The 57,671-nt window shown below is 37.7% G+C and carries 42 protein-coding genes and 2 pseudogenes (2 of these 44 only partly in view); 10 read left to right on the forward strand and 34 right to left on the reverse strand.

Going from position 1 to position 57,671, the window contains the following annotated elements:
- Positions 1–157, reverse strand: the 5' end (the start) of a protein-coding gene (locus tag J7Q84_RS02460; protein ID WP_209092799.1) for an AAA domain-containing protein. 2,099 nt of this gene lie to the left of the window's left edge; only the first 157 of its 2,256 coding nucleotides appear in the window; its start codon is at positions 155–157; its stop codon lies off the left edge, out of view.
- A 226-nt stretch (positions 158–383) separates the two neighbouring features.
- On the opposite strand from J7Q84_RS02460, the gene J7Q84_RS02465 reads away from it, so the two are divergent.
- Both J7Q84_RS02465 and J7Q84_RS02470 read left to right on the forward strand, forming a co-directional pair.
- Positions 384–779, forward strand: a complete 396-nt coding sequence (locus J7Q84_RS02465) for a ribosomal maturation YjgA family protein (RefSeq protein ID WP_209092800.1) — start codon at positions 384–386, stop codon at positions 777–779.
- 47 nt (positions 780–826) lie between these two features.
- Positions 827–1,264: an SRPBCC domain-containing protein gene (locus J7Q84_RS02470; protein ID WP_209092801.1), complete on the forward strand. Its 438-nt coding sequence runs from the start codon at positions 827–829 to the stop codon at positions 1,262–1,264.
- Positions 1,265–1,478: 214 nt separating this feature from the next.
- Here J7Q84_RS02470 and sstT read toward each other — a convergent pair whose 3' ends face one another.
- From sstT to J7Q84_RS02485, 3 genes are all read right to left on the reverse strand, one after another.
- Complete coding sequence (gene sstT / locus J7Q84_RS02475) at positions 1,479–2,717, reverse strand: serine/threonine transporter SstT (RefSeq protein WP_209092802.1); 1,239 nt, start codon at positions 2,715–2,717, stop codon at positions 1,479–1,481.
- An 857-nt stretch (positions 2,718–3,574) separates the two neighbouring features.
- Entirely contained in the window at positions 3,575–4,366 is a 792-nt protein-coding gene (gene fdhD / locus J7Q84_RS02480) for a formate dehydrogenase accessory sulfurtransferase FdhD (protein ID WP_209092803.1), read from the reverse strand.
- A gap of 35 nt (positions 4,367–4,401) precedes the next feature.
- Positions 4,402–6,759, reverse strand: a complete 2,358-nt coding sequence (locus J7Q84_RS02485; RefSeq protein ID WP_209092804.1) for an FdhF/YdeP family oxidoreductase — start codon at positions 6,757–6,759, stop codon at positions 4,402–4,404.
- A gap of 402 nt (positions 6,760–7,161) precedes the next feature.
- Here J7Q84_RS02485 and J7Q84_RS02490 point away from each other — a divergent pair, with 402 nt between their 5' ends.
- On the forward strand, positions 7,162–7,416 hold the full coding sequence (locus J7Q84_RS02490; protein WP_247739030.1) for a hypothetical protein: 255 nt from the start codon (positions 7,162–7,164) through the stop codon (positions 7,414–7,416).
- A gap of 185 nt (positions 7,417–7,601) precedes the next feature.
- Here the strand turns inward: J7Q84_RS02490 and J7Q84_RS02495 are convergent, their stop codons facing one another.
- From J7Q84_RS02495 to dpdA, 23 genes and pseudogenes are all read right to left on the reverse strand, one after another.
- The gene (locus J7Q84_RS02495; RefSeq protein WP_209092805.1) at positions 7,602–7,808 is read right to left on the reverse strand and encodes a zinc ribbon domain-containing protein; all 207 of its coding nucleotides are present in this window, start codon (positions 7,806–7,808) and stop codon (positions 7,602–7,604) included.
- A 288-nt stretch (positions 7,809–8,096) separates the two neighbouring features.
- On the reverse strand, positions 8,097–8,552 hold the full coding sequence (locus tag J7Q84_RS02500) for a hypothetical protein (RefSeq protein WP_209092806.1): 456 nt from the start codon (positions 8,550–8,552) through the stop codon (positions 8,097–8,099).
- Positions 8,553–8,626: 74 nt separating this feature from the next.
- Entirely contained in the window at positions 8,627–9,100 is a 474-nt protein-coding gene (locus J7Q84_RS02505) for a DinB family protein (RefSeq protein ID WP_209092807.1), read from the reverse strand.
- A gap of 209 nt (positions 9,101–9,309) precedes the next feature.
- Entirely contained in the window at positions 9,310–11,790 is a 2,481-nt protein-coding gene (locus J7Q84_RS02510; protein WP_209093100.1) for a restriction endonuclease-like protein, read from the reverse strand.
- Positions 11,765–13,831, reverse strand: coding sequence for an McrB family protein (locus tag J7Q84_RS02515; RefSeq protein ID WP_209092808.1), 2,067 nt, complete (start codon positions 13,829–13,831; stop codon positions 11,765–11,767). Before J7Q84_RS02515 ends, J7Q84_RS02510 begins: the two co-directional genes overlap by 26 nt.
- 198 nt (positions 13,832–14,029) lie before the next feature.
- On the reverse strand, positions 14,030–14,566 hold the full coding sequence (locus tag J7Q84_RS02520) for a VUT family protein (protein ID WP_209092809.1): 537 nt from the start codon (positions 14,564–14,566) through the stop codon (positions 14,030–14,032).
- A 480-nt stretch (positions 14,567–15,046) separates the two neighbouring features.
- A pseudogene (gene queE, locus J7Q84_RS02525) lies at positions 15,047–15,753 on the reverse strand (7-carboxy-7-deazaguanine synthase QueE).
- Positions 15,746–16,240 (reverse strand): 6-carboxytetrahydropterin synthase QueD, encoded by a 495-nt coding sequence (gene queD / locus J7Q84_RS02530; protein WP_209092810.1) that lies wholly within the window; start codon positions 16,238–16,240, stop codon positions 15,746–15,748. The pseudogene queE and the gene queD overlap by 8 nt, the downstream one beginning before the upstream one ends.
- Positions 16,240–16,902: a 7-cyano-7-deazaguanine synthase QueC gene (queC, locus tag J7Q84_RS02535; RefSeq protein WP_209092811.1), complete on the reverse strand. Its 663-nt coding sequence runs from the start codon at positions 16,900–16,902 to the stop codon at positions 16,240–16,242. Before queC ends, queD begins: the two co-directional genes overlap by 1 nt.
- 355 nt (positions 16,903–17,257) lie before the next feature.
- On the reverse strand, positions 17,258–19,555 hold the full coding sequence (gene dpdD / locus J7Q84_RS02540; RefSeq protein WP_209092812.1) for a protein DpdD: 2,298 nt from the start codon (positions 19,553–19,555) through the stop codon (positions 17,258–17,260).
- Positions 19,552–20,058, reverse strand: coding sequence for a phospholipase D-like domain-containing protein DpdK (gene dpdK / locus J7Q84_RS02545; RefSeq protein ID WP_209092813.1), 507 nt, complete (start codon positions 20,056–20,058; stop codon positions 19,552–19,554). The genes dpdD and dpdK overlap by 4 nt, the downstream gene beginning before the upstream one ends.
- Positions 20,051–23,782, reverse strand: a complete 3,732-nt coding sequence (gene dpdJ / locus J7Q84_RS02550) for a protein DpdJ (protein WP_348519820.1) — start codon at positions 23,780–23,782, stop codon at positions 20,051–20,053. Before dpdJ ends, dpdK begins: the two co-directional genes overlap by 8 nt.
- Complete coding sequence (locus J7Q84_RS02555) at positions 23,745–24,569, reverse strand: DEAD/DEAH box helicase (protein ID WP_209092815.1); 825 nt, start codon at positions 24,567–24,569, stop codon at positions 23,745–23,747. The genes dpdJ and J7Q84_RS02555 overlap by 38 nt, the downstream gene beginning before the upstream one ends.
- 7 nt (positions 24,570–24,576) lie before the next feature.
- A complete protein-coding gene (locus J7Q84_RS02560) occupies positions 24,577–25,233 on the reverse strand; it encodes a hypothetical protein (RefSeq protein WP_209092816.1) in 657 nt (218 codons plus the stop codon).
- The gene (locus tag J7Q84_RS02565) at positions 25,220–28,363 is read right to left on the reverse strand and encodes a hypothetical protein (protein ID WP_209092817.1); all 3,144 of its coding nucleotides are present in this window, start codon (positions 28,361–28,363) and stop codon (positions 25,220–25,222) included. Before J7Q84_RS02565 ends, J7Q84_RS02560 begins: the two co-directional genes overlap by 14 nt.
- Positions 28,364–28,370: 7 nt before the next feature.
- A complete protein-coding gene (locus J7Q84_RS02570; RefSeq protein WP_209092818.1) occupies positions 28,371–29,096 on the reverse strand; it encodes a hypothetical protein in 726 nt (241 codons plus the stop codon).
- Between the two features lie 133 nt (positions 29,097–29,229).
- On the reverse strand, positions 29,230–31,794 hold the full coding sequence (dpdF, locus tag J7Q84_RS02575) for a protein DpdF (RefSeq protein ID WP_209092819.1): 2,565 nt from the start codon (positions 31,792–31,794) through the stop codon (positions 29,230–29,232).
- Positions 31,795–35,106 (reverse strand): SNF2-related protein, encoded by a 3,312-nt coding sequence (locus J7Q84_RS02580; protein ID WP_209092820.1) that lies wholly within the window; start codon positions 35,104–35,106, stop codon positions 31,795–31,797. It lies immediately after the preceding gene.
- 191 nt (positions 35,107–35,297) lie between these two features.
- Positions 35,298–36,110 (reverse strand): annotated as a pseudogene (locus J7Q84_RS02585) (transposase).
- A gap of 392 nt (positions 36,111–36,502) precedes the next feature.
- The gene (locus J7Q84_RS02590) at positions 36,503–39,250 is read right to left on the reverse strand and encodes a hypothetical protein (RefSeq protein WP_209092821.1); all 2,748 of its coding nucleotides are present in this window, start codon (positions 39,248–39,250) and stop codon (positions 36,503–36,505) included.
- A complete protein-coding gene (locus J7Q84_RS02595) occupies positions 39,235–39,981 on the reverse strand; it encodes a hypothetical protein (RefSeq protein WP_209092822.1) in 747 nt (248 codons plus the stop codon). The genes J7Q84_RS02590 and J7Q84_RS02595 overlap by 16 nt, the downstream gene beginning before the upstream one ends.
- Positions 39,953–40,879, reverse strand: a complete 927-nt coding sequence (locus J7Q84_RS02600) for a tRNA guanosine transglycosylase family protein (protein ID WP_209092823.1) — start codon at positions 40,877–40,879, stop codon at positions 39,953–39,955. Before J7Q84_RS02600 ends, J7Q84_RS02595 begins: the two co-directional genes overlap by 29 nt.
- 173 nt (positions 40,880–41,052) lie before the next feature.
- Entirely contained in the window at positions 41,053–43,572 is a 2,520-nt protein-coding gene (dpdA, locus tag J7Q84_RS02605; RefSeq protein WP_209092824.1) for a tRNA-guanine transglycosylase DpdA, read from the reverse strand.
- A gap of 191 nt (positions 43,573–43,763) precedes the next feature.
- Between dpdA and J7Q84_RS02610 the strand changes: the two genes are divergently transcribed.
- The 4 genes from J7Q84_RS02610 (at position 43,764) to J7Q84_RS02625 (ending at position 47,868) form a co-directional block, all read left to right on the forward strand.
- Positions 43,764–44,366: a helix-turn-helix domain-containing protein gene (locus J7Q84_RS02610; RefSeq protein WP_247739031.1), complete on the forward strand. Its 603-nt coding sequence runs from the start codon at positions 43,764–43,766 to the stop codon at positions 44,364–44,366.
- Entirely contained in the window at positions 44,366–44,890 is a 525-nt protein-coding gene (locus tag J7Q84_RS02615; protein ID WP_209092825.1) for an IS630 family transposase, read from the forward strand. Before J7Q84_RS02610 ends, J7Q84_RS02615 begins: the two co-directional genes overlap by 1 nt.
- 232 nt (positions 44,891–45,122) lie before the next feature.
- Positions 45,123–45,446, forward strand: coding sequence for a nucleoside triphosphate pyrophosphohydrolase (locus J7Q84_RS02620; RefSeq protein ID WP_209092826.1), 324 nt, complete (start codon positions 45,123–45,125; stop codon positions 45,444–45,446).
- A 1-nt stretch (position 45,447) separates the two neighbouring features.
- Positions 45,448–47,868, forward strand: coding sequence for a DEAD/DEAH box helicase family protein (locus J7Q84_RS02625; RefSeq protein WP_209093102.1), 2,421 nt, complete (start codon positions 45,448–45,450; stop codon positions 47,866–47,868).
- A gap of 267 nt (positions 47,869–48,135) precedes the next feature.
- Here J7Q84_RS02625 and J7Q84_RS02630 read toward each other — a convergent pair whose 3' ends face one another.
- A complete protein-coding gene (locus J7Q84_RS02630) occupies positions 48,136–48,798 on the reverse strand; it encodes a class I SAM-dependent methyltransferase (protein ID WP_209092827.1) in 663 nt (220 codons plus the stop codon).
- A gap of 331 nt (positions 48,799–49,129) precedes the next feature.
- On the opposite strand from J7Q84_RS02630, the gene J7Q84_RS02635 reads away from it, so the two are divergent.
- Positions 49,130–49,705 (forward strand): TetR/AcrR family transcriptional regulator C-terminal domain-containing protein, encoded by a 576-nt coding sequence (locus J7Q84_RS02635; RefSeq protein WP_209092828.1) that lies wholly within the window; start codon positions 49,130–49,132, stop codon positions 49,703–49,705.
- A gap of 154 nt (positions 49,706–49,859) precedes the next feature.
- Here the strand turns inward: J7Q84_RS02635 and J7Q84_RS02640 are convergent, their stop codons facing one another.
- From J7Q84_RS02640 to J7Q84_RS02650, 3 genes are all read right to left on the reverse strand, one after another.
- Positions 49,860–50,825, reverse strand: a complete 966-nt coding sequence (locus J7Q84_RS02640; protein WP_209092829.1) for a DUF4145 domain-containing protein — start codon at positions 50,823–50,825, stop codon at positions 49,860–49,862.
- A 179-nt stretch (positions 50,826–51,004) separates the two neighbouring features.
- Complete coding sequence (locus J7Q84_RS02645) at positions 51,005–51,505, reverse strand: GNAT family N-acetyltransferase (RefSeq protein WP_209092830.1); 501 nt, start codon at positions 51,503–51,505, stop codon at positions 51,005–51,007.
- 23 nt (positions 51,506–51,528) lie between these two features.
- Positions 51,529–52,536 carry a glutathione S-transferase family protein gene (locus J7Q84_RS02650; RefSeq protein WP_209092831.1) on the reverse strand — a complete coding sequence of 336 codons (1,008 nt, stop codon included), beginning with the start codon at positions 52,534–52,536 and terminating at the stop codon, positions 51,529–51,531.
- Between the two features lie 431 nt (positions 52,537–52,967).
- Here J7Q84_RS02650 and J7Q84_RS02655 point away from each other — a divergent pair, with 431 nt between their 5' ends.
- Complete coding sequence (locus tag J7Q84_RS02655; protein ID WP_209092832.1) at positions 52,968–54,155, forward strand: MFS transporter; 1,188 nt, start codon at positions 52,968–52,970, stop codon at positions 54,153–54,155.
- 146 nt (positions 54,156–54,301) lie between these two features.
- Entirely contained in the window at positions 54,302–54,553 is a 252-nt protein-coding gene (locus tag J7Q84_RS02660; protein ID WP_209092833.1) for a DUF1292 domain-containing protein, read from the forward strand.
- Positions 54,554–54,806: 253 nt separating this feature from the next.
- On the opposite strand, the gene J7Q84_RS02665 is transcribed toward J7Q84_RS02660, so the two are convergent.
- The 3 genes from J7Q84_RS02665 to cysK all read right to left on the reverse strand — a co-directional run.
- Positions 54,807–56,162, reverse strand: coding sequence for an aspartate kinase (locus J7Q84_RS02665; RefSeq protein WP_209092834.1), 1,356 nt, complete (start codon positions 56,160–56,162; stop codon positions 54,807–54,809).
- Between the two features lie 205 nt (positions 56,163–56,367).
- Positions 56,368–57,141, reverse strand: coding sequence for an NRDE family protein (locus J7Q84_RS02670; RefSeq protein WP_209092835.1), 774 nt, complete (start codon positions 57,139–57,141; stop codon positions 56,368–56,370).
- Positions 57,142–57,164: 23 nt separating this feature from the next.
- A protein-coding gene (gene cysK, locus J7Q84_RS02675; RefSeq protein WP_209092836.1) for a cysteine synthase A crosses the window boundary here: on the reverse strand, positions 57,165–57,671 show its 3' portion. It continues 411 nt past the right edge of the window; the window shows 507 of its 918 coding nt (coding positions 412–918); its start codon lies off the right edge, out of view; it ends in the stop codon at positions 57,165–57,167.

Consider the following 57,671-nt stretch of genomic DNA (forward strand, 5'->3'; position numbering starts at 1 on the left):
CCGTTACAAGCTGAAAAACATAAACTGATGCATTGATATCTCTATATAAAAACTTACCATTTGTAATCGTATATCCAGCCCCGCCCCTGTTTTTTAAATGTTTTACCTCTTCTTTTAGAGCGATTTGCCATTCTTTTACCGTTGATAATAAGCTCATAATGTATATAAAATAACTCCTTTATTAATAGATGCAAAGTTCTATTGTACAAAAGGTACGAAGGATGTTCTAGTTTTATGAAAAGGGAATTTTTTACTGTTATCAATATGTTTTGAAATAACATGTTAAAATTTCATCGTTCCTGAAAGACCTGCACCTTTACAATAATTTATAAAAAGCTGTAACATTAACATAGGTACCACTATAATTCGCGAGGTTTCTATATATGTATAATCGTAATAGAGTATGGTATGCAGTGATGCTGATCATTGTCGTTGTTCTTGGATTAGGCTCAAGAAAGATGGCTGATGTAATACATGATGTATTGGATACATACTTGGGTGACGCCTTATGGGGATTAATGATTTTCATAGGCGTTGGGTTTCTTTTTAAAGAAACCCAAACGAAATTCGTTGCATTGATAGGACTTGTTTTTTGCTATAGCATTGAATCCACCCAGTTGTATCATGCTGCTTGGTTAGATGCTATTAGACAAACAACGTTAGGCGGCTTAGTATTAGGCTATGGATTTTTATGGAGTGATTTAGTTGCCTATACGCTTGGGATTGGAACGGGTGTCGTGATAGAGCTGTTATATACAAGAGGAAAACGAGCAGCATAATCAAAAAATCCAAAAGAGTAAACCGTAAAGGTAAGAAGGTGAAAATAATGAAAGAGCTTATAACTGAAATCATAATTCCAGCAAAGGTTGAGGACGTGTGGGCTGTGCTAATCGATGCTGCAAACGTTCCAGAATGGAATCCACAAATATTCAAGATTACAGGTCGATTCGGACTAAACGAAAAGATTACAGGTCATGTCTATGCCCCAAACGGTTCTGGAAAACGATTTGCTTTCAAAGGCAAAGTGACAGATTTTGAAAAAGGAAAGAAATTAGCCTGGAAAGGCGGGGTTCCGGGAGTTTTATACGGGTATCATTATTGGGAATTAATTGATTTAGGAACTGAAACAAAAGTGATTCATGGTGAGCAATTTTATGGGGTATTTACATTTTTGATATCTGAAGCCAGGTTGAATATGATGAAACCCTTTTATGAGGATGCAAACACAGCACTCAGAGAGTACTTGTTGAAAGGCAAATTGTAAAACTTGCTTCTTGAGTTTTTTGCAATAACAATTGCCCTGTTATTATACTCTATTGCTAGATGACTACACTCTCGATTCTCTCTTATTCTGTTTCTGTATCTTCAAACCAAATGGACCGAACGCAAAGGATTAAACGAATCAAGAGTTCAAAGTAAGAAAAAGCTGACCTGTTCTTCTCAAAAATATGGAATGAAGGTCAGCTTTTTTACTTTTATTATGCAACTTTTTTGATATCTATCTTTTTCCCTTCCTTAAGCCTCTTCTTAAATTCAGCTGTTGCAGTGAACAGGACGTCTGTTGATGAGTTAAGTGCAGTTTCAAAAGAGTCTTGTAAAACACCAATGATAAACCCTACTCCAACTACCTGCATTGCAACATCATTAGGGATTCCAAATAAGCTGCATGCTAGAGGAATCAATAATAGCGAGCCACCCGCAACCCCTGAAGCACCGCAAGCACATACAGCTGACAACACGCTGAGAATGATAGCGGTAGGAATGTCCACTTGAATGCCTAGTGTATGCACCGCTGCAAGTGTTAAAACAGAAATCGTTACCGCTGCACCAGCCATATTAATAGTAGCACCTAGCGGAATCGATACTGAATAGCTATCTTTATCTAAATCTAGCTTTTCGCATAATTTCATATTTACAGGGATGTTTGCAGCTGAGCTGCGTGTAAAGAATGCTGTAATGCCACTTTCCTTAATACACTTGAATACAAGTGGGTACGGGTTTTGGCGTAAATTTGCAAACACAATGATTGGGTTGACGACAAGAGCCATAAAGAACATACATCCAATCAACACAGCAAGTAATTTTCCATAACTTAGTAAAGATTCGATTCCATTTGTTGTAATAGACTCGATCACTAGACCCATAATACCAAATGGAGCGAACTTTATTACCCATGTAACCATTGTTGATACTGCATCGGACACATTAGAAATTAACGTTTTTGTCGTATCAGTAGCATTTCTTAAAGCCAAACCAAGAAGTACCGCCCAAGTTAAAATACCAACATAGTTTGCATTATAAATGGCTTTAACAGGATTATCCACTACGTTCAATACCAAGGTTTTGAGAACCTCTCCAACACCACCGGGAGCCGCCAAATCATCAGCACCCTTCGCAAGTGACATACTTACAGGAAAAATGAAGCTTACAATAACAGCGGTTAATCCAGCTAAAAAGGTTCCTAAAAGGTATAGAAAGATAATGGATTTCATATTCGTTTGCTGACCTCTTTTATGTTGAGCGATCGCCGACATAACCAAGAAGAGTACCAACACAGGTGCAATTGCTTTTAACGCACCTACAAATAAAGAACCTAAAATAACAAGAGGTTTTGCTGCTGCTGGAATCGTTACAGACAAGATAATGCCTATAATCAAACCAACAGATATCTGTTTTACGAGACTAATTTGATTCCACTTTTTCAATAGATTTTTCATAGAAATTCCCCCCGCTTGTATAATATAAAATTGCATATCTCCATGGGTCTATTAAGGTATACTAATATCGGTCTATAGATTTCTTATTATGTTTAAGCAATCTATATCCCTAGCTTAACTATAAATTCTAACAAATTTTATTATAGTGAATATTAATATATATTATATCGTTATTTTTAATTAGCTAGAGTAAACCGAACAAAAACCTACTAAACCTAGTAATTCTAAAATCCCAAAACGTGCTACGTATTAACCCCTCGATTAAATTACACTAATTAAATAATACTAAAAAATCAAAAAATTAGATAGCTTTATTTTCTCAATATAAAAAAATTACTATCAAATAAAAATATAATCGAACAAAAGAATGAGGGATACCACGATAACTCTTTTCTTATTTCTGTTCATAAGTAGTTCGTCGAAGCAAGAGTATATCTCTTTTCGGAATACCATAAATACATAAAATAACTTTCAACCCTCTCTCACCTTAGTGGTTCACAAAACCGTAAGTGTGGGAGGCTTTGATAGATTAGATTAAAATATTTAGGAGATAAAAATGCGCTATAAAGGTTTTGTTGCAGTATAGCAAACTTCTCATCGAAGATAAGTACCATGGATTAACTAGACTAATTAAGGAATATTCGACACATGTTTTACCACTTCTTGATGAAAAAATTGATATGCGGCTAATCCATGCATTGAATATAGTGAAAAAATGAAAAATGGATAATACGCCAACATGTGATACCATGAAAGCTTCACTAGGAGCAGCGTTATATGTTTTGAAGGCCCCAAAATATGTAAATCCCATTACAAACAGGAGCAAGGACATTAACTCCTCGCTCCTGTTCCATATCTTATATTCCTGCTATACGCTGTGGATGAGTATAGACATTAAATCCATTTCCCCTGATAAAACCGACAGCCGTGATACCAAGTTCGTCGGCCATATCCAAGGCAAGATTCGTAGGCGCCGATTTGGACAGAATGATTCCTGTTCCAATTTTGGCTGCCTTGAGTAACACCTCAGAAGAAATCCTGCCGCTAAAGACAATGATTTTGTCCTTTAGTGATATACGGTTTATGATGCAATAGCCAAATATTTTATCTAAGGCATTATGCCGACCGATATCGGTTCTCGCTATAACAATTCCTTCTGTCGTACATAAAGCGGCATTGTGAACACCGCCGGTTTGCTGGAAATGGGAGGAGCTTTCCTGCATCTGTTTCATTAACTCCTGGCACTCTTTTGGTGTAATAGTCAATTTCGTCATGATTGTTTTCGCTGTCTTCACATCATTGTAAAAATAAAACTGCCGTCCTTTTCCGCAACATGAACCGATAAATCGCTTAGAGTGGAAATCCTTTTGCATGGAATGCTTGTTGACAAGATCTACATAAGCAAATCCTTTTTGTTCATCAATGTGCATGGACTGGATATCTTCATACACGCGGATAATGCCTTCGGAAGCTAGAAATCCAACTACCAATTCTTCTAATTCAGAAGGGGTACATACCATGGTGGCAAACTCAGTTCCATCCAACATGATTGTCAATGGATACTCGATTGCCATTTCATCCTCTTGCTTTATAAAGTTTTGTCCGTCATATCTTACAATATTCCGAGACGTAGTCACTTGCCCTATCACATGTGTTCCCCCTTCTGTTGTCCCTTTCTTGCATATTAACTTACTTCTGTTTCCATATCTGGAACCGGTTTTTCCAAGTATTGCGTATCCTTGCGGGCGTTATAACGCTCCGCCTTTTCCACCGTTACCGCAATATTATAATCCGGAATACCTGCAAATTTTTCATAACGTCCTCTCGGCAGTAAGAAGTTTCCTTCCGGGAAGTGGACTTCCAGGTTGCCAGGCGCAATATCAACAAACTTAGCACGGCCTTGGAAGACACCGAAACCGTTATAAACAACAATTCCTTCACCTTCCACAATGCTTAGTCTCCTCGCATCTTCAGCGTTCATTAAAACATCATAACGATCAGCACCGTTCAATGGGTCTACTTCCTTATACACCATGGAGTTGAACTGCTTTCCGCGGCGGGACGTTACAATAAATTGATCTGGTTTTTTGTTTAAATCCGGAATCTCTACTGGAATCAAGCTTCCTTTTCCATCCGGTGTCGGACAAATCCCATCTTCACACAGCCACGCTCCGCCCCACTGGAATACATCCCCTTTTTTCTTTAAGTGCTGAATTCCATCATAGTTCGGATTTGCTATCGCGATTTCATCACGAATGTCTTGCGCATCTTTAAATTCAACTAAATGAGCTGTCTCAGGCTTTACACGCTTCGCCAAATCAATATAAATTTTCCATTCTGCACGCGCTTCTTCAATTCTATTTTGATTTCCTTCGATTTCAGGGGAAAAGTATACCATCCGTTCTGTTGAAGTAGATGTTCCGCCGCCTTCTTGCTCATATCTTGTTTTGGCAGGGAGAACAATGACTGCTTCTTTCGCATCAACAAGTGTGGACGTATTTAAAATAATGTCTTGATGAATACGAATTTCAAGCTGGGATAACGCTTCTCTCACAAAATCCGGATCCGGCATCGTTTCAAGGAAATTCCCGCCGCTTAAATAATACAGCTTAATTTTCCGTTCATGATCTTCTGGCAACAGGATATTTTCAAGAGTAACCCCAAGAATGTCTCCTTGCCAACGCGGCAGTTCAAAGTCCCAAATGCTTTCAATTCGTTCAATATTTTCTCCATAAAAATCCCCACCAGGAAGAACAAATGGATCTGCACCCATTTCTCCTGCCCCTTGTACAGAAGAATGTCCGCGGAACGGCATAAGTCCAGAATACTTACGTCCAAGGAAGCCACGCAGTAGAGCAAGATTCGCAACTTGGGAGATATTATCCGTCGCAAATGAATGCATCGTCAAACCAAGCGCCCAAGCAAATACGGCATTCTTCGCTTTCGCCAGCATTTCCGCCAATTCAATAATACGTTCCTTTGAAATACCAGAAGATTCAATAATATGATCCCACGTTTGTTCCTGCACGTTTGCTTTTAATTCTTCGTAATCTTTTACATGCTTCTTAACGAATTCATGATTGATTGCAGACCCATGCTCTTTTTCTTCCATCTCAAACCAATGCTTCATAATTCCGTGCATAAAGGCAATATCCCCGCCGATATTCACTTGGTAGAAGTCATCCGCGATTTTCGTCCCAAACAGTGCAGACTCAGGGTTAGATGGAATCCAATACTCATCCATCGACGGTTCACGGTATGGATTCACAACAATGATCTTTGTCCCTTTTTTCTTAGCTTCCAACATATATTTAGTCGAAACAGGAGAACTGTTTGATGCAACGCTGCCCCAGAATAAAAGAACATCCGTACCGATCCAATCTAAATAATTCGCTGTAGATGCACCAACTCCAATTGAGCGTTTTAATGCCGTTTTACTTGGAGAGTGACAGATGCGGGATGCATTATCAATGTTGTTTGTCCCTAAGAAGCGAGCCACTTTTCCTGCTACATAATAGCTTTCATTTGTAATTCCTCTGGACGTCAAATAAAAAGCATATTGCTTAGGGTCTAGCTTTTTCATTTTTTCAGCGATCATATCCATCGCTTCATCCCATGTGATACGAGAGAATTTGCGTTCTCCTTTTCGGCGAATCATAGGATATGGAATGCGCCCTAACTTGCGAAGTTCCGTGCTGTCATATTTCCTTAATTCATCAATATCTGCATGAAGTATTTCAGACTTCACAGCAGGCATTGTATTCAGGCGAAGAACATTCAAACGTGTTGTACAAATATGCGGACCGTCCAATGTCTGGTCATATAAACCGGATACCCCAAGCGCGCAGCCATCACAAACTCCATCTGTAATAATACGCGCCGCATAACCGAAGTTATCTTTATTTTCCCAAGCTACCTTCATCGTATCGCGAATGTGCTTCGGCTTAATCTTTCCTAGTCCAAAAGGAATTGGGCTTACCCAAAATTTCGGTGCTGGCAGCCACTCCTTTTTTTGTGGTCCTGGATGCTTTGTTTTCCCCATCTTCATTTCCTCCTCTATTTCTCTCTTAGAGTACTGTATCTAATAAAAAAACCGCCAAGGAGAACATTCATCGTATAAAATTCGGACGAATATCTCTAGGCGGTTAGCTTTCACAGGTATACTGCCAAGTGCCAACAGTTAAAATGGCGATCCTATGTCTCCTCTTAACCGATAAACAGAAACGCTGTTTGGTCTTAAAAGCAGATCGTCCTTTATGTTCCCAAAATGTTCTAATATGCTATGGTTATACTAACATGGAAGCGCATTCATATCAATGAAATTATTTTACAATCTTATTATTTTTGTATATACGATAAACATTTTCCTCATAATGAAAATACGTACGAGCGAAAATAACTATAAACTACGTCTATCTAAAAAACGACGAGGAGGATATACATATTGGAGAAGCATGAAAACGATTATGACCGCATCCATGAAACAAACGGAGAAGCATATCACGATATAGATGCTGCTTCATTGAAGGATGTTCTTCAACTTTCTTTGGAAAGGGAGGAAGAAATGATGAGAACATACCTCATCACAGCTGAACGGATTCATGAACAGCCAGAATTAAAGGAACGCCTGCAAAACTTTGCCGAGGGAAACGCCAAACGTTCCCGGCAGCTGATTGATGAACTGAAGAATTTGACATGAGGTGGAATCGACAGCAATCATGAATTGTAGATTTCTGTTTGACACGCTTAGCTATTCATGAGACAAGGAAACTCCTTTCGAGAATGATTGGTGATATATCTATGCTACCGAACGAACACTTCCTTGTCTCTTTTTCTATATGTGAGTTTTTCTAAGTGATTTGCTCAAGTACAGCTTTTTACTTATTAACCGCCAAAGAATAAGTCGATAATATTGGAACCCGTGGAAGATTGTTTATTATAAAACTCTGAATATCCGCAGCTTTTGCAATACACTACAACAAATTGATTATTTTGGACATCAAACAACTTCGACAGACCTGTTCCCGTCATGGCTACTTCTTTCTTTCCGGCATTCGTACTTCCGCACTTAACACAGCCCTTTTGATTCATAGCTCCTCAGTTCCTTTCTGATTAAAAGAATGTAATGAAAAAATTCACTTCTTCAAAATCAGTACGAGTAATTCTGCAGTTATTTCTTTGAGCTACATGTTTCATCCCTTATTTCTTTACTTGTTTGTATTATAATACAGATTATTGCTACAACCTCTTTATACTCCAAAATATGTAAAAATAGAGATAGAACGCTAACTTCATTATCATTATTTAGCATTCTATCTCTAAATTATTTCATGTTATTCGCGTTTTAATCTTTGAACCGATGCAACCTTTATATCCTAGTTACTTGATTCTCGTCATGGTTGAGTCGTATCCGCCTCCAGGATATACCCAAGCGCCGCAGTTACTATTTCCATCTTCGCTCCACTTACCCTTGTAATAAGCTGGAGATCCCTTTTCTCCACCCCAAATCGTAAGAAACTCGTCATCAACTTCATATATATAGTCGAAGGTATTGCCCGTGTTGTCATAGGCTCGAGATTTTAGGTTCTCACTCGGAGATTCAGCACCGAATCCTCGCTCGTAACCAATGATCTCTATCCCCTTGATGTTGTGTCCACGATGCTTCAGGTTATAATGTTGCATAAGGAAAAAGCCGCCTTCCAACCATTCGAAGGTAACCTGTCCCTCTATCTCAGAGCCAAACACTTTCCAGTTTCCCACCAATTTATTCAAACTTTTAAGACCTGGATACTGGTTAGATGCCTCCCTCTGATCGTTATTGTTTTCGACTGTCATAGCTTTTCCTCCTTATCATTTGTATGAAAATCTTCATAAAATTCACAGCCTGCACCAAAATTAACCTGACAGAGTTATTTAGTGGACATCGATCGATACAACCGCTTAATCGTTTCTATATGTAATGCCTCATGATAAAAGCTGAACAAAAATGCTTCGCCTGCTGTGTAAAACGTAATGCCTGCCTTGTTTGTAAACGGATTTTGCAGTGTTTCATGCAAACGACTTGACAGAAAATCTTTGATTCTCGTTTTTTGTTCCATCAAAACCATCCCAATCTCCGCAAATGAAGGTGGTGTTCCTATCCATTCTACCGGTTTTGTTCCGGCAGCAAAAAACGGCTCGTAATCTTTCAGGACAGTGGTCTCTTCACCTAAAAGTCCAAAAACAATCTTTTCCTGTACGAATGCAATGTGGCCGAAGTTCCAGCGGATATTGTTGTTGAATCCTTTCGGAATGATGTCCGCAATTTCTTCTGGAATTTTATTGATTGTTTGCTCAGTGATGGCACGTACGGTTTCCATGTGCCCCATAATTAGTTGTTCCAAGAGAAAACTCACTCCTTTTTAGGAATCTCGGTATAAGAATTTCTTTCTCTTTCCTTTCTATACCTTCTGATAGGAATATTTTTGAGTTCGGTAAAGAAAGAAAATCTATAATATATTCATACACAAGATATTAGAAAAATAAAGACATAAAAAATAAGCACCCAACAATTCCTCCTCTAGAAAAATTTGGGCTCTTTCAATATATCTCACTATCCATTCAATTGCTCAAAAACTTCCTTAAAAAACACCGATGTATTCCTTACTACCAAGTCCAATGATAACTCTTTAAATACTCCCTCTTTTCCAATCAGCGCATTCCCACGTTCATAGTCAATTTTAATTTGCACATCTTGAATGTAATAACTGCTAATTGTGGAAGCCTGATCCAAATACGAATTATCTAACTCGATTCTAACCTTCTTCGTAAACCTGCGAAGTGTTTGCCAAAGAACCCGCTCCTCCTTTGACTTCATAAACAATTCCGGAAGCTCTTGAACCTCTTTTAATAACGACATGCTTGTCATCGTATATACTTGAAGCCCGTATCCTACTGGGCGAATGAGATGATCAAGCTTTTTCCATGGTGCTAGCTCAAAATAAATGTAATCATCTATTTCGTTGCTGGGTAGTTCATAAATTTGGTTTCGTTTTTTCACTTGAATATTTTTAATTCTGGCTACATACTGAATGCCACCGTTTTCTCCATACCACTTCTTCGGTACATACAAAGCCACATATTTGGCCTCTTGCCAGCCCAACTTTAATTGTGAAACTGGAATATGGTAGAAACCTTCTTTCATATGTACGTTATAATGGTCTTCATTTTTCACAACTCCGACTAATACTTTTTCATCTAAAGAAGATTTCCATTCCTCCATTGTTCCCCTTGGAAGAATCCCTTCTCTTATAATCTCTTCCCGATTTTTTTCAATAAGATGACCAAGGAATTGCTCTACTAGTCTCGTTGCATTCGGTAAAAATGGAAAACCGCCAATGTTCACTTTTTCAATGCTTTTATAAAAAGGATGATGCTCATACTCTTCCTCTTGGTTCCATGGGAATAATACATAAGCACCGTAAGCCGTTCGCTCAAAAGGTCCTCCCTGATTGGCTACTAATGCATCTCGATAGCGGTGCATCGTATTAATATCTTCTTCCATCGGACCAGGAGTACCGTATTGTTTTTTATAATACGAACCAGATCTCGCAAAATCGATTCGATATTTCGCATCAAAAATATACTGATATTGATAATCCTTTCCTTTCTTCTCAATCGCAAGCATCGTATCAGGTTTTTGGGACACCGTTGGTAACGCCTTACTCCTCTTTTGGAAATAGAGCTCGATGACTTCCTCTGTTTGCGAATGAATAAACGTTCGTTTTGCAGTCGAGCTTTCATCAAGCGTCACATACAGCCCATCTTGCCGAACCTTAATAATATCTTGAGAGGTGGTTTCATACTTTTCAGATAAAATTTGACCAAGCTTTAAATATGTCCAGTATTCATATAACCTAGCAACATCCTTTACAGACATTTTAAAAACCTGCCCCCGTAATGTCAGCCCTCTCGACAACATTAAAAAAATTTGATATGCATCTCGATAGCCCGCTGCCATTTGAATGACAAGAGAGAAGACAGAACGGTCCAATTCCCCAACCTCACTCCAAAATGGATCGTTCAACTCATTTTTCATTCGGGATTTCATTCTTCTTACTTGTTGAATAAAATCTTCATCAATAGCCAGTCGATTGAATTCTGAACCTGATTCTAACGCCTTTTCCAAATCATCGATTTTATGTACCACTCTCTTAATCATCCACTTAACAAAACGATTCTCTAACGTATCGTAGGACACTTCCTTACGAGCCGTAATCCCTTTAGCTGGAACCATATTTGTTTCTGCTTCTTGAAACAAATGAGGGCGTTTTCGCAAGTAATTTTTTCCTACAGAATCAAGACGGCGAATCTTTTCCCCCCGTACAAGTTGATGCTGGGTCACAAGGACATGGTGTGGCTGTCGTTTAATGTGAAAAATAGCCTTCATAAATCGATCAAATGAGTCATTTAAAATACGATAAAATTCACTTCTAGAAGGATTGGACGCATGGAGCGTTGACGCCCCTAAATACGTTCGTTTCAATAAATGAAAGGCTAGATTATAAATTTCATCATTCACTTCGTCCAAAAGAGCTCGATAGTCGTCTTTATAGTCAAGCTTAGATGGAAAAATCTCTAATGTAACTGTTAGTAAAGAGAGTTTCTCATCCCGAATTTCAAATGTTGTATATCCTACCTCATTTGGAAAGGAGAGGCTGCCCATTAAAATCTTCAATGACCCCATTTGAGTGGAACTGACCGCTTTTCGAAGAATCGGATGCTCATGGTAAAAGGACAGCTCCCGATCATCCTTAGGAACAATGACAAGCTGATAGCTTCTATTCTCGAAAAAGATAGGGGGATGCTCAGCACAACTGACAAGCTCTTTTGCTCGAACATCGTACACCAAAACAGACTCTGCCGCTCCCGCCACATGAAAATGCATCTTTTCATCAGAACTGATCGTCTGATACTCTTTTAAACTCTCGTATTTGTCATGATAAGGCTTCCCTTTAATCGTTAAAGAAAAATCAGCTGTCTCAATCTTCACGAGTTCTACTTCATCATTAGAGCCAGAAGGAAGTGAAGCCATCATACTCAAACCTCCTTAACATGCGAGACAGCTTCTTCGCAGATCGAGCATACTTGGCATAAGAAATATCTTCATCATGTAAATCCCCGCTGTTAAACTCCTGATTCACGCATAGCTGATATAACTTCTTTAATACTTCTTCTGTTCGTCCATCACTTCCGGCAATACGAGGTAAAATCTTTTGGTAAATCTGATAGTTTAAAGCCTCATCAAACGATAATAGCTCACCTGACTTATTGTACGCCAAGTAAAAACATATCTCATCACGTACACGATACCCAACTTGTGCTCCGATCGGCTCGAGAATTTCGTTGATTTCAACTAAAACATGGGTTACTTGCTTTACAAGATCTTCATGTTCCCTAAAACAATCCTTCAAATGAAGAAACTTAGCTGTCAAAGAATCATTTGAAACGCGCTTTGCCCCTACTTCTTCTAACTCCATCAGAAATTCAAAAGAGTTCAGCTTCACCTGATTAAATTCAATGGTATTTGCGCGATCCAATACTTTTTTACTTAAAGGATGCGTTGTTTCATCCATATTAACAGTTCCAATCATATATACGTTTGCTGGGATGGTAATTCGTTTTCCTGCAACAGACTCTGGAAGAACAGCAGATGTTACAATCTCTCCATTTTCCCACCTAGGACTTTCAATTACACTTAAGAAATCACTAAAGTAATACTCCACACGAGCCAAATTCATCTCATCAAGCACTACAAAATAAGGCTTGTCCGGATGATTTGCTGCTTCTTCCAAAACCTTGATTAACGGTCGTTCTTGGAACTTCCCTTGAATATCAACATAGCCTAGTAAATCGGAACTGTCACTCCAGTCAGGACGAACAGGAAGAAGTACGAACTGCCCATTTTGTTCGGTTGCTCCTAAACTTTCGGCAAACCATTGAACAATTTTTGTTTTTCCTGTACCTGAAATACCGGATAAGACAACAAAAGGCTTTGTTTTTAGAGAAAGGAAGAGATTGATGATGTCTTGCTTGTCGTAGTAGAAGCCTTTGCTCTGAATGTATGAAGAGATATAGTCTACGATCTCCTTCTGAGTTAAATAGGGTTCTTTTCTCTCGTAAATCATCTCAGCACCAACCTTGTCCTCTTTTATCCATTCCTTAACTTCTAAAGGGAACCTCTCTTCGAAACGACTATATAAATTCTTCACAAATTTTTCTGATACATTGAAAAAGTAACCTTGCTTTACATTTCCATTCCGATCAAAAGGTCCTGTCTCTTCTAATCGCCACTGTTCTGGAATTTCGCCTTTACGAATCCTTGATAGAAAATCAAAATAGTCAAGCTCTAATAAGTATCCTTCCTCCTGCCAGCCGTGTGAAGCAATCTCTGCTGGCTTTGGAGCTTCTACCGCTTGCTTTTTTACAATCCCTATACACTTAAGCTCTCCACCTGAGTAACAAAAGACAATATCATTCACTTTCGCTTTTGTTAGGTTAACATGATGAGGCAAGGGAATTCCCTGCTTAGACTGTTGAGGAGCCCACAGATACTCTCCCTCTTTTTCCTGAAAATGTGTTTGGCCCTGATTCACCCACCAGAAAGAAACTTGTGAATGAGCACTAACCGGAACTAACTTTACTTTATAAATAAACGCTTGATCTGTTTGGTAGAATTCTATGTATTCAGTTAAACGATCTGGTACGATGATATTTTTTTTCGAGCCTTCCTCTTTATGCTCTGTAATATATTGATAAGATGTTTGAAATACGTCTCTCATTAGTTGCTTTAACTCTTGATTTTGGTCATAGCGCAACTGAAAAGCACCTATTTTGCTATCCTTACGGGGTACATTGGTTAAGGTAGTAGTATAGTTTTTATCATTAATAATTAATTGTACAGAGTGCTTTTCTCCCACTTTTAGATGCCTATTTGAATTAGCAAGAACGAAATCTTCATGAAACTCAACAGGAATATGACTCCCATATTCAAAAATTGACCAATCTACTTTTTTCCTGCCTATAAGATCTGGTAAGCCACTTGGTTTTGACCAACTTCTTATTGATTTAATCATTGTTTGCACCAACTTTTTTATAAATTCTTCTTTGTACAAGAGTATATAATAAATTGAATGTAATTTAATAATCCTACCTACATTATTTTTCTACTTTCTCTTTTATCCACTCAATAAGGTCTTCAAACCAATCTCTTCCATGTATACAAAATAAAAAAAGGAGGTGGCCCTCCTTCCTGATCATAATAATATAATAGCTTAATTTAACGCATTTTCGTTAGAAAATTTCGATATATAATTTAGTACTAACGCCCCTATGCCTTGAATAAGAGTTTTCATTAAAACTTGTCCAATAATTGCTGCTGGCACTGCCTCCCACGACAAAAAGTTTGCTCCTAGAGGACTTAAGCCAATAATTACAAAAATTGTCGAGTCTAACAAACCACCAACTAAACCACTATAAAAGATACGCCAACTCATTGGTAATTTTAATCGAGAATATATCTCGGTATCCGTTGTTTCTGAAATTGCAAAAGAAATTGCCGAGGCCAACACAATTAATAATGTGTCACCATGTAAATAAGGAGATACTGCAGATAACATTAATGCTGTACCAATAACAATATACGTTTTAGTCCTTCCATATTTATTCTGGACTAGGTCCCTCAAAATAAAAGTGGCCCCAATCAACAATGTACCCATTGGAACTATAAAAACACCTAAATGCAAAGGTGCAAATGCTGCTGTTACAAAGTTAGCCAATACAATTGAAATAAAATATAGAATAATTCTCATTTTATACCTCCTAATCATTCATTTTCTTAACTCTTTATAATAACCTAGCATCTCTAGTTAATAGTTTCTAATAAGAGGGCTATCATAATTGCCTTCTCCCTAAAAGTATTCAAGTACAAATATACCTACTCCTTTATAACCACCATAAAACAAACACTTGTTCTATTCAAGGGCGAAACCGTATGCTCTACTGATTTTCTTTCGACAATTAGGGAGACTTTATGGGGAGTTATAAACAAAAAGCTTTTAGGATTCAGCCTTACAGACTATATTAAAATTACTTATCCAATTAATTGATATGTATACTATTAAATTTTACATTCACAAAAAAACAATTAAACTAGATTCTTTCTTCTATAAATACTCGCTTAATAATTTTAACTAAAAAGGAGATGATTAAACAAACCCATCTCCTTTTTATATCTATTAAACAATTTTACTTGTATATCTTTATAAAGTTTAAAACTCTAGTTTTATATTTTAAACCTCTCTTTTATTTCCCCACACCAGTGCATGCAGTTGAGGAAGCACCTTTGCATCATTCATTTCCTTAGCAGCGACTGCCTGTTCAATTAACCATTCATAACGCTTTAACAGATCGGAAACTAAATATTTATCGTTTGTTGTATGCACATCCTCATTTCCGACCTGCAAGAAAAAAGGTACGTGTGGATAGCGTACATGAACTTGTGTTGCATACGCAAAATCTGTTTCATTAAAAACAACTATTTTTAAACTCACATATCTTCCTGTAAGACGTTCGACAACATTGTCCAGAATATCAAAATTTGTTGTCATTCCTGAACTCGGTGGCTTTGGGGAAATAGTAATCTCATCAATGTCAAGAAGCCAATCCTGCCACTTGCTTCCCTGTGTTTCAACTGCAGTACGGATACCTTTTTTCTTTAATAAATCAATTAAGTCACTAAGAGACTTTAACAAAGCCGGATTCCCCCCTGAAATCGTAACGTGGGAAAAACGCTCATGGCCAAGTCGCTTTAGTTCGTTCCAGATTTCTTCAGTACTCATTTGCTTGATTCGATCCTTCCCCATGTAAAAGCTGAATCACACCATACACAGCGGTAATCGCAGCCAGCTGTACGGACAAACATTGTTTTTTGCCCTACAACCATTCCTTCTCCTTGAATAGTCGGACCAAAAATCTCCAAAACAGGAATGCTATTCAATTTCCATCCACTCCCGTCTCATCTCTGCATAGCTCGTAGGCGTTTCATATAATCTTACGAACTCTGTGCGTGCTCCCTTATATTGATTAGGACGCTCACCTTTTTGTAATGACTCTTCCATTTTCTCAAAAATCCATACGACCATGTTTTCAGCTGTCGTATTCATAGGAGGAAGGGTTTCATTTAAATAACGATGGTCTAAATAAATTTCAATTTCATTTTTCCATATTTCCTTTATATCGCCAAAGTCAATAGCAAGTCCTACTTCATCTACATAACCACTGATGCCAAATACAACCTTGTACGTGTGGCCATGCAGATTCTTGCATTTTTCTTCATAACAATGCAAGTGGTGTGCTGCATCAAACGTAAACTCCTTACTTACCATGACACGCTTGTTATGATATTTTAATTGCTTGCGGTCAATATCCTGACCAATTTCTTGCAGATTCTCTACAATACGAAATCCAAAGAAGTTTTGTTCCACTATTCCTTCTCTCCTTCCCGTTCTGCCAGATACGTATCTAATCCTGCTTTACGGAGTTTGCACGCCGGACATTCACCGCAGCCGTCACCGATGATTCCGTTATAACATGTTAATGTTTTTTCGCGTACAAACTCAAAGGCACCCAGTTCATCCGCAAGCTTCCACGTTTCTACTTTGTCAATCCACATAAGTGGTGTATGAATAACAAATTGATAGTCCATTGCCAAGTTCAAAGTAACATTTAATGACTTTACAAATACATCACGGCAATCCGGATAGCCGCTAAAATCTGTTTCACATACCCCTGTTATAATGTGCCTTGCACCGACTTGCTTGGCTAATACAGCTGCAAATGATAAGAAAAGTAAATTGCGTCCATCTACAAAAGTAGACGGCAACTCTCCTTCTTCTTGTGTAATCGCAATACCGCTGCGCGTTAATGCATTCGGGGCAAGCTGATTCAATAAGCTCATATCTAGAACTGTGTGTTTAACACCTAATTCCGTTGCTATGCTGACAGCACATTCAATTTCCAAGCTATGTCGCTGATTATAATTAAATGTGACAGTCTCTACTTCCTTAAAATTTTCTAGTGCCCAAAACAAACATGTCGTACTGTCTTGCCCGCCACTGAATACAACGACTGCTTTTTCACTTTTCACATTATTGCCCCCCTAATAAAATGAGAAAACCATATCTAGCTTCGATATGGTTTGTTGTTAAAATAACATCCTATAAATTTATATACACATCATTAAAATCGGCTTTAAAATAATATCACACTATCTTTAAGATATATTATATCAAAATTTCAACATTGTCACGCAAGAAATTAATAAAAGGTGTTTGCATAGAAACTTACCAACATACAACTTCACAAAGTGAGCAAAGCCGATTCGGATACTCTAAGCTTATTTAAATTGCGTTGTTTCCTCATTACTAAGACAATTGCAACAAAAGGAAATATTAAAGTCATAACATATAAAATCCCATTCCAGAAATAGGCAGGATCTTATTCTATGATACTTCTTGGTTTTCTGCTATTTGATGAACATATTGTTCTAGAGCCTCAATAATTCCAGTTTCTCCCGAACTTCGGGCATACACAAGGTTTTCTTCCACAAAAGGTGAAATTCCATATGTTAGGGCATGAGACATACAGGTTGTAACAAGTATAATTAAATCAGAATTACGCGCATATGATTTTGCTTCAGGAGTTAACTTACTGTCAGTGCAAATCCTTACTTTAAGATTCGGATTTCGTGACATGATTCGGTTTGCAGCCCGCTGTGCTGGTTTTTCACGTAATGAATAAATTGTTATCAGCATAGACGGGAGTATAACCAGTGGATCGTTCTCGGTTTTAGCACTGATTTTCTCTACTAATGCAGCAAGTATTGTGGGATCTGCAGAAATACTTTTCCCTACATTAAACCATGAATGAATAACAGTCGGGGCAGATATTCTATCAAGTAACGTCCCACACCAGTTTGTCCAGACTGACTGTAACCTATCGTCTGAATGACCATATTCTTTAAACAATTCTAACGCTTCTAACACATATGAAGATATACGATCTGTAGGTGGTAGGTGGAACCATGATTCAACTTGATTCCAGTATACATTAGCCTTTGTCATATCTAATAGCAATAATCCTTCAGTTAATCGAAGTAGAAACCCTGCATTATTCTCGTTGCGTTTGCCATGAATATATAGAGTTTCTCTTGTATATTCATATAAATCTGTAGCTTTTTCATTAGGAAAGCGTTCATCTTGCAACAGTTCCGTAATAAACATCGGTAATGCTGTTTGTAACAACCTCTTTTGTGGCGAGGATAGCGATTCAACTCCAACCATAGCTATCATATCTGATAACTTGCTAAGGGAAGAAATAGACCATACTATATTCCCATGTTGGGTATCCATCACTGTTAGCTCCTCCTCTAAGCGATCAAAATCAGTTCCCTCAAGAAAAGCATTAAACCAATAGTTCCAGTTTAACTTTTTCAACTTCTCATCAGGTTCCTCTTTTATCAACAGAGTAGGATTACCATTTTGTCGATTAAGCAAATAGACAATCCAACCTTTAGATTGTGGCTCTTGCATTAATAATCGCTGTTCATATTCGGATAAATTTTTATAGTGTTCAAACGCAACGGAGCATGTTTCTTCTGTCTCTTGCATCATAGCAATTCCAGTAAGCAGTCGAACTTTCTCAACTGAAAGCTCGCAATCGTCTAGAAAAATGAATGCATCTTCATATTCTTGGTTAGCAAAACTCTGTTGCGCTAGCTCAAGATTTGATAATATCGGCAAAATACTAGGTTCTTTATTGTCTTTATTCGTTTCAACACAAATCAAAAGAAACTCAATAATATCTTTTGTAAGATCATCTTCTGTTTTTTCAAGATAACGTTTAAGTTTTTCTGCTTGTCCCTTATATGCTGACTCATATGCAAACACACGAATTGCCGAATCCTCATCCAACCCTAACTGAGAATACAATAAAGTCCCTAGTTTACTCCGGTTTTCCTTAAAGATTTCCATCGTTTTATTATAATGCCCAAGAATATCTGTTTTGGAAAGGATTCTTTGATAAAATGCTCGCAACAGAGCTATATGAACTTGGTTTGGCAACTTTCCTACCCCTGCTAAGAGCTCGAAATCATTCGATTCCCAAATACGCTCCCACTTACCTTGAGCGCTTAACCATTGAATAGTCAAGAATTTATAGTTTTCATCAGTTAAATATCGCCCTTGTTGAAGTTCTGTCAGGGTTTCTTTTGCTTGTTCCCATTTTTTCAAAGCAATGGCCTGGTGAAACCTACTACGTAATGTAAACACATTGATTTCTAACTCGTCGTAGGAAATGCTTGGGCGGCGCTCAGTTAAAAGTCGCCACAATCCAAGCATATTCCAAATTGCCTGTTCGTTCTGAATATTGGATACATAACCAAAATAGCCTTCCGGAAACAATTCATACCCTAATTTAGCCATTCTCTTCTGGGGATTAAAATATTGTTTCTTCCCGTTTTCCAATGGAGTAACGTAATATGGAAGTAAGAATTTATCTAACTCTCTGGCATGTCTTACTAATAAGGTATCTTGATCGGTAAACAAAAACCAAAATATACCATTATTGCCGTTTCTGAAAGGTAACACGGCAGATTTATTATTATAGAATCGCTCAATCATCGCCAAGAGTTCAAAATTTGGCCCCGACCACTCATTTTCAATAATGGTTAATTGATAGGGATTATGGCCATCTACTTGCAAGAGAATACGAAGAAATTTAGATTTTGCCGATTCTGTCATGGTCGTTCCGCCTCCTCCCACCTTGCCCGAGCAGACATGAAGGCTTGATTTACTTCTACTCCATTACTAGTTATCCTAACATTCTCGCCGTTGATATTAATACCTCGATACGTAAAATTCATTGAACCATGCAAATAGATACGACTTGTAACAAGGCCTTTTTCATGATTATTATTTAATTTTTTAATTTCAGCACTGTCACCAAGTTGGCTAATAAATCTTCTAGTTTCAATTCGTTCCGGATCGCATATAATTCGAATGCTTGATCCTCTCCACGCTAACGTCTTCAGAATGTCTGAAAGATAAATCAATTTCCCCTCAACTAAAGGAAACAAATCCGTGTACTCATCTAACGCGTTCTGAATAATCGGCGAATTGCTTAAGAATGGCGATATTAAGTAGATTTCTTTACTTGGTAAAGCCGCCTCTAGTGAAAAAATTGAAGTTAAGCAGTCTTTCAAAGTTACCGTACCGTTATGAGATCGAATTATTCGGTTAAGCATGGGTAACCTCCCTTACACGAACATCAAACAACCAATTTGTCCCGCTGCTTCGAACACCAGCAATATACGGATAATAGAACTCATATTCAAAATCGATTGGTGTTTGGATGATATTCATTAACATCCGTTGGCACTCTTCCATATTCTCAAATAAAGTAATAACGCGAGCCTGTTTGCCCTTCTTTAAGCAATCTATTAGTAACTCACCCCATTTCGGTTCATGTGAATCAATAATAATCGTTGTCGGAACTAATAGTGATTTAAGCAATAGACGAGACGGCTTCGCAAACGATTGGTAAGGACTATACAAATTTAAGCATTCTGGACATGAATCGTTGCAGTCACTCCATAGAAGGGTTTCAATTAATATGAAACGCTGCTTTTCATCAAAGTTTCCACCCGGATATAAATCTGATATTATTGTATCAATGCGGTCCTTATAATCATCTAACCGTAAACAAGCGACAATAAATACTCGAACATCAATTTTACAGCCTAACCGTTTTTCTTCTTGTCTCCAAAGTTCCTGTAAATCGCGCATTAAGTCATCAGTCATCTCGTTGCTGTTTCGATTTAGCAGTTTTGTTGTAAGGCTAACAATTAATTCTCGTTTTGGTGTAATTCCACGGTCACTCAATTGCTTTTGAAGCAATTCTAATTGTTCTTTTTGTTCATCAAGGTTTGTAGATCTACGGATTGTTGTAAATGTATCATACAACTCATCATTATCAAACTCTTTAATTATAGCGGATAGTGACTTAGCAATTTCACTGCGTGGGCACTCATCAACAGCTTTACTAAACAACTCCTCGAACAGTCTTGGCTCGTTCCGAATTGCAGAAGCAATACCTGAGATGACACCCATACCGCCAGAATCGGTTTCAGATAACCAAACTTGGTTATCATTAATGTCAATAATGAGATCCTGAGTATCTACGTCAGGAAGCAACTGTTCAATAGCACGCTGAATGCACGCTGCGATCGTTGCATGTGTCCGCTCTTCAATCCAAGAGTAAAATATTCCGTAATTAGTGATGTCTTTGTACAACACATCGAGATAAAAAATGAAATGTTTCATAATGCTATCTGTCTCTAAATAAGAAAGCAGCCTCTCATAGAGCTTAGCCTCATCGGTTTGTTCCTGTTCACCATCTTCTTCAGCTTTAACTACAGTTGCTTGAAAAATCACATCAAGAGCCCGGACCGAAATAGATTTAATATGTTTTCGGTAATAATCAACGGCTTCTTCCAAACTGAACTGCTTACTGACCGCAGTGGCAATTGTAGAAGAAAGACAAATTTGCCACAGCCACTCTATCTCAAATACAGATAGTTGTCCGCTTAATACCGGGTCCTTTTGCAATATATCTAAGTAAAATCGAGGGCGTAACTCAGCTAGTAACCGCTTCCAATTTTGGCTAGTTGATATTTGTTCTAAGGGAAGACGACGCATAGTAAATGCCAAAGCATCTACTTCTACTTGAAATCCGATGGCAGACTTCCTTTGTCCCTCCCTGAATAAGTACGTTTTCCGCTCAGAAGTACCGTCCTTATACTTAATTTCACTCTTTACTTCAGAAGCAAATCGTGTAAAAGTAACAGTTTGATGTTCATTGGAAGTAAATAGATCAATACGATCCAAAAATGATGCTAATGCGGAATTGGATAATAATTTAATTTTTGATCCTATCTCTTCATCCGCTTCGTTTCTTGGTACAATTTCAACATCCCAGTCTAAAAAACCAGTAGTTCTATCGCTCAATTCCTTAGGTATTTGCGATAACTTATACTGTTGTGGGAGATAAACAGGAATACTCTCCTCTTCACGCATAATGTGCTTTAGTAATATTCCAGTAATTTCTTCACCATTGACAGAAATCGTATCGTCAGTTAGAGGTACCGGCAACCAGTGTGCCTCTGTTGTTCGATGTGCTTTTGCATAACGTTTCGAAACATTTCCAGGAGAAAATTCCATGATTCCCTGTTGCAAGGCCTGATAATGCTCATTCTTTGGATCATTATTAACTATAAGGAGCAATTCATTCACTTCCAAGGAAGAAAATAAGTTTCTTGGTACATATCCTTGAAGCGGCGAATGAGGTAATGTGTCTTCTCTGCCTAAAGTTCTTCCCCAATCCATTTTTAAATGGTTTAACAAATTTGGAAGCAAATCAAACATAATTGAACGCGGTGGTGTCCATAATATTCTATCAAGGGCTACTCCATCTAATTGTAAAGCTGATTGGACATAGATAATAAAGTCCTTATCTGTTCCATCTAAAATTCTGATAGTACAATCGGCAAGAATCTTCCGCTCAGCCTTATACTGGCTATACTTAGGGGAAAGTATATTCCAGATTGGGGATTCTAATCCACGTTGTTTAAGTTTACTAGCGAAATAATCCATCACAGTAAAACCTGCTTGAATTCGCTGAATATAAACATTTCGAATCGGCAGCGACAAGTCAGGCAAAATCGGGCTAAATAGCTGTTCTGGATAATCATAAACATAGCGATCTCTTCCGTAAGCCGAGGTAACGACAACTGTCCAAGGGCGCATTCCGCGGCGGCGTCCGGCTCGCCCTTTCCTTTGCAGAAATGAAGCTAAGTTTCTCGGAGCCTTATGCTGAATGACAGCACCGACATCGGGGTCATTATAACCGACTTCCAATGTGCTTGTAGCAACTACAAATTTTGCTCTCGTATCAACGCCTTTATACTGGGATGACGTAATGTCAATTTTCATAGGATTTTGAAGTCCAAAACGATCAATTTTCTTAGCGAGTCCCCAGATTTGACCAGAGTTGGACTGTTGTTCTCTCGTTCTTACTAAGGCAGGGGCTTTTTCCTTTAGAACGTCCCAATCGCGGTATTGACTGAGCGTCTTAACTTCTTCAGCATCTTTCTCAATATGGAACCAACGATTAATAACATCAAGTTTATCGGTAAACCCAAAAATTTTTGAGCCATATGCCCCCTTAGAAACAGACTGGTTAAGAGGATCTAACATCCTTCCCAATAGCATAGCTGTTTGGACTGATGTTGATAGTAATGCAGTACTCGAAAACGGATCTCCTCGTAAGACAAGATTATATTCAATTCCCTCGTCGGTCATATCATCACGGTTTGGAGTAATATACTTACAACTGTTCTCTGGAACCCCAACTAACTGTGAGAAGAAATGCTGTGGATTAGGTAACGTTGCCGATAACCCGACAAATTGGATGCCGACATGAGAGTGATTATATTTCTTTACGAGACTTCGCCACCTTCGCAATACATAGGCAACATGAGCGCCATTAATACCATTGTAAATATGAACCTCATCTAACAAGACAAATAATGGTGGTTTATGATCCTCACGAATACCAAATATGTGTTGGTCAAACCCGCTTGATAGTTTCCGGTTTAACATCTCAGTTGTTGTAAACAAAATATCTGGCTGGTTCTTTAACATTCGGTGTCTTGTTAATATGATGTTCCTAGAATCTATACATACTTCACAAGAATCACTTGAACAATAAAGTCTTTCATATTTATCATCTTTAGTAGAAATAGCTTGGAGAAGATCTTCTTCTTTCCAGACTAATTCAGAACCACATTTCGGATCTGGACAAGCTATAGATGGACAAATGTACCCTTCTGCTCTTTTCTTCCATTTTCGATTCTCGTGTGAACGTACCTCTTCAGCATTGTTTGGAGTGTCGCCATAATAACAACCAATTGTTTATTGGACGAATCGAGTTTGAATCAAATAAACTGTTAAGTTTTAAAGCTTCACTCAAGGCTTCATTATACTGATCTTTTAACAATTCTGTTCGCGGATAAATACCTAACATTCGTGTCCAAGTGCGTTGATCTCCTTTAATAGATGCGGCAATTTGACCAAATGCTGGCAAATAGAACGCCTTCGTTTTGCCTGAACCAGTTCCTGCTCCAATAATAGTTCCACCATCAGTTGATTTCCCCCCTTCTTTCAACAGATGTGAAAGTGATTCAACCTGAAAGCCCGATAGTTGCAAATTGCCGTGTTCAAGTAACTCATCAAGAACTGAGAGAACAAAATCAGGTGTACGTGCATCCTCTAATAATACACGTGTTTGATTCCAAGTGTGATTACGCTTTGGATAATTGCGATACCACAAATTTGTTTTTACGTTACTTACTAAACTTGGGGCATTTAGCCAATCTTCAAATTTAAACCTTTGTTTAAGTAAGTATAATAATCTAATCGTCTCTGCGTATCGAGAACGGTAGCCTGATTTTCCTACGAACAGTAATTTCCGTTCTACTAAGTTTTGAACAATATGCTCAATTGATACACCTTGTCTCTCTGATGTTAACCATAGTTCTCTGATGAGCGGGGTTGGCAAAGAATCAATAATTTGCTCAACTTTTGTTATAGCGTCAAAGGTTCCACCTGTGATTCCCCAAGATAGTAATGTGTTCTCTTCCATTTCTAACTGCGTCAGTACTTCTTCTGCTAACTTGTCTAAATCAGTATGTTTCATAGAAACCTCACTTAAAAGATATCTTTAAATTATTTAAAAAGTTATTATCTCTAAGCCATTCCATTACTTCCGAAGTTATGTCTGCAATTGTGGCCTCATTATTAGCAACCCGATTAAGAAACTGTTGAACTTCAGGGGTAGTGTTTAGACTCATTAACTTTTCCTTAGCCTGAAAAAGGTGCTTTGAAAATTGAGTTATATTGCTTTCTGATATTGGCCATTTATTTGCAAGTGACTCTAAGACACGAATGATAGTATTAATATCATCGACCGAACCCGCTACTTGTTTAACAGAGTTAAGTCCGCGAATAACCTCTTGGCTTTTTTTAGTTGCGTAATCAGTCCACTTCACTTTCCACTGCTCATCATGAATACGTATTTCTTTTGATAAGGCGCTAATAAGACTTTGTTTTGGCTCACTTTCAAAAGTACTTAGCAGTTCATTAATCTTAATTAAAATTTGTGACAAGTCTGGCTTTACAAAAGTTTCTGGGGGAGAAGTCAGCATACTTCTCAGTGCCTCAATAAATTGGTCAAAATCAGGAGATTTTTCGATCAATTTTTGATAAAAATCTTGATATTCTTGATGTCGATTTGCCCGTTCTTCTGCTAGCTTTACTTTTTCAACCAATTGACGTGTTTCTCTCACTTTATCTAATAACATGTGACGCCTCCTGATGGATGCCTTCAATCCTGCTGCGTAGATTCTCTATTTGCTCTCTTGTGCTTTCAATAATTTGTTCAGTTTGACCATCTTTTAGCCTCTGTTCAAGACTTCGTTGTTTCTCATCAAATTTTGTATTCTTTTTTGAAAGTAGATTGTTTATTTTTTCAAACAATCGAATATACTCAGCAAGTCGTTCTATTGGACAGTTTACTAAACCTAATAACAATTTATCACCCTTCAACTCACCTACTTGTTTTAAAGCACTTATGTGTGAAATGAGTTGTTGCTGGTTCAACTGCCGATTCTGTAATCCTTTGAAATCGTCCGTCGAGTATCCTTCATTTATAGTTCTAAAATAAGTAAGTAACTCTCGCATTTCGTTAAATAAATCCGTTGCTGCTTCTTCAGAACCAACGTACTCCAACACTTGATTTACTCTCTCACGAACTAAGGAACTCTCATCATTTAACGCAAGGGGCAGTAATTGCTTGATTAAATCTAAAAGCAGCAATGAGACGTATCGCGATGATTCTTTATATATACTCCGATCTGGTAAGACTACATTCTCAATATCCCACTCACTTTTTTTCAGTTGATCAATTTCTTTTAAGATTGCCGCAGCATCAATAAAGTGAACTTCCGTTTTATCGGTAATCTTCCCTTGTACTCGATTATGCATTCCTCTAAACAGCTCGTAGTTTGTTTGAATTAATTTAGAATTTACAGGTTGTTTAAATCTTTTTTGCATCGTTATCCAGTTTGTAGAACGATTTTCCTCGACCCTAATGTTTGGCGATTGTAACAATGCTTCATATATCTTTAAGGCTGATGTATCACCCCTATTAATATTTCCGGATAATGCCATTAAGTAATAGCTAGTTAGGATGTTCCATTTACAAAATTGCCACTGATCAGGATTGTTTATCTCTCTTGGGTATTTTACAAAAGAAATCACTTTTTTCTTTTGCTCTTGTAACCAGTTATAAAAGCCAGGTAAGTAATTAATACTACCTTCAAAGCTCCAAGATTTGTTTCCAAGGTGACGCCATGCAGCCATTGCCAGCAATGCGTAATATGTTGAACTCGATTTTTCAATAGTAAAATAGTCACTTCCACGGGTAGTAACAGATTGACCTTCAATGTGTATCCTGCGACTCATAAAGTTATCGCTCACTAATGGAGCAGAAACACCTTCTGCTTCCCAATCGATAAACTCAATAAATGTACTATAAATATCTTCCCGAAAACTATTGTAACTAGTCAGTTTCCCGTTATTATTAAGCCATTTATCTAATTCTTCTTCAACCTTACCAAATGCATCTTGACCTGGATTTCTTGGAGGTGATGGTACTGGTTCTGGGTCAAGCCTTGGATTGGGATTAATATCTGGATTAGGATCCGGTTTCGCATCAGGCTTTGATCTTCCAACCCTGTTCTTATCTACTATAAATGGTAATCCAAATGCTTTAAAGGCTGATTCCGGTAAGCCTCCAACCGTGAATTGGCCATCTTCTTCTTTCGTATCAACTGTGCCGTCACCCCAAAGTCTTAAAAACGAGGTTAGTTGTTCGCTAAAGTCAGGTGCTTTGATATCAATCGTACGCTTAGATAACGAATCAATGAAATTTGGCAGGTTTGCAAATTCAGTTGAAAGGTCTGTAATCTTTGGTGGGAACTCTTCATTAACAAAATACAATTGCAATAGATGGGTTAAAACATGCTTCAGAAATCTCCTTGGCGTTTTGTAATCTAACGCATCATAGAATTTTTTTAACGCAATTTGGTTAAACGGAAATAAAGTAAACGTCCTGTTATTCTGCAAACGGAATGTTGCCCATTCATGTTCAGCGTAAATTGGAGCAATTGGCAAAGTTTCTTCCTGGGCACCTTCTTCAACCCACTTGACAAGTTCATTTCTTTCAAGATAAATGGCATTAAGATATCTAGCAGCCATTTCTGATATTTGATTTCCACTAAACAAGGAAGCTTTATCAATTAGAACTCGTCCGGTTACACGCTCCTTCAAATTGTCAGGAATGGTGGTTTTATAGTATTCATTCGTAATACCGACAAAGGATAACAATCGACAATATTCTTCATTATAATCAGTACCTTTATGCTCAGTTACGAGCACTTCAACTAGTGCTCTATCAATGCCTGTAAATGACGTAATGTCTTCAATAAATAAAGTTAAATTCTTTCCACTCCCCTTTAACTCCTTACGAAGATGTTGAAAAACATCTTTTAAATCAGAACCTCTAAGATTTACGCAACGCTGGACAACCGATTCTAGGAACTGATTTAAATAATCGGCAAGATCTTTTCTCAATTGAACTGAGTTATCATCATTAAATAATGACTCTGCTAATTTAAGTGCACGTCTAGACACGTCTGATTGCTTAAATGCCGTTAATAAATCGACTGTCATAGCAAAGTCATCAACTTCAAACCTGGGAGAAATATCGTCTAATCGTTGATTAGAACTCTCAGCAGCAAGTCTCAGTTTAATTCGCTCAATAGGACCAGATTCTTTAAACAAGAATTCCTGAATGGCAGGGTCAACAAGAAAAAAGTATAAATTTTTTTTTATCTTGCTTGGCAGCAAACTGGTTTCTTCATCATTTTGTACAGCAATCGCAAATTGATGGATAATATTTTGCTTTAAGTTGCTTTCACTCAAGTGTTCATTCGCCAAAATCAGTTTCTTAATATGATCAACCGTATCGTTTTCCTCAAAAATGCCTGAATTAATAATTTGTTCGAGAGCGCCGCGCAATGTACTTTGTGAGCGAGAAATAAAAAGTACTGCCTCTTCAGTTGGATTCACTGCATTTTCATAACGCTCCTTTACCCAGCGTATAAAGTGAGATTTCCCAGTACCATTATCACCCTGTACAATAATAAATTGATGATCGTTACGACGCTCTAACACATGCTTGAGAAAGAACGTTTCCTCATCCATCTCAGATTTACCAACTTCAGTTATCCCACTCGTCACATGAATTAACTTCTTAAATGGCGTGTGAGTAGCAAGAAAATTGACGCGGTCAATATTGGTGGCATCAGTCCGAATAATTTCAGCAACTCTATCTAAATAATGTTTCATTTTGTTTTCACTAATATTCATGCTTTAATCACCGTCCAATCTTAATCTCGGATACTTCCATGACGATTTCATGAGTATTGCATCTAGTTAAAAACCACGTATCTAATGCGTCAGATTGGTAATGTAATTCAATTACGCCTTGATCGTGAAGGGTCCTTAATCCAGAGGATAAACCAAGTGACAAATGTTGAGACGGTAAGATTGTCTCACCCTTGTTTCTATTAAACAGTTCACCGCCATCTAGTTCAGGTGAAACACTTGCTAACCAGCCCATAAATTCGGCAAAAGGGATAAATTCGCCTTTAAACAGGGTACTATCCGCGATTAAATCGATTAGGCGAACATCTGTATTTGGAATTACAATTCCTCCATGCTGAAAACCGTATCCGAGAAAACACGCCCACTTTTTCCATGCGTTGATATTAGTATCATTATACTTATTCGGGATATCATCACCAAATTGCATTTCACTATTAAATGCAACAGCAAGATCCTTACTCGTTTCCGCAAAAATAGATTCTCCACGCATTAAGTACCAACTAGTAAAGCGGTAAAACATTAAATTCGGATTAGAAAGACCTAGCTTTGATACAATGCGTCGAAATGCCTCTGGATTTGCTACATTCTCTTTGTCCACTTTCAGTTTAACTTTTCCTGATACAGAATCTTCTTCGATGATGTTTCCCTCTTTAGTAAATCTAAATACATTGTTAAACTGTTCTTTACTACTGTTTAAGTGCGCTGGTTGCAACAAATCCGATAATTCTTGTTTTGTTAATGACTTGTAGGCAACTAACTGACATAAAGCTAAGACGCGGTTAGGCGTCATCGTGTTAACTAACCGTTCTATAAATGGCATTATTACTAACCATCCTTTTAACAGATTATTAGAGCCAATCTTCGTCATCTTCTGCTCTAATTAATATTTGCTCAATATTACAAAGTGAACCGTCTATTAATTCCAACAGTTGTTTTCCCTCAGATTCAATTATATAGCCCTTTGGCGCAATATGAATCACACTATTGTTAGAATTTTGAGTTTGGTAGTTACCTGCCCAACGATAGACCCAATCCCCCTCAGTTCTCAACTCAGGGTATACGATTGCAATTGGGCCCGATAACATGTACATATCGCTATCTTTTTTAAGTTCCTCAATTTCAATAATCGAATAACTGACTTGTGTTTCCACTGGAATGTTCTGGATAAAATGATCTCGATCTACATTTAGTAGTTTAGGAATAACAATCATTTGAACCCTGGCGTTTACCATACTATTAATAGCGCCTACAATTAAATCTTTTGTCGACATTTTATTAGTATACAGCAATACATCTTTATAGCTACCGAGGTATTGTTTCAGAATCCCATCAATATTAGCATCTTGGTTAACTGACGGCGTACTTGCTACCGTCATCGTTGAGTATTGAAAAGGAGTAACTTGCTTTCTATGACAGGCTGGACACCCTCCGCAGGTCTCACTTGCGTAAGGATACGAATCTTGAAAACTTATACCAAAACACTCATCTTCAGCGTTAGAAATCATGTTTTTCATATTGTTAAATTCATAACGAAAACGATCTTTTTCCCTCTTTCGTAAAGGCTCTAACGTTTGATTCAGCAATTCTCTATCGCTTAGAACCTCAATATTGATCATCTTCACCAACAATTGACGCCGCTCATCTTCTTCACGCTTCCGAATGTCAACGATGTCAATTAAGCCGTATCTATATAAAAATAACACCGTTGTTTCGTTCCAACCTGCATTATGATTACCGGTTTCTTGATTCCTCAAATGATAAGGACGAGCATTTGTATCAACCCAAAAAGAATCACCAGTAAATTCCTTTGCAACTTGGCGCATTTTCTCCCATCTCTCAATCATATTATTAACTGTTAAAACCGCGCTATTGTTCGTATAATTAGATTCATCTTGTCTAATTGCACTCAATAAACTAATAGATGCAAATCCGTCTCTGCCACCACGTCCTACTTCTTGATAAAAGCGATTGATACTTTCAGGAATATCACAATGAATAACTGTTCTAACGTCACTCTTGTCCACACCCATTCCAAAAGCTGATGTCGCCACTACCATATCAAGCTTATTTTCATTCCAACGTTTAAGAATACGCTCGCGCTCATCACTTAGAGTGTCTCCTGTAAAAGTAATAACTGAAGAAAATCCACATTCTTGAATAGAATTCATCCATTCCGTAGCGCTCTTAACACTATTCACATATAGAATAAGTGGTCGGGGCAACAAAGGAATGAGTTCAAGTATGCGCTGTTTCCTTTGGTCATGGTTTTCAGGTTGATCTAGAAAGTAGATTGGTTCAAAGCGCAGCGCATCACTACGAAACTCGATTAAATGATTGTCTTCAGAAAACAATTTACAGAGCGTTGATGTGGCTACATCAGTAAGCGTTGCAGAAAGGAGGATGGTTTTCAGTTTTCCTCCACTGGCTTCCATCAGTTTCTTCCGAAAAACAGATAACAACTGAAAGTCTGTTCTAAACGCTCCTCCCCAATCAACAACAATATGAGCTTCATCAATAACTAATCGATTGACTCGATTTTCTTTCGCTGCATCAAGAATAATACTGTACAAAGGTCCATTAAGAATAGCTTCCGGTGATGTATAGAGCAATGGAATTGTTCCGTTTCTCACACCAGCATAGATTATTTGTTTCGTATCTTTATCTAAACCACCATAATATGCCTGCGGTCGATGTTCTTCATCACGGGCATCCTTAAAATATTCTCTGGACGATCTATTCTGATCAATTGCTAGTGCTACAGTTGGAACAATAACGAGCGTAGTACCGCCTCCAGCGACACCTCCGTAAATTCGACCGCCTTTTGTTTCATAGAAAGCGGGGAGTTGGCCAATTAAACTCTTTCCACCCCCAGTCGGCAAACAAGCAAGAAGGGTTTGTCCTTCTTGCATTGTCATACTTGCTCTTACTAACGCCTTCTGTTCTCTTGAGGCGTATTCTGTATACCCAGTTACCTGAAACAGCAAGCCATCACCTATACGTCGAGTACTAGATCGTCTATATTCCAAATCATAGACACTTTGCATCTGTTTGGAATGGTTCAACCAACTAGGCAAAGTTGTACTACAATTAACTTCGTTTGCATAATCAATTGTAAATCCAAATGTACCCTTCAAAGTCGTGAATTGTTTTGCATAAACTTCATGCAATGGCAACCCTTCATGATACATTAAAATAATTTGACGTAGATGTCCGGCAGCATCGTACCACGTATCAGTATCTCCTTTATCTTCAATGGAAGACAAACAACGAGATAACCGAAGAGCACTGAACGCTTTTGCTATTTCTTTCTGATCAGTTTGCCTCTTAATCCAAGCATTGATAAACTTATATGCTTCGCTTGGTTCTATCTTTTTTAACAACAGATCTTTAATGATACTTAAAGCATCGTCCATCTATTTCACCAACCATCCGAACGCAGCTGATTCTAGCGTTATTTTTGGGCGTACTAATCCTTGTAATAAGGCATAATAAATATGTGATAATCGTGTAATTTCTTCCTCGTCATCAATATCATTTTTGTTAAAATATAAATTTGCTGCTCTCATTCCGTCCAACCGACGTTGGAAATCATTTTCAGCCCGTTTCATATCAATCATCTTAGATACTTGCAGTTTAACATCGTTATAACTTTGTTCGTACATGTGCTCAATCTTTGGTAACCATTCGTCAGCAGGGAACATCTCTTTGAACTGTTTAAATCTTCCATTCCCTCTCTTACCTAAATGCTCACCTTTGTATCTATCATTATAAGATTTAAGAATACGTCTCACCGTCTTTTCATCAACAGCTTGATCTGATTCGTCATAGCCGTGTACCGTATAGGTGTGCTCAAGAGGAATATAACCTTGAGCAAGTACAAGATTCTCTAGCCCTTGATCTCTATCTAACAAATAACTAGGGTCAATAGAAACAGACCATGTTAAGATAAAGCCCTTCCAATTGATGCCTGTATTTTTTTGATAAAATGCACAACATCGACCAAGATCAGAAGAAATTGCATTAGTCACAATAGCATCGAAAAAAGGATCCCCAGGGGCGTAAAATATTAGATCTTCTCGTTCAATTGCCTTTCTGCGGTTGAACGTTCCTCTTACTTCTCCTGTTCGTTTCGCTCGTTTATGAGACTCTTGCATGTTAAATGGGGGAATGAGTAATGTATTTCTCATCGACTTTAAGCTGATCCCTTCAGGTCTAAAGATAGTGACTTGGCCCTGTTCACCATTAGTTCCGTGTAAGCCCGCAAGATTAGCCCATGACATCATTGTCTTTCCAAGCAGTGCACCGTTATCTCCGTCAAATTTATTAATTAGGCTTATCAGTTGCTCCTGCACGCTCTCATCAAGTTGGCGAGCCATATCATAATAGCGCTCAACCTCTACTTTCTTGCGCATCTCCTCTAAGGAGGATTGCATAATTCCTAGTACGTCAGATAGACCATAACGGATATTAGTAGTTAACGCCTTGTTAATTTGTTCGTTAATGTCTCCAAGCGCAATTTCAAGACCACTCAATGATTCGTTAAAGATATTGAGGCCATCATTCCATAATTGAAATAAATCAGTTTCAACCGTTTGTTCTGAAACAAATACAACTGACAGAACTTCTTTATCCCTGCCAATACGATCCAATCGTCCAATTCGTTGTTCCAACATGGACGGAGACCAAGGCAAATCAACATGAAGAATCTCATCAGCCATTTGGAAATTCCGGCCTTCCCCACCCAATTCATCGCACAGCATAAATTGGCATTTTGGATCTTTTTGAAAGTCATCTACAGATTGTTGTAATTCTTGATCGCTCATGCCACTATAAAAGCTCCGAATAGATTCCGAACCAAACTTATTGGCAATAACTTTTTCCAGTTCTAGTAGTGTCTCTTTCCAAGAAGCGAATATCACAATTTTGTCACTTAGTGATTCAGCTATATAATCGACAACCTTCACAAGTCTCCCTTTAATTAAATCGGGATCGTCTAAAAGTTCATCTAATCGTGTCAGTTCTAGTGCATTAGCCTGTCTCCAAAGGTTAGTGGTCTGAATTAACCTATTCAGTAGTGCCTCTTCACCAGCAATAACAGCAGTCTCTTCAAGAGACCTAATGGCAGAACGGCCTGCAATAGATGTTGTAGAATTGTTAGCATCTCCTATAATGACTCTCTTTCTTTCCTTCAAAACAGACATCAATGCAAAAGGAGAGCTAAACATGGCCGACAGCAAAATTCGTTTAAATTCTACATTATTTTTATCAAACCTATTCAGATAATCTAATAATATATCATATGTCTCATATTCATAAAATAACTCATCGGCCCCCCTCATATCGTAACTTACCATTTCAAGGGATCGACTTGCTAATTTGTCACCAAGCTCTTTACGACGATGACGGATAATTTTTCGTTCAACTTGATAATGTTCTGCTATATAGGCTATCGCTAATCTTACCGCAGACAAACCCTCGTCCTTAGAATCAATATCAATATTAGATACTAATTTTTCTAAGATTGGATCGTCTAATTCGTCAGCAATTTCTTCTAACTCATCTACGTAATCTTCAGCCAATTCATCAGTATAATAATCGTCTAAGTCACGAACTAGACTATGAATTTTGCCACTTAAATAAGTTTGTTTTTCTAATAAATTGTTGAACCTTAATTCACTTATATCCGAATACTTCTCTGGTTGTAATAACGTTAATAACTTTAGATATTCCGTTCTTCTATCTTGAATTGGTGTAGCACTTAACAATAATAAGTGACTCACTCTCTTACTTAACCGCTTAATAATGCTATATTCAGAGCCCAGGTGTAATAACCGATGCGTTTCATCAATAATGCATAAGTCCCATTTTGAGCGTAGAACCTGGATGCCTTCTGGCGTGTTCACCTTTTCTAATGGGAAGATTAACTGTTCTGACAGCTTATAGCTCTCTCCATCCCAAACAGGGATATTTTCCCAAAATTTATAGTGAAATTCATTTTTCCATTGATAGACAAGGGATTCTGGAGCAATAATTAATACTTTCATGTTTCCCAGTCGTTGTTCTAACCCTTTCTTGATAACCGCGGCTTGTATCGTTTTGCCAAGCCCTACTTCATCGGCTAACATAAAACGACAAGGAGTTTCTCCTATTACTCGTACAATAGTGTCTACTTGGTGTGGCATAAGAAATACTCGAGAACCTACAAGTGTTTCGAAGCCAAAAGTAGCACTCTTTAACGTGTGTAGAGCACCCGATACAATCTGGCGATTATGATACCAAATTGGATTATGAAATTCATAATTTTTTAGTTGAAAAATGGGAAAACTATTACTTCCAGAAAAGGAGACCTGTAACTGGTCTTCGCGGAACACATTAACCTTCTTGTTGCCGTCTTCTATATATTGAACATAGTAATAATAATATTCATCTTGACTATTATCTACATTACAAATAATTGAACCTTTTATGGATGATTTAATTTTCACCTCTATATTTGGATAAATTTCACAATGAACCACTTCATTAATAGGGAAAACTTGTATATTGTTAATTCCATATAGAACTGTCATCGACAATTGATTGTTTAGTTCATGAAACCTTACCTTCACTTCACAAAGTAACTCATTATATTCGACAATTTGCCCTAAAGCAAAACGACGTGGTAATTCTGGATACTCTTCATCAATGGGACAACGAACATACATGCCTTTTTTTAATTTATCCAATTAAATAGCCCACCTTGTAAAAAAATTAATATTATTTATCTATTGTCACTAGTGTTGCATAAAATTTGTTTGAATTTTCAGTTTTATATTTTTTCTAATGAAGAGCCAAAAAGTGATATCCAAACAAAGGTTGTGTCATCCATTTGGAATTTATTTATAATTAGACGTAAGCTACAACGACCATTTGCTCGTTAAGGGACGGCTTTCCCTTCAATTTTTCGAAGCCAAACAGATGTCGGCTTCCATATGGAGGCTCTTAAATAATGACTAATTTGCAGGGGTTTTCGCTTGCTTTTCGTTTCTTGCTGCACGAGAACATGCAAGCAAAAGACGATGAGTGCAATAAACACTTGGTTGTGAATCGTCCATTCGCTTTGTCCATAAAACGTTTTGATGTGGAGATGCTGCTTGATCCATTTGAAAAACAGCTCGATCGCTCAGCGCGATTTATACATCTCTGAAATCTCTTCCGCGGTCAAACACATACATGCATTCCTTTTCATCTACCATGACTTCAAGCTGACCGCGATCATGTTCGTTTGCGGTTGTCAGCACAGCTTTTTCAGGGTAGGATGTACCTTTTTCCATAAATACGAGACGAAGGTGTATCTTTACGCCGGCCTTTGTTTTGCGGAATGTTGCCCTCGATGATTAGTTAAATTGAGTGGTAATGTGCTTGAATCAATAATTTTCAAGGGCATCACGAGTTTCTTATAGTACGTTTTGGCATGAATTTGTGTTACTAAATCAAGGAAAAGTCGTTGGAATATATCTGAATTCATGCCATTTAATCGACGCGACAGCTGAGAAATACTGATGGAATCAAGATCAATCCCTTTTTGAAGCTGGTCGTCGAAAAGACAATCACTGAGCGCGTGTAAACTTTCGATTTCATTTAGCTGCGCAAAAAGCAATAATTTCAAGAAAGAATCAGTCGTTAATTTTTTCGTATAGTAATCTAATTTCATCGTTTTCACGTTTTCTTCAGATAATTGAAGATTTATTGCTGAAAACTATTGTGCAAATGAAGTTTTTCGTGTAATCTTGTCCATGAGATTGGTCCTTTTTAGTGGTTTTGAACGGGTTACCACCTGACTGTATCCATTATAAAGGGCTTTTTCTTTGCTTAAAACAAAGTTAATGAAGATTTTGAGTGTTTTTAAGATTTTGTCTTTTTTAATACAACGTTAGTGATATATTGTAATTATATCATGAATATTTTGTAAAAAGACCGTTAGCACTTATAATTTCATTAATTTATTAATTATTGCAAAAACAATCCTTGATTGTCGTATTATGAAACTCATAATATTAGAACAGAGTCTTTTAATGTCAACTACACATTTTGTTATTAAACTTAAACTAACAACAAAAGTAAAAAAAATCGCCTTCCTTCTCAGGAGACGATTTTCGGGTTAAATTTTAAGGTAACGGTAACAAGGTCTTTCAAAATTCCTGGATGAATTTGCTCTAAGTCTCTCATGACTCCCTTCCACTGATTGCGCGGTAAGATTGTTTCCCCATCAATAAGGAGTTTCGTCAGTTGTTTTTCAATTTGCGGCCTTACTTGCAAGTTCTCTCTCAAAATTCTTTCTAAATCTTCTTTATCTTGCAATAATATTTCTTCCTCTTGTTGTAATAGATACTGTACAAAATATCGCGTATTGACTAGAAATTCTCTTTTTTCATACCAATCTTGCATCAACCTTCTACCTTGGTCACACTGACTAAGCCAAGTTTCAATTTCATTGAATTGCTGGATATGTTGGATTTTCCCTTGCTGTACAATCCAACTATTTAAAAGACGCTCTACTCTTTCACCATGCTCGGCACTAGTAACATTAATAAAAGGTAGTACTTCCCTGTATAATTTTATCCTATCAGTAATGAAGGGAATTGCTCTTTTCTCCATCTCTGATATTGCTCCGTGTAAAAAAGAAATGAACTTATCGAGACTGTATCCTCCTATGCTATACTTACTCAATGCAGGTTTAGGTTTGTGTATTTTGAACCACGCTTCAAATTGACTTACGTCTGGCATGAGTTCGATGCTTGCATAGTCGATCATATTGTCCCGTAGAGAGAACCAATCAAGATATAATTGTTCAATTAATTCATACACCTCATCTGAAAGCAAGTGCCGGAATCCTTCCGCCCAATCTGCTTGACTAACGGTTCTCCAAATATCCGTGTATGTTTTCAAACCGTATGCAAATTCAGATAGACTTAACTGCAACTGTTGCTCTATTTCGCTTCTCCAATCTTCTTTCAAAAACTCTGTGGTATAAATCCAGTCTGCAATAAAGGCATCCTGAGTATGCCGTGAGAACAGCGCTGCCTTCTGCTGTGGTTTTTGTTCATGAAAATGAAGCAAGTATTTGTTATTTAAATCTTTTTGAATGTTTATCGTATCTTCTTGAACTTCCCCTAAAACGATAGGATATTTATACCGTTGTTGTACCTCTGTTCTTTGCAAAATGGAAGTTACCCTTATATGCCTAGACGTATAAGGTCTCGACATATTCGTTCCTTTTGTCACTTCATGAACAATTTGTGCTGTACTTTTTTTCAATGCCTCTAGTACATTTTCATTGACTTTCCGTCCTTCAACCCAATCTAAAAAATGTGCTGGAACAACCTCTTTTTTTATAACTGTTTGTTCATCCGCAGGAAAGACTTCCTCTGTAAACTTTATGATAGGCAGCACAATATCTATAGCTTCTAGACCAAATGCCTGTAGTGTCCGACCGGGGAGGGTCACAAAATCATCATTTGGACTTGCAAACATTTCTCCTAATAGTTTTATGATAGGAGAGTCATGTTTGATAAAACTATCACGTTGAATATAGCTCTGAATTTTTTGTATATCCACAGGTTTCCCAGCAGAGAAACACTTTAAAATCTCTCGCATATGCAGTACCATGTATCGTAAAACACCCTTACCAGTCGGGATGCCATTATACATTTTATGAATAAGTGCTCTATTAAATGGTAAGATACGAGTAGTTTCCTCCCCTATAAGGCGCTCTTTGCATTCTTGGTGATAAGGACACTCTACCGAACAAGTATATCCGTTTGCTGTTTTTAGTGCGTTTATATACTTTTCAGTATATTCATATGCCTGCTCCTGAGATAAAGAAAAAAACATTTCTCCTGCTTCATCGGAAAGCCAAAGCTTTTTTACCCTATCATCTATTGTATCTAAATGCTGTACTCTCTGATTGAACTCCCTATCATAATCTGTACCGTTGACTACACCAGGAGTCAGTCCCACAACCACATCCCAATTTCCTTCTTCGAGAGTAATGAAATGGTCTAAAATTTCCGCGGCATACAAATTCACAGACTGTACTAAGTCATCAATCAACAAAAGGGGTCTAATTTCATTTTCTTTTAGATAATGGGATAACTGTCTTAGAAGTTGTGAGAGGTTATGTCCTTGAAATAAAAAATGTTCTAGTTTCTTTGCAAGAGCATCCTGGAGTGTTTTAAACTTAATCTCTATCGGAATTGTGGTACTTTGTTGAATTTTTTTAAATTCATCCTCTGTAATGATTTGAAGTGGTTTACTAATATCCTTTCTTCGCACCTGCTTAGCAAAATCCATAATATTGTACTCTACAACTGGTCTTAGAAGTAGAGCAACTGGTACAATCTCTTCGTCACATTCTAATACTTCAGATAAAGCTGTCCAAATCATTTGGTTGACAATAGTAATAGGCTTTTTCAGCAGGATATCCCATTTCTGCTCATCTAATAATAGGCCCTCCGCCTGAATACCCAGCACATTATAGCACCTCTTAATTAATAATTGCGGGTTCAGTTCACTCCTCGAAATACGAATGACTGGTCTTGTAACATTTCGCATAATCCATTGATCTTTTAACCAACAAAGCAACTCAGACTTGCCTGAACCTGTAGAGCCAAATATGATATATACTCTATTTCCAGCGAAATCTGGAGCATCTTGCAATTCAATAAGTAATTCTTCCTCTTCCCACTGCTTTAAAAGTTTTTGTTTGTAAAATTCACTCATCACTTGTGGATAATGAGTTTGACGAAACAACTCCTGAGAAAATTCATATCGTTCATCTGCTGTTCCCTTCAACATCTTTAACTTCTTTGCGTCTAAACAAGGTAACATGAAACATCCTCCTTAATTTGAAGCCAATTCCATCTTCCATGCATTCCATCATAATGTACGTACGGTAAATCTTGTTTGTATTGTAATTTTATTATTCCATTACTGTGCAGACCTTGTAGGCCATGCAATATCCCTTGATAAACTTTTCCTTTATATTCACAAGGAATAATAGTAGATACATGTTCCTGACAAAATATCTGTGCTGGTCCTTCCCATCCCTTTTGACTTGCTATAATCTTTAAAAGCAACGTAGGGTGTGGAAGTGCATAAAAACCTCCATAGGCTCTATACCCAAGTCCCAAAAACTCCATTATTCTCTTCCATGCATTCACCTTTTCTTGTCCAACTGGTTGACTTACAAATACCGCATTAGTTTCATAGTATATATCTTGTACATACAGGCGATCCGGCTTTATAAATAATTCATAATACATTGTTGAAAATAGATAATTAAAAGAGGGCTCTTTTTCATTTTTCATTATTTCGTTCAGTCTTTTTAACAAAGTAATAACATCCCAACCATTCTGTCTAGGATAGATCCGTTTCTCTTCCACTGCCAAAAAATCTACCTCTTTCAAAAAAGTGATTGCTCCCTCTATAAGAGAGGTAATGTCCCCATCTGGATTGTACTGAAACAAATCAGTCAGTTCTATCATCGTTATACCCGGTTGCCGACAAACAACCATATGAATAGCTTCTAACTCAGGACCGTAACACATTTGAAACAACATTTACATCATACTCCTTTCGCAAGAATGGTTGTATGGTCTTCAAAAAGTGGTAATAATTATGGATAGAGCGTAATTTGGTATATTTTTGATGAGTAAGATTCATAAGATCAAGTGCATTCTCTTCGCATACGGGACATTCACAATGAAGGGGAGTTGAAATTTTCTGCCCTCCCCTATCTATTCCTGAATGTTTTATAAGATAGGTACGAAATGGATTACTATAAAATATTTGATGGTATACGGCTACCTTGGTTGGTCTACTAGAATCGAATGAAGAAATGCCGATATGACCCATTGCCTGAATTTGAGGAATTCCAGTTACCCCAAAAACATGAAGATTCCCCGCACCAACAAGTTCTGCTGCCCAACTGATAAATTGCATCTGTTCCGACATGTTCCTCCCTAACAATGATCCTAGACCAAATTTGTGGTATCCTAATTTTTTTAACTCAAATATACTAAATTGAATACTGGGAAAATCGTATCCTTGGATTACACCTAAAATCGTTACATTAGAATTTGTATCTATTTTTTGTTTCCTCACTAAATTCATATACTCATAAGCATTGATGAGCGTTTTCTCAAATGCACCGTATCTTTCTGCTAGTGTCACTTTATTCAACAAGGGTTCGTCTACATGCACAAATGTAATTGGGCATGTAGATAAAAGAGGCATTGCAATAAAAAGTTGCCGTTCAAAAATCTCTTTTACTGTATAATGAAGTCCTTTTCGTACATAATAAATTGCACCTGAATCAATCATTAATTTAGATGGCAACTTTTTAAACTTCCGTAAAGCATTCTTGTTATCAGGGACTGCTGATATAAGAATGGGACAATTGTTAAAATATTCACAGTATAAAGCATCACTATGCGACCAACTAACATAAAACTCCATAAACCTCCTCCTCTTTTATCAAATCAACATAACCATTATTCCATTATTTTTAATTTACCAAACAAAAAATTCTCTTTTTTCTTAAAAAAATACATAAACGTGCTTATATCTATAGAAACATATATAGAAAGGGCTGTTGAAATCTCATTTCAACAGCCCTTTCTTAGGAAGGTTTATGGCGTAATTTTATCTCTGTGCACGATTTTTTTAAATTGTTCGTAGAAGACATGAGTATTATGAAATCCTCTTCTTCGATTACGATTGTTACCACGAAAGATAATAACTTCCACTCCGACATCTCGACAAATTTCACAACCGCAGTTCTTCCAAGGTTGATCTTCTAGTACCCGTTCATAATGAGGTCTAAGCTTATTACTAGTATATACGGTGTTATAATTTTCTTTAAAATATTTCTTTATTGTCGATGGAATAAGAATTAAGTTTTCCCGCTCTATTACATCCGCTTCTAATGCTGCAATATCCTTCATAATTCGCAAAAACGGATCTCTTACATATTTCTCAATAACAATAATATTTTCAGAAAGGAATTTATGAAAACTAACATCTCCCCAAGTATATTCTTCAAAGTGTGATAACTTTTCCTTTTTATGAATAGCACGAACTTGTTTCAAAATCTGCTCTTCCACCCATCCTAATACTTTAGAAGGTTTCCAATTTGCAGAACTAACTAAAATGGTTTCAGCAGTAGTAACTGCTGATTTGCTCGGTATATCTTTGGCAATTTTCAACGCAATATCTTCAAGTTCTTGTGATGTAGTCATAAGGTTGAGAGCAATATGTTTATTTCTTTTCTCCATTTGTACCTTGTGTAACTTTTTGTATTGTTTCAAGGTTTCAAAATACGAATCATATTGCATAACAGTCTCAATTGTTTCTTTCATCCCAGCATTTCCTACAGCATAGTTTCGCAGACAGCTAAGTGCTTTTTTTTCCATATCTTCAAAGTAAGGTAAATCACCAATACTTCTAGCGACGAGTTCCTTTAACTTTGAATTTTTACTTATATTGGCTTGTGGAATCCGCACAGCGGCATATTTCTTCTGATCCTTAGTAAAATAATTCCCACCCGTTGCGCTTCCCCATGCCTTCTTAAGAAAAGTTGTAGAATCAAACGAAGTAACACCTAGTCGATAATATAATTCAAGTAATTCTAACCGCGCCGCTCCAAACAAATGAACTTCTATATATTCCGGTAACAGGGGGGCTACTTCCATTAATACTGCAAGAATTTGTTCAGATTTTGCAAAGGCTAATCCACCCAGAGATATATGACGATAACCCATCTCAACCAACTGCTTAACAGCTTCACGATACGATGCTGGGTCCCATCCCTGAGCGATACCTGATGGTTTGAACTGATATCCACCCTGCTGATGTTTTACGAGAAACTTCTTGGCGTTTTCCAGTGTCAAATCAAACCGGTAATTTCTTTTGACAACGTCTTGGGCGATATGTCCGATAACAAGATGATCAATTGATACCCCGATATCAAACTGGAAATCCTTATAATATTGCAGTATTTCTTCTGTTTTATAAGGTGGTTTCTCAGCATTAATGTAGCTGAAAGCGCCACAGTCGCCGTACAATGGAATATCAGAAGGAATCCTTAAGAAATTGCGCAATCCTCCGGCCTCAATAATCCTTTGTTTTCTCATTTCAGATTCATCAATATTGACCTTAGAAATCAAGACCCCATCATAATTTGGTTTTTTATAAATTTCATGTGCATATACATCATCTATAAATGGATCCCGGTCCTTTGTATGTTCTTCCGTGATGAAGTTAAAGTTTGGATCAACACGGTCATTATTTTCTGGCATAAAATACTTCATCTCATGAAAACCATAGTTCTTTGCGTTATGCAATTCGAGTATCTCTATACCTGACTTCTTCACTTTGCTATCTCCCTTGTTAGCTTTACTTTGCTTTGCCTTAGTTACCTTTTCCTCAAACAGTGATAGTTGTTCAACTTCTGGCTGTCTATAGTGATTCAGTAAATGAAGTAACTCTTCCGGCTCACGGTATACCGTTTCTAGGGTCTCTAAACCGTTTATTGCTGTCTCTTGTGCAAGTAACTTAAAGAGATGCCCTTTTATACTAATTGACATTTCTCCAAACTCTTTAGCATCCTGATGTCTTACTTCCACAAAGTAATACGGATGATGATTTGGAATTAATTTTTTACTAGCCTTACTTGCAAAAAAAACTAGCTTTTGATCATCCTTTGTTTTTAAGAAGGGCAAGCAGAGAGAGCGGAGGTATTCTTCTCCAAGTAAAAAAAATACTAAATCATACGATTGAATTAACGCACTTGTTTCCTCATTTATCTTTAAATAATTAGACCACTCAACTACTTCATCTTTCTTCATCTCACTGAAAGTAACATTGTAAGGGACTATTTCATCATCTTCGTCCAGCAAACCATAGCCAGCAGAGACGATAGCAAAATCGACTACATGCCTTCCAAATTTATCTCTTAAATGTTGAATACCTTCCATCACTCTTAAGTGTTGCCTTCCTTTATATATATCCTTAGCTTTAGTTCGAAAGGGTCCCAATTCTTTTTCTTTTTTAGCGAAGAGATTCGTATCTTTAAAGTCAGCCTTACTTAACTGCTCATTAATATTATATATTTTATCTTTTGTACATGAACTAATAATTAGAGTTTTCATTTTATTCCCCTTATTTATGAGGTTAGCCATACCATCTTTTTAGACATAATCTATATTCTAATATAAAAGATATTCTTTTTCCAATTCCAATAATTCCGTAACTAGTTTTTGTAATTATTTAGAGTGATATCCTAATAATTATTCCCTATTATTTGCTATATAAATCCTGTTTAAGTTCTCGACACGTGTAAATGTCTACTCTTTTGTCTACACTGCTCCTAAGAAGAACTAAAAAGGAGTGGATGAAAATGGGAAAAGGATTACTGGTTACAAATGACCATGGCTGGACGGTGGAACGCCTCGAAGTTCATGAAAAAACACTAAAACAGGCAGCTATGGCCAAACGGGTCGCCGTGATCCGTCTGATTATGCAAGGGTATTACGCGATTCAAGTGGCAGAGCTGTTGAATGTCCACCGCGAAACGATTTCAGGCTATGTGAAGAAGTTTAATCAAGGCGGGATGGATGCCTTGTTATACCGGGGCTCTTCGCCCGGCAAACCGCCGTTTCTATCGTCAGAACAGGAACAGGAATTGAGACGCCTGCTGGTGCACAGTACACCAACTGAAGAAGGAATTGGCTGTGAATCCCGTTGGGATACGCGGATTTTGAAGCATGTCATCCAAGAGAAATTTACCATTACCATGTCCCGCAATGGAATCGGTGATATGCTGAAACGATGGGGCTTCCGTTATACACGTCCCACCTATACGTTAAAGCATGCGAATCAAGAGAAACAGGCTGCCTTTGAAAAAGAATTGGCCATGATAAAAAAAACGCTCCAGATGGAGTAGTGTTCTTATATGAAGATGAAAGTCATATTCGTCACTACCAAACCCTGCGTTCCACATGGAGTCTCAAAGGCAGACAAACCCAAATCCCTACGTATGGACATCATGCGGCGGTCAGCTTATTTGGCTGTGTCAACATTCAAAACGAGGAGTTTCTTTGTATGGAAACGAATCGATGCAATGCGACCACATTTCTTACGTTTGTACGGTACATTCTCGCGCAATATCAAGAAGAACACATCGTCATGATTCTAGATAACGCCAAAATTCATCATGCGAAGTTGCTTAAGTCCTTTCTCAAACAGAACGAACCGCGACTCACACTTCTCTTTCTGCCGCCATACTCCCCCAACCTAAACGCAGTGGAGCGTATTTGGGGATGGTTGAAAGGCAGTGTCATCGTGAATGGGTTTCATGCCACTCGAAAAGAGATTCGAAAATCCGCGGAGTCCTTTGTGGACTATGTTCATGCGTATCCAAAGAAAGTGCTCCAGGGGATTGGAGGACTAGCCATGTCGAAAAATTAATCGGAACTTATATAGAGAATAAATACTGGAATAGCTTAATAGCTAAATCGATCTGGACATGAAAACACTTTATCAAAATCATCATAGTGTCTACTCTATTGATATAGACTATTACCAACTTCATTTCAAAGATCAATATAAATTATCCTGCCAACATGCAATACAAATCACTACACAAACTCACTATAATAAAAATATACACATTTTCATATATAAAAAGGAGGTCAAATCTATGCCAACCTACAACAAACTCGTTCGGGACAAAATCCCAGCTATCATCGAACAATCTGGAAAAACATGCACAACAAAAATTTTGAATAAGGAAGAATACATACAAGCCTTAAAAACAAAAAGCCAAGAAGAGCTAAACGAATATCTCGAAACTACAGACAACGAAAGTGCTTTGGAAGAACTCGCAGACCTTATAGAAATCATCCACGCCCTCGCCCATTACCACGGTTCGAGCATAGATGAAGTAGAACGTATCCGCCAAAAGAAAGCAGAAGATCGTGGTGGTTTTATGGAGAAAGTCTTTTTGATTGAGGTACAGGACTAATATGCGGCAAGTAGAGCTGTATACAAATCAGCTTGGAGAAGAACTTCTTCCCTATATAAGGAGTTCTTCTACTATTTATATTTTAACTTCTTTTACTATGAAGTCTGGCGTAAGGCTGTTGAAGCAAACGTTGCTTGAAGCAGCAGAACGGAACGCTGATATTAAGGTTTGTACCGGAGATTACTTGTATATTACACAGCCAGAAGCGCTGGAGGAATTAATAGGGATTCATGAAAATATACAAGTGAAGTTGTTTAAGAGCGCCGGTACGTCTTTTCATCCGAAAGCCTACATATTTGATAATAATGAATCTGGAGTTTTATTTGTCGGCTCTTCCAATATGTCAAGGTCCGCTTTACGAAATGGGATAGAGTGGAATCTTGGGGTGCAAAAATCGGCAGAGCAAAGTACATTTGAAAAGGCAATTGAAGAGTTTTTGAAACTGTATGACCATGAAAATACGGTTATGCTCAATCGCGAAACTGTAAAATTGTATAAGGACGATTATGAAAAATATCATGAACAGCAGCCAAATCTTGCACAAAACTGGACAGAGGCGGAAGAACAGGATTTGATGCTGCCTGTGAACAAGAAGGAGCAGCCTGATATTATTGTTGATCCACCCCTTTCTTATAACATTCAGCCTCGTTTTGCACAAGTTGATGCACTGCGGGAATTGGAAACTGCCATAGAGGAAGGCTTTGATAAAGCATTAGTGGTGATGGCGACAGGACTTGGGAAAACATATTTAGCGGCGTTTTTAGCCCAGCATTTTCATCGTGTGTTGTTCGTCGCTCACCGAGAAGAAATTTTATATCAAGCGCAGCGGTCTTTTCAAAATGTGCATCCCGGTAAAACAACAGGGATTTATAACGGTAAAGCGAAAGAGGGCGATGCTGATTTTGTATTCGCCTCCATTTCCACGCTGAATCAAAAGCGACACCTTGAGAAATTCGCACCTGACCATTTTGATTTAGTCGTCATTGATGAATTTCACCATGCTGCAGCAAATTCTTATAAAAACGTGCTCACTTATTTTCATCCTAAGTTTTTACTTGGCATTACAGCGACACCATACCGAAACGATAACCGCGATATTTTTTCATTATGTGATGGGAAGGTTGCTTATAAAATTGATTTCATTGAGGCAATTCAACACAAGTGGCTCGCTCCGTTTCATTATTACGGTGTTTATGATGATACCGATTATAGTAAAATCCGTTGGGTTGGAACGCATTATGACCAAGAACAACTAACGGAAGCACAAAACAGAAAAGAGTTATATGAAAAAACACTGGATACTTGGCGGAAGCATAAGCAAACGCGGACACTTGTATTTTGCTCCTCTGTTCGGCAGGCGGAAGCCCTCAATTCTTTTTTCCGAGAGAATGGTCATAAGACCGTAAGCCTACATTCAGGCACGACAAGCATTTCCCGGTCTGAAGCTATTCGGCAATTACGTAACGGCGAAATTGAAGCAATTTTTACCGTTGATTTATTTAATGAAGGTATAGATATTCCAGCTGTTGATACTCTTCTGTTTGTAAGGCCTACCGAGTCCCTAACCGTCTTCACCCAACAGGTAGGACGTGGGTTGCGTTTGTATGATGGAAAGAAACATTGTGTAATCATCGATTTAATCGGTAACTACCGGAATGCTGATGTAAAGATGAGTTTGTTTCAAGTAGCGGATGAAGGAAAGAAGTCTTCTGCTTTAGAACCAATTCTTCCAGACAATTGTGAAGTCAACTTTGAAGTTGCGGCAATTAACCTGTTGGAAGAACTGGTGAAAAAGAAAATGCCAAGACGTGACATATTAAAAGAGAATTACTTTACCGTGAAACAGGATTTAGGAAAACGACCAACATATTTAGAGACATATCAAAACGGGACTGTCGATCATGAAATGTATCGTCAGGAGTTCAAATCATTCATCGGTTTTCTTGATTGGGTAGGCGAGTTAACAGTACAAGAAAAGGAAACTTATAAGTTGTACAAGCCATGGCTTGAAGAGATTGAGAGAACCAGCATGAGTAAAAGCTATAAGATGGTTGTGCTGAATGCGATGCTGATGAGAGGAATTGACCGCTGGTTTTTGCCGATTCGGTCTGAGGAAACGGCTCCATATTTTCATCAATACTACATGAGCAAAAAATACCGCAAAGACCAGGACTTCTCAAGCGCGAATACCAAGAAGCTTTGGGACTATGACGAGAAAAAAGTAAGCAAACTTATCGCCGATATGCCGATGACTATGCTCAGCCATAAATCAGGCGGTTTGATTTCATTTGAGAACAACGTGTTGACGCTGCATTTCGATATTTTGCCAGAGCACCGTGAGCTGTTATGGCGCTGGACGAAGGAGATTTGTGAGTATCGCTTGCATTATTATTTCTTTTATCGGGGTATCAAGTTGTATTAAGCGAAAAACGAGCCCCTTCATCGGTCTCAAAGGGGCTCACCTTTAAATTGTTCACTTGAATTATGATTTTGGTACACACTCAACATGTCCAGGGCGTATGTGGCAATACATAAGATGCTGGTGAGTATTTTTTATAAATAAAATAATTGGATAAAATTCTTCTTTTTTAGAATTAGTTCTTTTGTATTAAAGCCCCCGTCGTTCATATATTTTTTACCTAATTCAGTTTTTTCTATAACTCACTTTTGTTTGGAAAAGGAAACGACTTTATTTATAAAGATAAACATATAAACTGATGCCTTCTTTTATAATTTTGTAATTATTAAAAGGTGTTTCTTTTATGAATGTCTCAAAATCTTCTTTTGTGTAAGCACCTTGTTTCAAGAAAGTCTTAAAAGCAAATTTCACAAAATACTTGTCAAACCCCTTCATTCCTGACTTTCTCACTTCCGTTTCAATATCTTCGGATGTTGCTTCGTAATTCATATCTATTATGAGAGATGTTCCGCCTTGTTTTAGCACTCTATACATTTCAGATAGTGCCTTTACAGGATCTTTGAAATTCTTAAATGCAGCACTGCAAACAACAAAATCGAAAAAGTTATCTTTACAAGGGAGATTTGAAGCATTACCTTCTTTAAAATCAACAGAAGCATTTGCTTCCATTGCATTTTTCTTTGCTATTTTTACAAAATCAGGGCTTATTTCGACTCCTATTACATTAAAATCTTTCTTAGCAAGTTCTATAGACAAATAACCAGGGCCGGGTGCGACTTCTAATACATTTGCATTTTTGCTAACATGAGATGCAACTTCATTAGCATATCTTTGCATTTCAGCCATTCTGCTTTTGCGAGAATTTTTATCATACCATTTTGCTGTTAAACCATAAATACCAACGTCTTTATTTTTTCGCATGTTTTTCATCATAACATTTCACCTACTAATTATTTATTTACGAATATTTTCATTGTTAATTGACAGACCTGTAAAAATGCCGGCTCAGATTCCAACAACTGCATTAAACCAGCCGGTACTGAAAAATTAAGTAACCCATAATTATCAAAAAAGGCAAGAACAAAACCGATACGCTGGGTAAAATTATATTTCCTGCCTAGAAAACGCCTACTGCATTAAGTTGATTTTCTTATGTTAATAGACTATAATCAGCTATCTAACAACGTTAGTTAACTAACGCCGTTAGCGTATCATCTAACACTGTTAGTGTCAATGTTTTTCCAAAAAATTTTGGAGTGATTTCATGGCTATTACAAAAGAAGCAATTGTAAATGCATCACTTGATATCTTGAATCGTGATGGAATAGGCAATTTATCAATGCGGACTTTAGCAAAAGAGCTTAATATTAAAGCAGCCTCCTTGTATTGGCATATCAAAGATAAACAGGATTTATATGATTTGATAGCGGAACACATTAACCTAGAAATTGTTATTCCTGAAACCATTGATAATGCAAAAGAAGCAATAACAATCCTTGCTTTAGAAGTTCGAAGAGTATTATTAAAAACCAGAGATGCGGTAGACATTTTTGCACAATCTTTTCCGAGCACACCCAGCAGAATAAAAGCAATAAAATTTCTTATAGCTGCTCTTACCAAGTACGGTGTATCAGATAAAAACTGTCTAACTGCTGCAAACCTTGTAAATAATTACATACTATCATTTGTAGCCGATGAGCTTCGTGCAAAGCATTTTTCTCCTGAAGAAACTAAACAATTTGGATTACTTTTTGGAGAGCAATATGAAGTTAGTTTGGATTTTGAGCAGCAGTTTTTATATGGATTAAGAGTGTTGTTTACAGGATTGTTAATTGATTAAAAAAAATGTCAGATCAAAATTAAACAAACTTTGATCTGACATTTTAAAGTATCTTAATACAAATGTTAGCCTAAATACGCTTGATACCTTTTGTATTAAGCTATTTTCTTCCTATCGACACAACCGTGCATGGAGTGTATGTATAAAAATACTTTCAGTTTTTCACAAGATCCATAGTATCTAAACTATGTAAAAATGAATCCAATTCTTCTTCTGTTTCAAATTTGAAAGAATACCCATAATTTATTGGTGTTTTTCCATTATTAATTTCTTTTGGAAATTTTCTCAGCGCTGTACTGCGAGACTTCTTTCCGCCTTGTAAACTTGAATTATTTTCTACAGTATTCGGATTCAAAACAATTGTTATTTCTTTATTAAACAGCAAGTATACAAATTCTTCATGAGTAGCATGTTCAAATTCTATAGCCTTAGTACTTGTATTCGTTCTAGTAAAATTATTTTGTTTAAAAAAGCGATATAAATCCTCTATTTCTTTACTTACTGTAGTTATTTTATTTACTTTTTTATTAGCTGGTGTACTCGTCTCAGTTTGTACTCGTCCTTTCTCCTGCCTAATAACTTCAAGCTCCTTTTGAACTTCTGACCACATATCATCCATTTTTTGCAATGTTTCATCTAAGTACGGTTTGATTAAAGAATCCATATCCATGGCTCCTAATGAATTTGTTTCTTTTTCAGTTTTAACAGGCAATTTATAAACTGGGACTTCAAAGTTATAGCTTACGTATACTTGCATATACCAGACGCTAATCTCAAACAGAAACTTATGAGCTTGCAGTGCATCATGGATATCTACTTCCTCTACATTATGTACTGCTTTATTTCCTTTCTTCCTGATCCATTCCAGCTTTAGATAAATATCTTCTTCAATTACATTCTGCCGGTATAATTTATGTATTTGTTCGGAAATCTTAAGGGGATAAACTTCCTCAAGTTTTTCTTCTTTACTAATAATCTTCACTAGCTGTTCATTGTATAATCGAGCCTGCATCATAGACGCATGGGGTTGATCTAGCAATTGATTTTCAATACGGTATGCGAGTTCAGCCAGTTCACTTGAGAATTGTCTGACAAACTCAAATAAAAAATCATTGGGCATCATCATGTCTCCTTAATAACTAGTTATCTATTCAGTGTTATAGTTTTTGAGGTAGCTATAATCCGATTTTATCATATATAAAGGAAAATCATAATTATTCGATGACACCTTTTCCCCATTACAAGCCTTATTTTTCCCACTAATAATGGACAGTATACTGCATATCCTGCTTTTCTCTATCAAACCAACAACCGAAACGCCTTCACCACAACCCCATCCCCCGCCGGTTCAAAGTCATATTCTGGTAAACGCTCAAACCCTATACGCTCATACAGCTTTATCGCGCTTTCCATAAACTCCCCTGTATGTAAGCCAATAGCAACAAACCCCTTCGCTTTTGCCCTTCTGATACATTCATAAACCAAAGCGGTTGCCACTCCTTTCCCACGGGCTTCTGGCGCTACTGCAAGCATGCGTATTTCAGGGTAGTCGAGCTCATCGATACTTCCTTCATAGGCATCTGTTTTGGCAGGAAATAACGTAACACTGCCAACTATCCTTCCGTCTACTTCGGCCACGATGAGTTCTACGCCGGGTTGTATATCCGCATCCGAAGAGATGGCTTTTTTAAGAGCAGCCCAATGTTCTGCAGAAACGGCCCTTGTATATTCACTGTATGCTTGGATTCTTTGTTCACGAATGAACTCTAGTTCACTCTTTACAGCATCGCGTATTTTCATACTTTATCCACTCCTCACATGATTTACTTTCCTTTATGGATTAAAAATTTCTCTTCTGTATTGCTTAGCATATGGCGATTATGCGGTAAATTCCATACTTCTAAATCAGGTCCCTTAGGCAATATTTTTTCATGCTTATCAAGGAAAATGGTGATAGACAAATGATAGTGTCTCTTAATAGAGTCAAAGTCGGTCGTATCGCCAAATCCCGGCGTTTGGTATAAGTCCCGAGCATAGCCCCATAAATGTGTAAATTCGCGAATTAGATTTCGATTTGTCTTGAATGCTGTGTAATAGGCAGCATCGAATCTTGCTAATGTGGTATATAAGCAAATATCGGTGTCTGTTATAAAGTCTCCAAATAAGAAGCGTTGGTGAGAGAGTCGTTCCTCTAGCTCATCTAATCTTGAAAACAGCTTGTCAAATGACTGTTCATACGCTTCTTGTGAACGTGCAAATCCGCATTTATAGACACCATTGTTAATATCATGGAAAAGTATATCATTTAAAGCATCAATCTCCTCACGCAACTGTTCAGGGTATAAGTCTGGAGCATCTTCTTTATGAAGCGGTGTCCAAGCTGTTTCTAAATAGTTTGTTAGTTTAACATAATCATTATTTACGGCTTCCTGTTTCTTAATATCTACCATAAGTGGTACTGTGGGTCTGCCAGTATAATGTGGGTCTGTTTTTTTATAGATTTCACTTATATATCGTATCCCTAAGACAGGATCCACTCCATCCTCATCTAAAGAAAATTCCCAATCCACATGCGGGAGTTTGGGACGAATGGGACTGACCGTACCCAAACTTATAGCATCCTCTAGTCCAAGAATTTTTCGAACGATTACAGAGCGATGAGCCCACGGGCAGGCAGCAGTCCATAGCAGACGGTAGCGGCCTGCTTCTACTAGAAGTTCACCTGGCTTTTCTCCAAATGGAGTTATAAATCTGTTTTGTTGCCTATTAAATGATCCATCCGTTTTAAATTCATTAGCTGTATTGGAAGTTGCCCTTTTATTTTGTTCCATTCCAAACCCCCTCTTTTACGTTTGTCTATGTTCAACATTTACATCTGTTGTATCTATTTCCAATAGACTCCATTAACTACTCCTCTAATAAATACGGAACCATAGTATCCATTTTATGTTTTGTCCATCCTTATCTTTCCTAAAAGTTTGCGGTATTCTTTTTATCTTCGTTCTACTCATTTCTTCCTTGTAATATATAAAATCTATTGCAAAACTACATTCAATAACCTCTGTGGAATCTGTTTAGGTAAAAAGAAAATTATTTCTGGTTTTTCCCCTTTAGAAAGGTTTTATTATTTAATATAGTTAAATAATTCACGTATACTAAATACATCCCCTTTTTCAACATGTACTTCTTTTTATTAAGATAAAGGACGTACTTTCTATTCCGCCTTATCAAAATACAGTAAAAATATAAGGAAGTGATATGTATGAAATCCAGAAACGGAAAGATTTTGTTCGGCTTGTCTCTTGCTGCCTTTCTTGGACCGTTTACACAGACTATTTATACACCAAGCTTGCCGGAGGTTGGACATTTTTACGGAGTGAACCAATTTATGGTGAATCTAACAATCTCTTTATATACTTTTATTTTGGCGGCTAATCAGTTCTTTATCGGCCCACGAGCGGATACGCGCGGACGAAAAGCCACCTTGCTTCCCGGTCTTCTCATTTTTATGACCGGTTCACTCATTTGTTTCCTTTCCTCAAATTATTATTTGTTTCTGTTTGGGAGAGCAATGCAGGCGTTTGGTATTACGACAGGCTCCGTCGTAGCAGCGGCTGTAATCGGGGATATCTATGCTCCGCATGAACGCGGTAAGGCTATGAGCGTGTATCAGACAATGGTGTTTCTTGGTCCTGTTCTCGGTCCTTTGATCGGCAGCTTTATTTCTGCTTATACAGATTGGCATGCATCATTTGCGGTCCTTACTATTGGAGCACTATTCGCGTACCTATATAACCGTTTTGTCCTGCATGAAACACTGCCGAAGGATACTACTTCGAAAAGAATCACAGTTCGGACCTTCATGGACATCTTGACAACTCGTGCCGCGTTTTCGGTTCTGCTGCTTGGTTTTTTCCAATTTTACGGCTATTATATTTATCTTGTATTCTTGTCTGGTTTGCTGGATGAACTGTTTCATGTGCCCGTAGCTGTGGAAGGGTTATTTTTTGTACCGCTTACGGCAGGTATTGTGCTGGGCACTATGCTCGGAGGAAAGCTGCAAGCACATATGAAGCACTCTTCCATCTTAGTGTGTTCTGCATACGGTCTTGGATTTGTTGTTATGCTTTTTGGTGCGTGTTTATATTGGAGTCTTTTGACGATACCAAATTTAAGTTTGTTTCTGCTTAGTTACGGCATACTGCTTGGGGTCAGCTTGCCTTCTCAATCTACTTTACTTGTTAATTTATTTGTAAAAGAGAAAGGAACCGCAATGGGGGTCTATAACTTTATCCGGTTTACCGGTGCTGCTATCGGACCGCTCCTTGGGACATCGCTTTATAAGCTCGGCGGTGAAAATGCTTTGTACATGACCTTATCTTTGTTCTTGCTTATCGGAGCTTTCGTCGTACAGCGAAACAGTCATGTTCCCTTACAAGAGCATGAGTAAAAAAATCCCGCTTCTTTTAGGAAACGGGATTTTTCTAACAAATTTTACTTTCCTATACCGCTATTGTAAATCGCCTGTATTTTCCTTATAAAATCGGACCATGCTATAATGGATACTGAAATCTAAGAGAAAAGAGGGATATTCCTATGTCCGATGAAGAAATTGTAATTCTTACAGATGACGAAGGCAATGAACGCGAATTCATTATCGTCGAAACTATGCACGTAGAAGAACAAGAATATGCCATTCTAGTTCCAGCTGACGGCGAAGAAGGTGACGGCTTCATCATGCGCATCGATGAAGATGAAGAAGGTGAAGAATACTTGGTCGACATCGAAGACGAAGAAGAATGGAAAAAAGTCGTTGCAGCTTATGAAAAGCTGGACGAAGAAGCGTAAGACAGCAATACTTATACATATTGCTGTCTAGATAATTAGTAGGATATAAAGTCATCCACCTTTCAAGGTTGTTCTGACAACATGGAGGTGGATTTTTATTTTGATAATATATTCAATTTTTATTCTTAAAGAGCATTATCCTTATTATGAATACTAAAAATCAGTCTCCTCTTATGAACTCAAATCCATTTTCTAATTGAGACTAAAACAAACCATATAAAAAGGAACTGCCCCTTAGGACAATTCCTTGTTCTTAATTCTTATTAAAAAACTCCTCATATAAAGCACGGACCGCTGCTTGCTCATCCGCTCCTTTTACACCGAACATCATGCTGACCTCGGAGGAGCCTTGGTTGATCATTTCGATGTTTACCTTAGCTTTTGCCAGAGCTGTAGAAGCACGGGATGTTGTGCCTATTTTTGCTTGCATCCCTTGTCCTGCAATCATGATTACAGCCAAGTCATGCTCAAATACGACACTGTCCACTGCCAGCTCTTCTTGAATACGCTGAATGATTTGCTCTTCCATTTCCGTAGTCAATTGGTTTTGGCGCAGAATTACAGAAATGTTATCGATGCCAGAAGGTGTATGCTCGTATGATAAGCCGTAGTCTTCCAGGATATGCAGCAGCTTACGTCCAAAGCCGACTTCTCGGTTCATTAAATATTTGCTGACATGAATATTACAGAAGCCACTGTCGCTTGCAATTCCGATGATAGGACCGTTTGTATGCTGGCGCTCGGATACGATTCTCGTACCAGGAGCTTCTGGATTGTTTGTGTTTCGAATGTTTACAGGTATGCTGGCGCGAAATGCCGGAATCAATGCTTCATCGTGAAAGACAGCAAAGCCTGCATATGAAAGCTCCCGCATTTCTTGATATGTTAACTCTTTAATTTCTTTAGGATTAGGTACAAAATTTGGATTTACACAGTATACTGCGTCTACATCGGTGAAGTTCTCGTATACGTCAGCTTGGACTCCATTTGCTAGAATAGAGCCGGTGATATCAGAGCCGCCGCGTGAAAAAGTCACAATGTCTCCTTCTTTGGAATAGCCGAAAAATCCTGGGAAAATTAAGATGCCGGAACGCTCGCGAAGCGCTCGCAAATTATCATACGACTCTGGCAACACTTGAGCGTTACCTGGTTCGTCACTGACGATTAACCCTGCTTCTTTCGGATTTACATAATAAGCTTCTACCCCTTGCTTATTAAAATATGCTGCAACAAGCTTGGCATTATTGTCTTCGCCGCTTGCCTTGACAGCATCCATAAACTTAGCAACGTTGCTTCTGTCACCATGTAAAATCTCAAGCAAATCCATAGAAATGCGATCGATAATATCATGTGAAAGACCAAGGTATTCTGCAATCTCTTTATACCTTGCAATTACTGCTTGAAATGCTTCTTTTCCTTCTCCATGCTGTAGGTACTGCTCAGCACATAAAATAAGTAAATCTGTTACCTTTGTATCTTCTTTAAATCGTTTTCCTGGAGCGGAAACAACGACTACTTTTCTTGCAGGGTCAGCTATTACAATATTAAACACTTTTTCAATCTGCTCTCCTGACGCTAACGAAGTCCCGCCAAACTTTACCACTTTCACTTCATATCCCCACCAATGCATGTTAAATAGAAAATTTCGAATTTTTTCTGCATAAACAAGCAGTCTCTCTAACAAAGTTAAAAGTGATCTAGGAAGTTAAGTAGAGGAAGCTGCCCGCAATAGATAAGTTCCACTAAACATTGATTAATTGAACTTTATATAAATCTCATTATCTCTCTAATTTTGTCGAGTTGCAATATTTTTCTTATAAAAAACGACTGCCTTCGATCGCAAACGAAAATTCATTCTCTGCTTGATCATCACCGTTGTATGCTCGTTCCATAAATGTGATATTTTGGCGTCCTATAAATATAAGCGCGGACGACCTTGTACCGTAGTGAGGAGTTTCAATAAACAATGGAGACAGCTTTTTCTCCCATTCAAACGAAACACCTGTGCTTGGCAAGTCTTCATCCGGTGCCGGCTCTGCCCGCTGGAGACTGGAAAATAGGCATTCCTTCCTATTTTCAACAGGATCTTCGAGACATTGTCTGAGTCCTTCTTTTCCTTTTTGTACTTTTGGCCAAGGAGTGTCAAGCAAATGATTACTGATTCCGTACAGCCCCGGCTGTAACAAATGTATATTGTCTTCAATATTGGAGTAGTAGAAAAGAGAGTTTCTATCACCAACAAGCAGATTAAAGCCTGGATATTCTCTGCGATTTTGTTGAATATGCTTTACATAGTCTTGCGGCGAGGCTTCGCCTAGTAAAAATTGGCTTACCACCTCTCCGCGGGAGCGCTTATTGCTTGTTATTTCACTTGGGTCACGGTAATTCGTCAGAGCTGCAAAACGCCCTTGTTTTGTTACGCCCATCCATGTACCCATTTTTTCTAAATCTCTTCCCGCCAGCACATGAGGCGCATCTTCCCAAAAATGCGCCCGAGCAGTCGGCCGATTATAAAATTCATCTCGATTAGCCGCCACAATTAAGTCATAGTTTGGGTCTATCTTATATGCAAAATTGATTAAACACATATCTTTCACCTATCTTATATTAGCTATTCAAACAATCCCATACTTAAATACCGCTCTCCTGTATCTGGTGCGATACATACTATCTTTTTGCCGGCTCCTAATCGTTTTGCAATCGTGATGGCTGCGTACACTGATGCACCTGATGACGGTCCAACTAAAATACCTTCTTGTTTCGCCAAAGCTTTCATCGTTTCTAGTGCTTCTTCATCAGCAATTTGAATAATTTCGTCGTACACATTCGGATTTAAGTTTTTTGGAATAAACCCTGGGCTTGTCCCAACCAACTTATGCGGCCCAGGCTTCCCCCCTGATAAAACGGGCGAGCCTTTCGGTTCCACCACAGCGATATATAAATTTGGCAGCTTTTCTTTTAATGTTTCTCCCGTTCCAGTTATCGTTCCCCCTGTTCCGGCAGTAGCAACAAATGCATCCAGCTGCCCATTCATTTGCTTATAAATTTCTACAGCTGTCGTGATGCGGTGTATATCAGGATTCGCTTTATTTTCAAATTGCTGAGGGATAAAGCTGCC

It is taken from the genome of Bacillus sp. 165, from assembly GCF_017742235.1.
Taxonomy (GTDB): domain Bacteria; phylum Bacillota; class Bacilli; order Bacillales; family Bacillaceae_G; genus JAGHKQ01.

Coding starts and splice junctions, on each gene's coding strand:
- J7Q84_RS02465 (WP_209092800.1), top strand. CDS start 384: ATGTATAATCGTAATAGAGTATGGTATGCAGTGATGCTGATCATTGTC.
- J7Q84_RS02470 (WP_209092801.1), top strand. CDS start 827: ATGAAAGAGCTTATAACTGAAATCATAATTCCAGCAAAGGTTGAGGAC.
- sstT (WP_209092802.1), bottom strand. CDS start 2,717: ATGAAAAATCTATTGAAAAAGTGGAATCAAATTAGTCTCGTAAAACAG.
- J7Q84_RS02485 (WP_209092804.1), bottom strand. CDS start 6,759: ATGGGGAAAACAAAGCATCCAGGACCACAAAAAAAGGAGTGGCTGCCA.
- J7Q84_RS02495 (WP_209092805.1), bottom strand. CDS start 7,808: ATGAATCAAAAGGGCTGTGTTAAGTGCGGAAGTACGAATGCCGGAAAG.
- J7Q84_RS02500 (WP_209092806.1), bottom strand. CDS start 8,552: ATGACAGTCGAAAACAATAACGATCAGAGGGAGGCATCTAACCAGTAT.
- J7Q84_RS02510 (WP_209093100.1), bottom strand. CDS start 11,790: ATGGCTTCACTTCCTTCTGGCTCTAATGATGAAGTAGAACTCGTGAAG.
- J7Q84_RS02515 (WP_209092808.1), bottom strand. CDS start 13,831: ATGATTAAATCAATAAGAAGTTGGTCAAAACCAAGTGGCTTACCAGAT.
- J7Q84_RS02520 (WP_209092809.1), bottom strand. CDS start 14,566: ATGAGAATTATTCTATATTTTATTTCAATTGTATTGGCTAACTTTGTA.
- dpdD (WP_209092812.1), bottom strand. CDS start 19,555: ATGACAGAATCGGCAAAATCTAAATTTCTTCGTATTCTCTTGCAAGTA.
- dpdK (WP_209092813.1), bottom strand. CDS start 20,058: ATGCTTAACCGAATAATTCGATCTCATAACGGTACGGTAACTTTGAAA.
- J7Q84_RS02555 (WP_209092815.1), bottom strand. CDS start 24,569: ATGAAACATACTGATTTAGACAAGTTAGCAGAAGAAGTACTGACGCAG.
- J7Q84_RS02560 (WP_209092816.1), bottom strand. CDS start 25,233: ATGTTATTAGATAAAGTGAGAGAAACACGTCAATTGGTTGAAAAAGTA.
- J7Q84_RS02565 (WP_209092817.1), bottom strand. CDS start 28,363: ATGAATATTAGTGAAAACAAAATGAAACATTATTTAGATAGAGTTGCT.
- dpdF (WP_209092819.1), bottom strand. CDS start 31,794: ATGGACGATGCTTTAAGTATCATTAAAGATCTGTTGTTAAAAAAGATA.
- J7Q84_RS02590 (WP_209092821.1), bottom strand. CDS start 39,250: ATGTTACCTTGTTTAGACGCAAAGAAGTTAAAGATGTTGAAGGGAACA.
- J7Q84_RS02595 (WP_209092822.1), bottom strand. CDS start 39,981: ATGTTGTTTCAAATGTGTTACGGTCCTGAGTTAGAAGCTATTCATATG.
- J7Q84_RS02600 (WP_209092823.1), bottom strand. CDS start 40,879: ATGGAGTTTTATGTTAGTTGGTCGCATAGTGATGCTTTATACTGTGAA.
- dpdA (WP_209092824.1), bottom strand. CDS start 43,572: ATGAAAACTCTAATTATTAGTTCATGTACAAAAGATAAAATATATAAT.
- J7Q84_RS02610 (WP_247739031.1), top strand. CDS start 43,764: ATGTCTACTCTTTTGTCTACACTGCTCCTAAGAAGAACTAAAAAGGAG.
- J7Q84_RS02620 (WP_209092826.1), top strand. CDS start 45,123: ATGCCAACCTACAACAAACTCGTTCGGGACAAAATCCCAGCTATCATC.
- J7Q84_RS02625 (WP_209093102.1), top strand. CDS start 45,448: ATGCGGCAAGTAGAGCTGTATACAAATCAGCTTGGAGAAGAACTTCTT.
- J7Q84_RS02630 (WP_209092827.1), bottom strand. CDS start 48,798: ATGATGAAAAACATGCGAAAAAATAAAGACGTTGGTATTTATGGTTTA.
- J7Q84_RS02635 (WP_209092828.1), top strand. CDS start 49,130: ATGGCTATTACAAAAGAAGCAATTGTAAATGCATCACTTGATATCTTG.
- J7Q84_RS02640 (WP_209092829.1), bottom strand. CDS start 50,825: ATGCCCAATGATTTTTTATTTGAGTTTGTCAGACAATTCTCAAGTGAA.
- J7Q84_RS02645 (WP_209092830.1), bottom strand. CDS start 51,505: ATGAAAATACGCGATGCTGTAAAGAGTGAACTAGAGTTCATTCGTGAA.
- J7Q84_RS02650 (WP_209092831.1), bottom strand. CDS start 52,536: ATGGAACAAAATAAAAGGGCAACTTCCAATACAGCTAATGAATTTAAA.
- J7Q84_RS02655 (WP_209092832.1), top strand. CDS start 52,968: ATGAAATCCAGAAACGGAAAGATTTTGTTCGGCTTGTCTCTTGCTGCC.
- J7Q84_RS02660 (WP_209092833.1), top strand. CDS start 54,302: ATGTCCGATGAAGAAATTGTAATTCTTACAGATGACGAAGGCAATGAA.
- J7Q84_RS02670 (WP_209092835.1), bottom strand. CDS start 57,141: ATGTGTTTAATCAATTTTGCATATAAGATAGACCCAAACTATGACTTA.